The organism is Roseburia amylophila, from assembly GCF_025567465.1.
In the GTDB taxonomy this organism is placed as follows: domain Bacteria; phylum Bacillota; class Clostridia; order Lachnospirales; family Lachnospiraceae; genus Roseburia_C; species Roseburia_C amylophila.
Window position 1 is genome coordinate 74,510 of record NZ_JAOQKI010000008.1, and the last position, 57,486, is coordinate 131,995.

The 57,486-nt window shown below is 42.6% G+C and carries 56 protein-coding genes, 1 other RNA gene and 2 pseudogenes; 33 read left to right on the forward strand and 26 right to left on the reverse strand.

Annotated elements, in window-relative coordinates; genetic code table 11:
• The 6 genes from OCV43_RS06740 to metG all read left to right on the forward strand — a co-directional run.
• Positions 1-312: hypothetical protein (locus tag OCV43_RS06740; RefSeq protein WP_262623689.1), on the forward strand; the 312-nt coding region annotated here is incomplete at its 5' end.
• Positions 299-664: a zinc ribbon domain-containing protein gene (locus OCV43_RS06745; protein WP_022244247.1), complete on the forward strand. Its 366-nt coding sequence runs from the start codon at positions 299-301 to the stop codon at positions 662-664. The genes OCV43_RS06740 and OCV43_RS06745, both read left to right, overlap by 14 nt.
• 126 nt (positions 665-790) lie before the next feature.
• Complete coding sequence (locus OCV43_RS06750) at positions 791-1,993, forward strand: BMP family ABC transporter substrate-binding protein (RefSeq protein WP_262623691.1); 1,203 nt, start codon at positions 791-793, stop codon at positions 1,991-1,993.
• 10 nt (positions 1,994-2,003) lie between these two features.
• Positions 2,004-3,707, forward strand: coding sequence for a methyl-accepting chemotaxis protein (locus tag OCV43_RS06755; protein WP_262623692.1), 1,704 nt, complete (start codon positions 2,004-2,006; stop codon positions 3,705-3,707).
• Between the two features lie 105 nt (positions 3,708-3,812).
• On the forward strand, positions 3,813-3,995 hold the full coding sequence (locus OCV43_RS06760; protein ID WP_262623693.1) for a hypothetical protein: 183 nt from the start codon (positions 3,813-3,815) through the stop codon (positions 3,993-3,995).
• Between the two features lie 589 nt (positions 3,996-4,584).
• Positions 4,585-6,585, forward strand: a complete 2,001-nt coding sequence (metG, locus tag OCV43_RS06765; protein WP_262623694.1) for a methionine--tRNA ligase — start codon at positions 4,585-4,587, stop codon at positions 6,583-6,585.
• 75 nt (positions 6,586-6,660) lie between these two features.
• Here metG and OCV43_RS06770 read toward each other — a convergent pair whose 3' ends face one another.
• The 5 genes from OCV43_RS06770 to OCV43_RS06790 all read right to left on the reverse strand — a co-directional run bounded on the left by OCV43_RS06770 (position 6,661) and on the right by OCV43_RS06790 (position 12,207).
• Positions 6,661-7,836 carry an ABC transporter permease gene (locus OCV43_RS06770; RefSeq protein WP_262623695.1) on the reverse strand — a complete coding sequence of 392 codons (1,176 nt, stop codon included), beginning with the start codon at positions 7,834-7,836 and terminating at the stop codon, positions 6,661-6,663.
• On the reverse strand, positions 7,823-8,992 hold the full coding sequence (locus OCV43_RS06775; protein ID WP_262623696.1) for an ABC transporter permease: 1,170 nt from the start codon (positions 8,990-8,992) through the stop codon (positions 7,823-7,825). Before OCV43_RS06775 ends, OCV43_RS06770 begins: the two co-directional genes overlap by 14 nt.
• 12 nt (positions 8,993-9,004) lie before the next feature.
• A complete protein-coding gene (locus tag OCV43_RS06780) occupies positions 9,005-9,946 on the reverse strand; it encodes an ABC transporter ATP-binding protein (RefSeq protein ID WP_022244240.1) in 942 nt (313 codons plus the stop codon).
• Between the two features lie 455 nt (positions 9,947-10,401).
• The gene (locus tag OCV43_RS06785) at positions 10,402-11,292 is read right to left on the reverse strand and encodes an ABC transporter permease (protein ID WP_262623697.1); all 891 of its coding nucleotides are present in this window, start codon (positions 11,290-11,292) and stop codon (positions 10,402-10,404) included.
• Between the two features lie 3 nt (positions 11,293-11,295).
• On the reverse strand, positions 11,296-12,207 hold the full coding sequence (locus tag OCV43_RS06790; RefSeq protein ID WP_262623698.1) for an ABC transporter ATP-binding protein: 912 nt from the start codon (positions 12,205-12,207) through the stop codon (positions 11,296-11,298).
• Between the two features lie 170 nt (positions 12,208-12,377).
• Here OCV43_RS06790 and OCV43_RS06795 point away from each other — a divergent pair, with 170 nt between their 5' ends.
• The 4 genes from OCV43_RS06795 (at position 12,378) to OCV43_RS06810 (ending at position 16,010) form a co-directional block, all read left to right on the forward strand.
• Positions 12,378-13,499, forward strand: coding sequence for a sensor histidine kinase (locus OCV43_RS06795; RefSeq protein ID WP_262623699.1), 1,122 nt, complete (start codon positions 12,378-12,380; stop codon positions 13,497-13,499).
• Positions 13,496-14,113, forward strand: coding sequence for a response regulator (locus OCV43_RS06800; protein ID WP_117842127.1), 618 nt, complete (start codon positions 13,496-13,498; stop codon positions 14,111-14,113). Before OCV43_RS06795 ends, OCV43_RS06800 begins: the two co-directional genes overlap by 4 nt.
• Before the next feature lie 19 nt (positions 14,114-14,132).
• Positions 14,133-14,909 carry a TatD family hydrolase gene (locus tag OCV43_RS06805; protein ID WP_227709869.1) on the forward strand — a complete coding sequence of 259 codons (777 nt, stop codon included), beginning with the start codon at positions 14,133-14,135 and terminating at the stop codon, positions 14,907-14,909.
• A gap of 264 nt (positions 14,910-15,173) precedes the next feature.
• On the forward strand, positions 15,174-16,010 hold the full coding sequence (locus tag OCV43_RS06810) for an Rpn family recombination-promoting nuclease/putative transposase (RefSeq protein ID WP_262623700.1): 837 nt from the start codon (positions 15,174-15,176) through the stop codon (positions 16,008-16,010).
• A gap of 195 nt (positions 16,011-16,205) precedes the next feature.
• Here OCV43_RS06810 and OCV43_RS14130 read toward each other — a convergent pair whose 3' ends face one another.
• The 5 genes from OCV43_RS14130 to OCV43_RS06830 form a co-directional block, all read right to left on the reverse strand.
• Positions 16,206-16,448: a FadR/GntR family transcriptional regulator gene (locus tag OCV43_RS14130; protein WP_416906623.1), complete on the reverse strand. Its 243-nt coding sequence runs from the start codon at positions 16,446-16,448 to the stop codon at positions 16,206-16,208.
• Entirely contained in the window at positions 16,369-16,674 is a 306-nt protein-coding gene (locus OCV43_RS06815) for a PLP-dependent aminotransferase family protein (protein ID WP_262623701.1), read from the reverse strand. The genes OCV43_RS14130 and OCV43_RS06815 overlap by 80 nt, the downstream gene beginning before the upstream one ends.
• On the reverse strand, positions 16,667-17,065 hold the full coding sequence (locus OCV43_RS06820) for an aminotransferase class III-fold pyridoxal phosphate-dependent enzyme (RefSeq protein ID WP_331494982.1): 399 nt from the start codon (positions 17,063-17,065) through the stop codon (positions 16,667-16,669). Before OCV43_RS06820 ends, OCV43_RS06815 begins: the two co-directional genes overlap by 8 nt.
• Before the next feature lie 92 nt (positions 17,066-17,157).
• Complete coding sequence (locus OCV43_RS06825) at positions 17,158-17,949, reverse strand: TIGR03915 family putative DNA repair protein (RefSeq protein ID WP_022244231.1); 792 nt, start codon at positions 17,947-17,949, stop codon at positions 17,158-17,160.
• 47 nt (positions 17,950-17,996) lie between these two features.
• Positions 17,997-19,328, reverse strand: a complete 1,332-nt coding sequence (locus OCV43_RS06830; protein ID WP_262623703.1) for a putative DNA modification/repair radical SAM protein — start codon at positions 19,326-19,328, stop codon at positions 17,997-17,999.
• On the opposite strand from OCV43_RS06830, the gene OCV43_RS06835 reads away from it, so the two are divergent.
• The 7 genes from OCV43_RS06835 (at position 19,321) to OCV43_RS06865 (ending at position 26,417) form a co-directional block, all read left to right on the forward strand.
• Positions 19,321-19,473, forward strand: a complete 153-nt coding sequence (locus OCV43_RS06835) for a hypothetical protein (protein WP_262623704.1) — start codon at positions 19,321-19,323, stop codon at positions 19,471-19,473. The two genes, OCV43_RS06830 and OCV43_RS06835, sit on opposite strands and share 8 nt — an antisense overlap.
• A gap of 403 nt (positions 19,474-19,876) precedes the next feature.
• Positions 19,877-20,749 (forward strand): 16S rRNA (adenine(1518)-N(6)/adenine(1519)-N(6))-dimethyltransferase RsmA, encoded by an 873-nt coding sequence (gene rsmA / locus OCV43_RS06840; RefSeq protein ID WP_118057543.1) that lies wholly within the window; start codon positions 19,877-19,879, stop codon positions 20,747-20,749.
• Between the two features lie 61 nt (positions 20,750-20,810).
• On the forward strand, positions 20,811-21,698 hold the full coding sequence (locus OCV43_RS06845; RefSeq protein WP_262623705.1) for a SpoIID/LytB domain-containing protein: 888 nt from the start codon (positions 20,811-20,813) through the stop codon (positions 21,696-21,698).
• Between the two features lie 87 nt (positions 21,699-21,785).
• On the forward strand, positions 21,786-22,601 hold the full coding sequence (locus tag OCV43_RS06850) for a M23 family metallopeptidase (RefSeq protein WP_262623706.1): 816 nt from the start codon (positions 21,786-21,788) through the stop codon (positions 22,599-22,601).
• 79 nt (positions 22,602-22,680) lie between these two features.
• On the forward strand, positions 22,681-24,282 hold the full coding sequence (locus tag OCV43_RS06855; RefSeq protein ID WP_262623707.1) for a GGDEF domain-containing protein: 1,602 nt from the start codon (positions 22,681-22,683) through the stop codon (positions 24,280-24,282).
• Between the two features lie 165 nt (positions 24,283-24,447).
• Positions 24,448-24,717: a GIY-YIG nuclease family protein gene (locus OCV43_RS06860; protein WP_117697895.1), complete on the forward strand. Its 270-nt coding sequence runs from the start codon at positions 24,448-24,450 to the stop codon at positions 24,715-24,717.
• Positions 24,718-24,830: 113 nt separating this feature from the next.
• Positions 24,831-26,417 (forward strand): DEAD/DEAH box helicase, encoded by a 1,587-nt coding sequence (locus OCV43_RS06865; protein WP_117697894.1) that lies wholly within the window; start codon positions 24,831-24,833, stop codon positions 26,415-26,417.
• A gap of 41 nt (positions 26,418-26,458) precedes the next feature.
• Here OCV43_RS06865 and OCV43_RS06870 read toward each other — a convergent pair whose 3' ends face one another.
• The 4 genes from OCV43_RS06870 to OCV43_RS06885 form a co-directional block, all read right to left on the reverse strand.
• Complete coding sequence (locus tag OCV43_RS06870; protein ID WP_262623708.1) at positions 26,459-27,418, reverse strand: DUF3592 domain-containing protein; 960 nt, start codon at positions 27,416-27,418, stop codon at positions 26,459-26,461.
• 63 nt (positions 27,419-27,481) lie between these two features.
• Positions 27,482-27,862: a hypothetical protein gene (locus OCV43_RS06875; RefSeq protein ID WP_262623710.1), complete on the reverse strand. Its 381-nt coding sequence runs from the start codon at positions 27,860-27,862 to the stop codon at positions 27,482-27,484.
• 410 nt (positions 27,863-28,272) lie between these two features.
• Positions 28,273-30,384, reverse strand: a complete 2,112-nt coding sequence (locus OCV43_RS06880) for a hypothetical protein (RefSeq protein WP_262623711.1) — start codon at positions 30,382-30,384, stop codon at positions 28,273-28,275.
• A gap of 140 nt (positions 30,385-30,524) precedes the next feature.
• Complete coding sequence (locus OCV43_RS06885; RefSeq protein ID WP_262623712.1) at positions 30,525-31,412, reverse strand: hypothetical protein; 888 nt, start codon at positions 31,410-31,412, stop codon at positions 30,525-30,527.
• 686 nt (positions 31,413-32,098) lie between these two features.
• Between OCV43_RS06885 and OCV43_RS06890 the strand changes: the two genes are divergently transcribed.
• The 3 genes from OCV43_RS06890 (at position 32,099) to OCV43_RS06900 (ending at position 35,069) form a co-directional block, all read left to right on the forward strand.
• Complete coding sequence (locus OCV43_RS06890) at positions 32,099-32,932, forward strand: HAD family hydrolase (RefSeq protein WP_262623713.1); 834 nt, start codon at positions 32,099-32,101, stop codon at positions 32,930-32,932.
• Positions 32,933-32,966: 34 nt separating this feature from the next.
• A complete protein-coding gene (locus OCV43_RS06895) occupies positions 32,967-34,598 on the forward strand; it encodes a glycoside hydrolase family 13 protein (protein ID WP_262623714.1) in 1,632 nt (543 codons plus the stop codon).
• Positions 34,599-34,736: 138 nt separating this feature from the next.
• On the forward strand, positions 34,737-35,069 hold the full coding sequence (locus tag OCV43_RS06900) for a cupin domain-containing protein (RefSeq protein ID WP_117697884.1): 333 nt from the start codon (positions 34,737-34,739) through the stop codon (positions 35,067-35,069).
• Positions 35,070-35,203: 134 nt separating this feature from the next.
• On the opposite strand, the gene OCV43_RS06905 is transcribed toward OCV43_RS06900, so the two are convergent.
• The 3 genes from OCV43_RS06905 to OCV43_RS06915 all read right to left on the reverse strand — a co-directional run bounded on the left by OCV43_RS06905 (position 35,204) and on the right by OCV43_RS06915 (position 37,597).
• Positions 35,204-35,455 (reverse strand): zinc-ribbon domain-containing protein, encoded by a 252-nt coding sequence (locus tag OCV43_RS06905; protein WP_022242724.1) that lies wholly within the window; start codon positions 35,453-35,455, stop codon positions 35,204-35,206.
• The gene (locus OCV43_RS06910; protein WP_262623715.1) at positions 35,449-36,390 is read right to left on the reverse strand and encodes a DUF6709 family protein; all 942 of its coding nucleotides are present in this window, start codon (positions 36,388-36,390) and stop codon (positions 35,449-35,451) included. The genes OCV43_RS06905 and OCV43_RS06910 overlap by 7 nt, the downstream gene beginning before the upstream one ends.
• A gap of 82 nt (positions 36,391-36,472) precedes the next feature.
• The gene (locus OCV43_RS06915; RefSeq protein ID WP_262623716.1) at positions 36,473-37,597 is read right to left on the reverse strand and encodes an acyltransferase; all 1,125 of its coding nucleotides are present in this window, start codon (positions 37,595-37,597) and stop codon (positions 36,473-36,475) included.
• 193 nt (positions 37,598-37,790) lie between these two features.
• Here OCV43_RS06915 and OCV43_RS06920 point away from each other — a divergent pair, with 193 nt between their 5' ends.
• From OCV43_RS06920 to OCV43_RS06930, 3 genes are read left to right on the forward strand one after another with little or no spacing between them, the layout of a single operon-like run.
• Positions 37,791-38,207 (forward strand): SseB family protein, encoded by a 417-nt coding sequence (locus OCV43_RS06920; protein ID WP_227701237.1) that lies wholly within the window; start codon positions 37,791-37,793, stop codon positions 38,205-38,207.
• 47 nt (positions 38,208-38,254) lie between these two features.
• Positions 38,255-39,277: an alpha-hydroxy-acid oxidizing protein gene (locus tag OCV43_RS06925; RefSeq protein WP_022242720.1), complete on the forward strand. Its 1,023-nt coding sequence runs from the start codon at positions 38,255-38,257 to the stop codon at positions 39,275-39,277.
• 8 nt (positions 39,278-39,285) lie between these two features.
• A complete protein-coding gene (locus OCV43_RS06930) occupies positions 39,286-39,924 on the forward strand; it encodes a methylated-DNA--[protein]-cysteine S-methyltransferase (RefSeq protein WP_262623736.1) in 639 nt (212 codons plus the stop codon).
• Positions 39,925-39,936: 12 nt separating this feature from the next.
• Here the strand turns inward: OCV43_RS06930 and pyrB are convergent, their stop codons facing one another.
• From pyrB to OCV43_RS06950, 4 genes are read right to left on the reverse strand one after another with little or no spacing between them, the layout of a single operon-like run.
• Positions 39,937-40,878, reverse strand: a complete 942-nt coding sequence (gene pyrB / locus OCV43_RS06935) for an aspartate carbamoyltransferase (protein WP_330408263.1) — start codon at positions 40,876-40,878, stop codon at positions 39,937-39,939.
• Positions 40,875-42,176, reverse strand: coding sequence for an adenylosuccinate synthase (locus tag OCV43_RS06940; protein WP_022242717.1), 1,302 nt, complete (start codon positions 42,174-42,176; stop codon positions 40,875-40,877). The genes pyrB and OCV43_RS06940 overlap by 4 nt, the downstream gene beginning before the upstream one ends.
• Positions 42,177-42,236: 60 nt before the next feature.
• The gene (locus OCV43_RS06945; protein ID WP_262623717.1) at positions 42,237-43,592 is read right to left on the reverse strand and encodes a threonine/serine exporter family protein; all 1,356 of its coding nucleotides are present in this window, start codon (positions 43,590-43,592) and stop codon (positions 42,237-42,239) included.
• Complete coding sequence (locus OCV43_RS06950; RefSeq protein ID WP_262623718.1) at positions 43,585-44,337, reverse strand: DUF4866 domain-containing protein; 753 nt, start codon at positions 44,335-44,337, stop codon at positions 43,585-43,587. The genes OCV43_RS06945 and OCV43_RS06950 overlap by 8 nt, the downstream gene beginning before the upstream one ends.
• Positions 44,338-44,530: 193 nt before the next feature.
• Between OCV43_RS06950 and OCV43_RS06955 the strand changes: the two genes are divergently transcribed.
• From OCV43_RS06955 to OCV43_RS06975, 5 genes and pseudogenes are all read left to right on the forward strand, one after another.
• Complete coding sequence (locus OCV43_RS06955; protein WP_117697877.1) at positions 44,531-45,421, forward strand: LysR family transcriptional regulator; 891 nt, start codon at positions 44,531-44,533, stop codon at positions 45,419-45,421.
• A gap of 4 nt (positions 45,422-45,425) precedes the next feature.
• Complete coding sequence (locus OCV43_RS06960) at positions 45,426-46,340, forward strand: LysR family transcriptional regulator (protein ID WP_227701233.1); 915 nt, start codon at positions 45,426-45,428, stop codon at positions 46,338-46,340.
• Positions 46,337-46,855 (forward strand): annotated as a pseudogene (gene yfcE / locus OCV43_RS06965) (phosphodiesterase); the annotation flags it as partial. The gene OCV43_RS06960 and the pseudogene yfcE, both read left to right, overlap by 4 nt.
• 257 nt (positions 46,856-47,112) lie before the next feature.
• Positions 47,113-49,284, forward strand: a complete 2,172-nt coding sequence (metE, locus tag OCV43_RS06970; RefSeq protein WP_262623719.1) for a 5-methyltetrahydropteroyltriglutamate--homocysteine S-methyltransferase — start codon at positions 47,113-47,115, stop codon at positions 49,282-49,284.
• 27 nt (positions 49,285-49,311) lie between these two features.
• A complete protein-coding gene (locus tag OCV43_RS06975; protein ID WP_262623720.1) occupies positions 49,312-50,436 on the forward strand; it encodes a 5-methyltetrahydropteroyltriglutamate--homocysteine S-methyltransferase in 1,125 nt (374 codons plus the stop codon).
• Here OCV43_RS06975 and OCV43_RS06980 read toward each other — a convergent pair.
• Together OCV43_RS06980 and OCV43_RS06985 are read right to left on the reverse strand one after the other, a co-directional pair.
• Complete coding sequence (locus OCV43_RS06980) at positions 50,433-51,197, reverse strand: sulfite exporter TauE/SafE family protein (protein WP_262623721.1); 765 nt, start codon at positions 51,195-51,197, stop codon at positions 50,433-50,435. The genes OCV43_RS06975 and OCV43_RS06980 overlap by 4 nt on opposite strands.
• Position 51,198: 1 nt before the next feature.
• On the reverse strand, positions 51,199-51,633 hold the full coding sequence (locus tag OCV43_RS06985; protein WP_117697874.1) for a MarR family winged helix-turn-helix transcriptional regulator: 435 nt from the start codon (positions 51,631-51,633) through the stop codon (positions 51,199-51,201).
• 234 nt (positions 51,634-51,867) lie between these two features.
• Here OCV43_RS06985 and OCV43_RS06990 point away from each other — a divergent pair, with 234 nt between their 5' ends.
• Positions 51,868-52,356: a prolyl-tRNA synthetase associated domain-containing protein gene (locus tag OCV43_RS06990; protein WP_262623722.1), complete on the forward strand. Its 489-nt coding sequence runs from the start codon at positions 51,868-51,870 to the stop codon at positions 52,354-52,356.
• A gap of 157 nt (positions 52,357-52,513) precedes the next feature.
• On the opposite strand, the gene OCV43_RS06995 is transcribed toward OCV43_RS06990, so the two are convergent.
• Together OCV43_RS06995 and OCV43_RS07000 are read right to left on the reverse strand one after the other, a co-directional pair.
• A complete protein-coding gene (locus tag OCV43_RS06995; protein ID WP_022244330.1) occupies positions 52,514-53,056 on the reverse strand; it encodes an NADH peroxidase in 543 nt (180 codons plus the stop codon).
• Positions 53,057-53,248: 192 nt separating this feature from the next.
• A pseudogene (locus OCV43_RS07000) lies at positions 53,249-53,620 on the reverse strand (Fur family transcriptional regulator); the annotation flags it as partial.
• Positions 53,621-53,804: 184 nt separating this feature from the next.
• On the opposite strand from OCV43_RS07000, the gene OCV43_RS07005 reads away from it, so the two are divergent.
• A complete protein-coding gene (locus tag OCV43_RS07005; RefSeq protein ID WP_227709889.1) occupies positions 53,805-54,680 on the forward strand; it encodes a DUF6128 domain-containing protein in 876 nt (291 codons plus the stop codon).
• Here the strand turns inward: OCV43_RS07005 and OCV43_RS07010 are convergent.
• On the reverse strand, positions 54,589-55,212 hold the full coding sequence (locus OCV43_RS07010) for a GNAT family N-acetyltransferase (RefSeq protein ID WP_262623723.1): 624 nt from the start codon (positions 55,210-55,212) through the stop codon (positions 54,589-54,591). The genes OCV43_RS07005 and OCV43_RS07010 overlap by 92 nt on opposite strands.
• A gap of 97 nt (positions 55,213-55,309) precedes the next feature.
• Here OCV43_RS07010 and tadA point away from each other — a divergent pair, with 97 nt between their 5' ends.
• From tadA to OCV43_RS07025, 3 genes are all read left to right on the forward strand, one after another.
• Positions 55,310-55,795, forward strand: coding sequence for a tRNA adenosine(34) deaminase TadA (gene tadA, locus OCV43_RS07015; RefSeq protein ID WP_227701226.1), 486 nt, complete (start codon positions 55,310-55,312; stop codon positions 55,793-55,795).
• Positions 55,796-55,828: 33 nt separating this feature from the next.
• Positions 55,829-56,090, forward strand: an RNA gene (ffs, locus tag OCV43_RS07020) — signal recognition particle sRNA large type.
• Between the two features lie 100 nt (positions 56,091-56,190).
• Entirely contained in the window at positions 56,191-57,129 is a 939-nt protein-coding gene (locus tag OCV43_RS07025) for an ROK family glucokinase (protein ID WP_227709891.1), read from the forward strand.
• The last annotated feature ends 357 nt before the right edge of the window (positions 57,130-57,486 follow it).

The following is a 57,486-nucleotide window of genomic DNA, read 5'->3' on the forward strand; positions in this document are numbered from 1 at the left end:
TGTGCCGCCGTTGCCAGATGCTATCCGAAATTCCAAGTGCCCCTTGCCGCCCTTATCATGCATCCGCACTTTGCTGAACAACACGGACATTCGGTATTCTTAGTGCCCCTTGCAGCCCTTATTTCGCATTTGGACTCGATAAACAGTGTGGAAATCCAGCATTCTTTTATTCCACAAACCATCGAGAAAACTTTATTCTTTTTTAAGATTCGCCCAATTGAAAAGCAATATCAAGAGGTATATAATCAGGTAAAGTGCGGACGCGCAGGGGAATATAGTAAGAATAGGAGGATACACAATGGATTTTTTTGACCGCATGGGAGAGAAACTGGTAACTGCAGGAAAGGATGTCACACAGAAGGCAAAAGATTTATCCGGAACTGCAAAGTTAAACTTTGACATCAAGGCAAAAGAGGATTTTATTGAAAAGCAGTATGCACAGATTGGAAAGCTTTATTATGAAGACCACAAGGAAGAAGCAGATGGTGCATATGGACAGCAGATGCAGGCAATTGCAGAGGCATTTGCAGCAATTGACCATATGAAAGAGGAAGTATTAAAGATTAAAGGAGCGCGTCAGTGCCCGCAGTGTGGCGCAACTGTGCCGGAGGACACAGAGTTCTGTGGAAAATGTGGAGCAAAACTGAATATCTTTGAAGATTAGTGGACAACTTACCCATTTGTTTTGAGAAAATCATACCAATGGGTAGGTTGTTTTATGAAAAAACATAAGATATAATAAATGGTATACCAATAGGGAAGAGAAAGGTATAGGGAGGTGCAGCAATTTATGAAGAAACGAATGATAAAGCTGACCGGTGCTTTATTAGTGATAGCCAGCTTGGTTTTTTCCGGATGCGGGAAAAGCACGCAGTTAGACGATTATGCTACCAATGAAGGCAGTGACAGCACAGAAGAAGGCACAGAAGCAGTGGCGGATAACACATCGGGTGATACCGGGGGGATACCGAAGGATGAGATTAAGGTAGGTGTCATTCATCTATCCGATCCGGCAGATGGAAGTGGTTATACATATACCCATGATCTTGGTATTCAGGGAATGCAGCAGAACTTAAATCTTTCCGATGACCAGATTGTGCGTAAAATTAATATTTCGGATACTGATGCAGATGCAACCAGAGCAGCAATACAGGAATGCATTGACGAAGGCTGTAATATTATTTTCACTACAAGTTGGGGTTATATGGAAACCACCGCAGAGATGGCAGAAGAATATCCGGATATTTATTTTTCTCATGGAACCGGATATATGAGTAATGGAAAGAATTTCAATAATTATTTTGGAAGAATTTATCAGGCACGTTACTTGAGCGGAATCGTAGCGGGTATGAATACAAAGTCCAATAAAATCGGTTATGTGGCAGCGATGGATTCAACTAATTCAGAGGTAACCGGCGGAATTGATGCATTTGCAATGGGAATTTATTCGGTCAATCAGAATGCAAAGGTCTATGTAAAAGTTACAAACAGCTGGTTTGACCCGGACGGAGAGAAGGCGGCAGCAGAGATGCTTCTTAACATGGGCTGTGATGTAATTGCACAGCATTGTGATACAGAATATCCGCAGACATTGGCACAGGAAAAAGGCGTTTACAGTATCGGTTATAATTCTGATATGAGTAAAAATGCACCGGAGGCTTGTCTTTGCAGTGTTATCTGGAACTGGAGTGCCTATTATACATCAGCAGTGCAGAGTGTTATCGACGGAACCTGGGATGGCAGCAATTATTATGGAGGAATGAATGAGAACCTGGTAGGACTTACGTCGCTTGCTGATTTCTGCGCAGATGGAACTGAGGAGAAAGTAGAGGAGGCAAAGGCAGCGATTCTTTCCGGGGAAAATGGAGTGTTTGATGGTGTAATTGAGACCAATACCGGAGAAACCGTAGGAAAAGAAGGAAAAACATTAGATGATGCGACAATTACCGGAGGAATAGACTGGTATTTTAAGACGGTTGAAGTGGTAGAGTAGGGGGAAGCAAATGAATCTAAAGAAAAAAATTCTGGCAATTACAATTGGACCGGTATTGATATTAGGAATTATCACCATACTATTTACCGTAACCATGGTGAAGAATTCCATGATGGATGAGACAAAGGATGCATTAAAGGGAACTGCTGCCGCAACGTTGGCAGCATATGACCAGAATACCGGAGATTATCTTGAGACCAGCAATGGGGATATCTGGAAGGGAAGTTACAATATTTCCAAATCAGAGAATCTGGTAGACCGGATTAAAGATAATACCGGAATGGATGTAACTTTTTTCTATGGAGATAAACGAATCATGACTTCGGCAATGGATGAGAATGGAAATCGAATCTTAAAATCCAAAGCAGGAGATGTCATTGTAGAAAAAGTATTAAATGGTGGAGAAGAATGTTTTAGTGAAGCAGTATCTATAGAAGGAACTTTAAATTATGGTTATTTTATGCCGGTATATCAGAATGGCTCCGATACAGATATTGTGGGAATGATATTCGTAGGAACCAATAAGCATGATAAAGATGCTGTTATAATGCGGCTTCTAGGATCGATTGTGGCAGCGGTGGCAGCAATTATGCTGGTCTGCCTGATTGTCAGCACGAAGCTGGCAAGCACTATCAGCAGGAATATCAGAACCAGTATTAAAGCGGTGGAGAAGATTGCAGCAGGCAATTTGAATGTGCAGGTGAATAATAAGCTGCTTAAGAGTAAGGATGAAATCGGAGACCTTTCCAGAGTTACGATTACCCTGCGTGATGCGATGCAGAGGACGATTCTTGAAATTAACCAGAATGTCCAGAAGCTGTTAGAGGCATCCTCTTTACTTGGAACAGCGGCAGATAATACCAATGGAACGATGAATAAGGTACGCTCCGCTGTAAACCGGATTGTGGAGAATTCTGCCGAACAGGCAGAAAATTCAAAGAGTACTTCTGAGCATATGCGTCTGATGGGAGAAAATATTACAGAGACTTCCGCAGAGGTAGAAGCCTTAAACAGCAATGCGGAATTCATGCATCAATCCAGTGAAAAAGCAGCAGAAACACTATCAAACCTGCAGCATATCAACAGCGAAGTAGAGCGGATTATCGGCGAAGTACAGGAACAGACCAACCGTACCAATGATTCTGTGCAGCAGATTCATAAGGCAACTGCATTTATTACATCCATAGCAGAAGAAACGGATTTACTCAGTCTGAATGCATCCATTGAGGCAGCCAGATCCGGTGAAAGCGGCAGGGGATTTGCAGTTGTTGCAGAACAGATTAAGAAATTATCCGAGCAGTCCAACCAGTCCAGCAGTGAGATAGAAGAGACTGCCATGATGTTAAGCGAGGATTCCCAGAAGGCTGTAGAGATTATGCAGAAGATGCAGGAGATCATTGTGAGCCAGAGCGAGAGCATGCAGGATACCCAGAAGGTAGTGGAAGAGGTTGTGGCACAGATAGCCAATTCCATGCAGAGTATCCAGCAGATTAAAGAGACCACAGAGCATCTTGCAAATGTGAGAAATGAGGTTCTGCAGGCAGTTGAGACTCTTTCTAATATAGCGCAGGACAGTGTATCCGGAACGAAAAAGACTTACGAAGATACGGAAGAGGTTGTAGATACCTTTAAGCAGGTATACATGAGCGCAGAGCAGCTTCGTGAGATTGCTGACCAGCTGGCAGGAAGCGTACAGTATTTCCATGTGGAATAAATATACAACCATAGCAATTCTAAAATTGTGAAAAAGTGCCTTTGAAATCGCAGACTGAAAAGTTTATCATAAAAAGAGAAAATATGCGGTGTCAGAGGTGAGAAAATGTATCCAATTGGAGCATATATTGTAAAATCAACAAATGGAGTATGCAAAATAAAGGACATTGTAAATCCGGATTTTGTAGCAGATTCCAACAAATTGTATTATCAAGCTAATCTATCAGAGGAAAAAGACGCGCCAGGAGCAGGGAAAGAAAACAACTACAGTAGATGGACGTTATTTTAATCTGGCAGAAAATCTTCTGTATTCTGAACTTGAATTAGTATTGCAGAAAAATAAAGATGAGATTTACCAGATGATAAAGGCAATTTGTGAAGCTTAAGGATATCGGATGGTCCGGTTGCAAAGGTTGACTTTTCAAATAAATTGTGTTAGTTTTACACCTAGATGATAAACGCAAGGAAGAAGAGAGTACATTTATCGGAATTGTACAGAGAGTTCCAATAAACCGCAGGGTTTAGCTGAGATGGAATCAAGGGCGATAGATGGAAGATGGCTTTGGAGTGGCGGGGCTGAATCTTAAGAGACAAAGCTTCGACAGGACCGCCTGTTATAGCGGGAAGTATTGCAGGATACTTCATGAGGCACATATTGTAAGGTATGTGTAAAATAGAAGTGGTAACACGGATAACACCCGTCTTCTTTCATTAGAAGGCGGGATTTTTTTCGCGAGTAGCGATGAAAATGCCGTGCTTGCACGAGCATTTGAGGAGCACCGCGAAAACCTGTGAAACGAAGTTTCTCAGGTCGCGAGTAGCGAAGCGGCTCGCAGGAACGCTTGAGGAGCACCAAAAGTATAAAAAGGAGAATGAAGATGAGCAGCAAAGGAAAGTTTTACATGACCACCGCGATTGCCTACACATCAGGTAAACCGCACATTGGAAACACTTATGAGATTGTACTGGCAGACGCAATCGCAAGATACAAGAGACTGGAAGGCTATGATGTATATTTCCAGACCGGTACCGATGAACATGGACAGAAGATTGAATTAAAGGCGGAGGAAAAAGGAATTACACCGAAGCAGTTCGTAGACGAAGTTGCCGGAGAAGTAAAGAGAATCTGGGATTTGATGAATACTTCTTATGATAATTTCGTGCGTACTACCGATGAAGACCATGAGACACAGGTTAAGAAGATTTTTAAGAAACTTTATGATAAAGGTGATATTTATAAGGGTTCCTATGAGGGACTTTACTGTACTCCGTGTGAGTCTTTCTGGACGGAGTCCCAGTTAGTAGATGGAAAATGTCCGGACTGTGGCCGTGAAGTGCAGCCGGCAAAAGAAGAAGCATACTTCTTTAAAATGAGCAAATATGCAGACCGCTTAATCGAGCATATCAACACTCATCCGGAATTTATTCAGCCGGTATCCCGTAAGAATGAGATGATGAACAACTTTTTACTTCCGGGACTTCAGGATTTATGTGTATCCAGAACCTCATTTTCCTGGGGAATTCCGGTAGACTTTGATCCAAAGCATGTAGTATATGTATGGCTGGATGCACTGACCAACTACATTACCAAGATCGGATATGATGCAGATGGCAATTCTTCCGATTTATTCAAAAAGAACTGGCCGGCAGATTTACATCTGATTGGAAAAGACATCATCCGTTTCCATACCATTTACTGGCCGATTTTCTTAATGGCATTAGACCTGCCACTGCCAAAGCAGGTATTTGGACATCCATGGCTCTTACAGGGCGGCGAAAAAATGAGTAAATCCAAGGGAAATGTAATCTATGCTGATGATATGGTAGACCTCTTTGGTGTAGATGCAACCCGTTATTTCGTATTGCATGAGATGCCATTTGAAAATGATGGAATCATTACCTGGGAGTTGGTTGTAGAGCGTTTCAATTCCGACCTTGCCAACATCCTTGGAAACCTGGTAAGTCGTACCATTTCCATGAGTAATAAATATTTTGACGGTGTCGTAAAGAGTACCGGAGTCACAGAAGAAGTAGATGACGATTTGAAGGCAGTCGTAACCGGCGCAAGAGATAAGATTGCAGACAAGATGTCCGGACTTCGTGTGGCAGATGCGATTACAGAAGTATTTAACGTATTCCGTCGCTGCAACAAATATATTGATGAAACAGCACCTTGGGTACTGGCAAAGGATGAAGCAAAGAAAGACCGCTTAAGCGAAGTGCTTTACAATCTGACCGAGTCCATCGCTATCGGCGCAAGCCTTTTAGCAAGCTTTCTACCGGAGACCGCAGAGAAAATCGCAGCGCAGCTGAATACAGGACTGCGTGGATTTGATGAGCTGAATCAGTTTGGACTTTATCCAAATGATAATAAAGTAACGGAGAAACCGGAGATTCTCTTCGCAAGATTAGACCCGAAGGAAGTAATGCCGAAGGTAGAAGCAATCCGCGCTGCCCAGAAAGCAGAATTCGAAGCAGAGCAGAAAGCATTAGGCAAAGAAGTTGAGACAGAAGCAAAAGCAGATGCTGCTGTCATCGACATTGAGCCAAAGGAAGAAATCACTTATGATGACTTTATGAAAATGCAGTTCCAGGTTGGGGAAATCATCGAGTGTAAGGCAGTAGAGAAATCCAAGAAATTACTGTGTTCACAGGTAAGAATCGGAAGCCAGGTAAAACAGATTGTATCCGGTATCCGCAAACAGTACACACCGGAAGAAATGGTCGGCAAGAAAGTTATGGTATTAGTAAACTTAAAACCGGCAAAACTTGCAGGTGTATTATCTGAAGGAATGTTACTTTGCGCAGAGGATGAAAATGGAGAATTAGCACTTCTGACACCGGAAAAGGATATGCCGGCAGGAGCAGAAATCTGCTAATTATAAGATTTTCAGATTAGCTATATAAAGAACCCCCGGAAGAACCATTGCAAATTGGTTTTTCCGGGGGTTCTATTATGCGTTGCGGCTACGTTTCTGGTATTTGCTGGAAACCAGATAAATACAGAATATTGCGACGAAGAAGCCAAACTGGATACCGATAAAGCGCCAGTATTTTGCGGTGGTAAGTATTTCATCTGATATGCCGCCCAGCATGGAATTGAGGCGGATATACCAGTAGGTTGGAAGAAAATGCGCCACAGCAAGAACACCTTTTCCCAAAAGGTATTGCGGAACGAAGATTCCGGAGAGGAAACTCAATCCCAGGGAGGCAACATTTGCAATCATACTGAGGGACTGCTGTTTGAGTGCAAAAGTACTTACAAGGAGCGTAAGTGCTATGGAAAACAGCAGAACCATGGCACTGTTTAAAAGAGAGTGGAGTCCGTTTATCGAGAACAGAGTGTCTGGTCCGTAGATAAAAAGTGCAGTCAGGATAAAGAGCAGCCATACAAAGAGACTGAATACGATACATCCTAAAGTAATCTGCGCATTTCTGGACTTTAAGGAAAGAGAGGAGCAGGAAATCCTTGCACCTAAATCTTTCTGGTTAAAGGTCATCAGAATCGGAGTCATACCAAGTAACAGCATATTAATGAGTACATAAGGAAGATACTGGAAGAAATAGGTAAGTCCAATCTGTGCACCATCCGTTTCCTTTTCTTCAAGCTTAAGAACCGTAGTATCGTTTCCTTTGGAAAGTGATTCACTGGATTTTGTTACTGCTTCGGAAAGAGAGAAGCCACCAGCCATAAATAAGCGGACACTGGAAAGATACTCAGTTACCTGCTGGTCTACAAAATAGCCATTGGAGTTGTCCTTTCGCATGGAAACCGGAAGGAAATCTCTGGCATCAGAATCAGTAAGCTGTTCTTCAAAACCTTCCGGGATGGTTAAAATATAGTCAACATTTTGATAATAAAGGGCATCCTGTAAGGTCATAGTATCCGTATCCTTTAAAGTGACCGGATTGTGCATGGAGGAAAGATAATCACTTAAAGCGTGGCTTGCAGTGCTGTCATCCTCGTCAATAATATAAATGTCTGCCTTTGTGGCAGTAAAAGAAGTTTCATGGTCGGATGCTCCGATTTTACTCATGGCAATTACAATAACGGTAAAAATAATATAGTATAAAAGCACAGAAGGAAATTTCTTCTTTGCAATTTTCAGAAAAGTTTTAAATACTTGCATATCTTTTCCTCCTTGTCAGTAAGAATCCACCCAAACAGAAGAGAGCGGAAATGCCAACCAGTGTCAGAATACATTGGAAATACTGGTTTAGGTTATCCTGAATGCCCAGTGTATAGAAGGCACGGGAAATCAGGGCAGCCGGTGAAATCCGGTTGATAACCGGGCAGGTATTCTCGACAATAATCCACATATTTCCAACCATAAGCCCGCTTAAGAAGCAAAGCAGCAGACTGCCGGAGACAAGAATTCCCTGTTTCGTTCCCTCGGAAAAGGCTCCGATGGCACCTACGAAAAAGCCCATGGCAGTTCCGGTCAGACAGCCGACAAATACAGTAAGGATTGCCAGTGGGAGATGGTAGGTTAAATCAATCTTAAGCACCAGTACAATAAATGCAAAGGAAACCAGATTACAGATAAACTGGAATATCACATTGGAAAAAAGCTCTGCTATAATGACCTTCATTTTATGAACCGGAGAGACATTGCGTCTTGCACCAATGGCGGAGAGATTTCCCTGGTTATTGAGGGAAACATACAGTCCGGAAAGGCTGGTAAAGAGGCATGCCATAGCCATCAGATTGTAAAAGTACTGTGTATAAGTATCGGTATTATGTTTGTTTAAAGAAACTTCTTTGGTATAAGTAACCTGCTCAGAGAGACTTTGAAGCAGTGCTTCTAAGTTCTCCGGGTGATTTTTTGCAGTATCCGCAATGGCAGAAACCGAGGAATTGTACTGCTTTACAAATGCCTGCAAAATACTCTGATTCATGCGGACGGTATCAGAGCTGGAAGAAGAAACCGTAAGGGAAAGTGTGACTGTATCAGATGCAGAATCATCTGTATACAAAATACCATCCACTGTCTGATCCTTTAACAGGGAAACGGCTTTTTCTTCTGTGCAGTAGGTTGGAACAAAGAGGGCAACTCCATCTTTTAATTCCGTTTTTTCTAAAAAGGTCTTGATATTTTTTAATGCATCCGAATTATTTTCTTCTACAACAGCAATGGAAACCGGCTTTTGTATTTCGGAACTGCTGATATTGGAAAATGCTACCTTGAACATAATGCCAAGCAGAATCGGAAAAAGCAGTATCCAGAACATCTGCTCCCTATTTCTAAGGAGAATCCGGAAATGATATTTCATGATTTGAAGCATATCTTTCTCCTCCTAGTCTCTTAATTCTTTGCCGGTAATCTCTAAGAATACGTCATTTAAGGTCGGAAGCTCGGAATACACTTTTCCGAAGGTAATCTCATGCTGCTGCAGATAATCCAGCACATGAATGAGATTGTGGCTTCCACCGCTGCATAAAACGGTCAGCATGTGATTTTCGTAAGTTACTTCATAAACATGTTTTAAAGCATGGATTTCATCGATTGCTGCATCCGGCAGGTCTAAGATATCAATGGAAATGCTTTCACTCTTCTTAATCATCTGCTTTAATTCATCCTTCGTGCCGATGGCAAGATTTTTTCCTTTGTCCATAATGGCAATCCGGGAACAAATCTGCTCCACCTCTTCCATGTAATGGGACGTGTAAATGATGGTGGCACCGTTCCGGTTCAGCTCCACGATTCCCTCAAGAATCTTATTCCGGCTCTGCGGGTCAACGGCAACGGTCGGCTCATCCATGATAATCAGCTTTGGTTTATGGGCAATGCCGCAGGCAATATTTAACCGCCTTAAAAGTCCGCCGGATAATTTCTTCGGAAAGAATTTACGGAAATCATCTAAGCCTACAAAAGCAATGGCTTCCTCTACATACTGTTTCCGGAGTGCTTTATCTTTTACATAAAGCCCACAGAAATAATCAATGTTTTCATATACCGTCAGTTCATCCACTACGGCAACGTTCTGCATAACAACGCCGATTTGCCGCTTCAGGTCATAACTATCCGGGTTCATCTTTTTTCCAAATACTTCAATGTTTCCTTTGTCATAGGAAAGCAGGGAAAGAAGGCAGTTGATGGTTGTAGTCTTGCCGGAACCGTTTGGACCGAGCAGACCGAAAATCTCACCTTCTTCAATCTCTAAGTTAAAGTGGTCTAATGCTACAAGCTCTTTATAGCGTTTCACCAGGTTTTCTATTTTTACAACTGGGGTACTCATAGGTTTCCTCCTTTTTTAGGTTGATTGGTTGTGCAGGCGATTGCGAGAGGAGAAAAGAAATTTATAAAAACTGTTTTGCTGTGTTACATCAAAAGCACTGGAGTGTTCGTCGAAACTGAATACTGCATGATGCTTGAAAAGGGGCACTAAGAATTTCGAAACATGAGTAGTTTTTTCGGCAACCGGCGCAAATTCGCATCCATGTTCATATGCGCCTCGCCGGTACATCCCTGTACCGGCGTTGCCGGATATTGGGCGAAATTCCAAGTGCCCCTAACAAGCCTCATAAGGTATCCGTATTCCGATGAACGCTCCAGCGCTTTTGCCAGACATTGGCAAGCCAGCTTCTTTATGAAATTTTCTCTTCTCGCAATCGCCTATAACTTAAGTATAGGGAAAAGAGCTGCAGAAGATAAGTGCATTCTGTCAGGAAATAAAATGACATTTGTCATATCTTAACGTTCCTGTTGTCTTTTCCTTGAAAGAATAGCCGTTGCAAGACCAAGGAAGATAAGACCTGAGATAAACATATATAGTATTTTCATATGAGGGGAAAGAGTGGCATTTCCAAAAGAAATGGTAAGTCCCATATAATCCGCATATCCGGTCTTTATTTCGGAGGGGCAATGAAACCATTGCAATTCCTGATTCATCCAGATTTCACGAATGGCGGAAGCCCCCTGAAAGGCTGGAAGAAAGCGGATGATATATTTAAGAGTCTGGGGCATATTGCCGTATGGAACATAAATTGCAGCAAAAAATCCAATCAGAGTACCCAAAAGCGTGGTCAGACCATTGAATGCACTATTGGTATGAATAAAAGAAGCGCATAAAAAGACAAAGGAAGCAGAGGAAAAAATAATTGCAAGAAGTGCAAAGAGAATTTCTAAAGTATCACGGGCAGCTATAAAGGAGCCATTAGCAATACCAAGATAGATGACTCCGATTATCAATGTGAGCAGGCACATGATAAAGGAGACAATAATTGCAGCAATGACATAACCTGCAACATAGTATCCGCGTTTTACGGGTGCAACAAAAAATGCAGATATCTTACCGGATTCCTCATCTCTTACCATGGTTCCCACCAGAGTCATGGAAATGCTTACGGCATTGACAACCAGGATGCCGGCAATGGTCCAGATAATGATGAGCGAAGATGCATGAACAGCTTCGTATTTCAGACCGGTTCCAAGAACCTGAATTGTGGAATCAATATTTCCCTGTCCGAGAAATGCAATCATAAGGGTTAACACAATAAGAGTAGAAAGAAGAGAAAAGAATACACTGATTCGGTCTCGGAAATAAAGTAAGATATTACGTTTTATAAATGAAATTAGTATCATAGGTTAATCCTCCAGTTTTTTTCCTGTTATTTGAATAAAAGCATCATCCATACTGCCTTGAATAATTTCAATGCCATCATAGGGAGTGGTTATCCGGGGCATGATATGCAAAGCATCTTTGGTAGTAGATAGGGGAATTGCAATTCCGTTAGGGAGACGATAAGAAGCCAGTGAAAGAGCAGCCAATTCCCGGTTCAATGGTGTAATTTTGTCAGTATAGATTTTTAAAGTATCGGAAGCATATTTATTTTTTAACTGGGATGGAGAGCCGGAAGCAATGATTTTTCCGGCATCCATAATGCAAAGTTGTTGTGCCATAGAGGCTTCTTCCATATAGTGTGTGGTGAGAAAAATTGTCATATGGCGCTTTAACCGGAGACTTTCCAGACAGTCCCACATAAGTTTTCTGGTCTGCGGGTCAAGCCCGGTAGAAGGCTCATCTAGAAATAATATTTCAGGAGTATTCATGAGTGCCCGGGCAATTTCGCAGCGTCGTTTCTGACCACCGGATAATTTACGAAAAGGTCGTGATAATAAATTTTGAATGTTAAGAATTTCGGCAATCTCATAGAGATTTTTTTGAACCGTCTTTAAATCTTTTTCATATAGAAAGCCTCTCATCAAAAGATTTTCTTTTACTGTCAGATAATCATCTAAAGTATTATTCTGAAAAACAACTCCAATTTTATTGCGGATGGCATCGGCTTCTTTTAAAGCATCGTAATCACATATTTTGACAGTTCCTGCAGTTGCTTTCAGTAAGGTACAAAGAATATGAATTGTAGTGGATTTTCCGGCACCATTTACACCGAGCAGTCCAAATAAATCTCCTTTTTTAACAGAAAAAGAAATATCATCTACTGCTTTTATATCGGAATAATATTTTTTCAAGTGTGAAATCTGTATTGCATCCATGTTATGCCTCCTGTAGATAGAGATAAATAATAGCGGTTTTATAAATGTAGTATAGTAGAGTGACCGGAGGACTGGTAAGTGCATTCTGTCAGGAAATAAAATGACATTTGTCATATCTTAGGAAAAATGATACAGTAAATGCAGTAGAACCCTAAGGAAGGGGAAGAAAAATGTTAAGAATACTGGATAAGTTACTTCTTTTTGCCATGTGCAGCTGCCTTATTTTCCAGTTAGAGGGAGACTACCGCAGAGTTGTAATCTTCATCATTGGTCTGATTGTGGCAGCGTTGACTCTTTATATTGAAAACCGGAAAGTCATTGGCGCATTGCTGATAGCAATGGCAGTATTGTGCCTAATCGAGCCGGGATTTACCTTTTTGTTGCCGCTGGTGTTTTTTGACAGCTTCTGGTTTGGCCTGTGGTGGGGTATGGGATTTGCAGTTTTATTCTTTTATGCACTGCCGGTGTACCAGCCATGGATGACAGCCATCTGGCTCTTTTTGTCATTGGCAGCGGTGCTATTGGCTTATTGCACCAGACAGGCAACGGAGCTAAAGCGGAATCTGATTCGGCTCCGGGATACCAGCACGGAGTTAAGCTTTGTGATGCGGGAGAAGAACCGCAAGCTTTTAGAGGAACAGGATACAGAAATCTATATGGCAACGCTAAAAGAGCGGAACCGGATTGCAAGAGAAATCCATGATAACGTGGGACATATGCTGTCCCGGGCAATTCTTCAGATGGGAGCACTGAGCACCGTATATGAAGAAGAGCCGCTGCATGGTCAGCTTTTAAAGGTAAATGATACCTTAAATCTTGCCATGAATAATATCCGGGAAAGTGTGCATGATCTGCATGATGATTCCGTGGATTTAAAGCAGGCATTATTAGAGGCAACCCGGGAAATGAAGCAGCATTATCATCTGGATTTAGAATACGATATGTCACAGAATGTTCCACGAAAAGTCAAATATTGTTTTATCGCAGCCGTAAAAGAAGCAATGTCAAATATTGTCAAATACAGCAACGGTGACCGGATTGAGATTGTTCTCAGGGAACATCCAGCACTGTATCAGATGACCATCGAGGACAATGGTACGGATGAGGAAAAGCAGAAAAAAGCAACGGAGCAGATGCGGGAAGAAAAGGATGACCTTAAGAGTGCAGCCGGAGGCATGGGACTTTCGAATATGCGGGAACGTGTGGAGTCGCTGGGCGGAAGCATTCATGTAAACTACGAAAAAGGTTTTAAAATATTTATATCAATTCGAAAGAAAGAGGAGGCAGTATGAGAGTCCTGATAATAGATGATGACGAAGATGTGGTATTTTCCCTGCAGACCATTCTCTGCGCCAAGGGAGTGGAGGTAGTTGGAACAGGCACCGATGGAAGCGAAGCGGTAAAATTGTATGAAGAGCTTCAGCCGGACATTTTATTAATGGATATCCAGATGAAGCCTATGAATGGGCTGGATGCGGCAGAGCAGATTCTTGCAGAAGACAAGACGGCAAGGGTGCTGTTTCTGACCACATTTTCTGATGATGAATATATTGTGGAGGCGTTACGAATCGGTGCGAAAGGCTATTGCCTGAAGCAGGATTTTGCAGCAATTGTTCCGTCGTTAAATGCAGTCATGAGCGGACAGAGCGTTTTTGGTGGAGAAATTGTGAATAAGCTTCCGGTTCTGATGCAGAATAAGGAAAGCTTTGACTATGCCAGCTATGATATCAGTGAAAAAGAGCAGGAAATCATTCACCAGGTGGCACTTGGACGCTGCAATAAAGAAATTGCAGAAGCATTATTTTTAAGTGAGGGAACCGTCCGCAACTATATCAGCAGCATATTGGAAAAGCTGTCCCTAAGAGACCGGACGCAGCTGGCGGTATTTTATTACCAGCATTTATAAAAAAAGAAAGAGGATTTTTATGATTTTTGAGACACATGCACATTATGATGATGAGAAATTCAAAGAGGACAGAGAACAGCTTGTTTCTTCTCTTCCGGAGCAGAACATAAGGCGGGTAATTAACGTAGGTGCAGACTTTGCCGGCTGCGTGGATAGCGTAGCATTGGCAGAGAAATACGATTATATTTATGCAGCAATCGGAATTCATCCAAGCAATATCGAAGATGCAACGGAAGAAAATTTAGCATGGATAAAGGGAAAGGCTTCCTGGGAGAAAACCGTTGCCATCGGAGAAATCGGGCTTGATTATTATTGGGATAAGGAGCCAACAGTGCAGCAGGCACAGCGGGAAATGTTCTGCCGTCAGCTTGCATTGGCAAAAGAGATGAGTCTTCCGGTTATCATTCATTCCAGAGATGCCGCAGAGGATACCATGAATATTATGCAGCAGGCGCATAAGGATGGCATTCCGGGTGTCATACATTGTTATTCTTATTCAAAGGAAATGGCGAAAGAATATGTGAAAATGGGATATTACATTGGTGTCGGCGGTGTAGTTACCTTTAAAAATGCAAAGAAGTTAAAGGAGACCGTAGCAGAAATCGGACTGCCTCACATTGTATTGGAAACTGACTGTCCATATATGGCACCGGAACCGCATCGTGGCACCCGGAACGATTCAAGGAATCTTATTTATGTAGTAAAAACCATCGCCGAACTGACCGGAACAACACCGGAAGAAGTGGAAGCAGTTACCTGGGAGAATGCAAAAAAATTATTTCAAAAAGTGAGGTGACCTTCCTGTCAGAAGGGAATCAGATTTTATAAATATTTTACTTGTATTATAAATATGTATTTGTTACAATCAACACAAAGCATATGTTCTGATTTTCGAGTGGCAAAAGCCAATCTAAATTTCTGGTATCAATTCAATGAATTCTATGCTTTTAAATTCTAATTACAATTTACGAACGCATAGTGCATTGAATAAGCGGAATTTCAGAATCGGAACAGGATATGTAATCCTGCTTTTCCTTGTACTATGGGAAAAGGAGGAAACATGAAAACGTTAGAAGAATTGAATTTGGTGGATGACTTTCTGGTAAACAGCCTGACCAGTCACAAAATTTATGGGGAACAGTCGGCGAGGTATATTTTGGAGTGTATTCTGCACCGGCAGATAGGAAAGCTTACGGTAGTGCCACAGCGTTTCTTCTGCGGAGAGAATATAGAAACCCACGGCATTCGGCTGGATGTATATCTGGATGAAGAGAACGGAGAAATCTTTGATATAGAAGCAGACCAGAATGATGGGAAAGAAGAAATTGTATCATTGCCACGGAGAGTCCGGTTTTACCATGCGAAGATTGATGCAGGCAATCTGACTGCAGGTGATACCTATGGGAGTCTTCGGAATGTCATCGTAATTTTTATTACAACTTATGACCCCTTTGGACTGAATCGTATGGTATATACTATCAAGAATTGTTGTATCGAAGTGCCGGAATTAGAGTATGAGGATGGTGCGCAGACGATATTTTTGTATACACGAGGAAGGGAAGGAAACCCGCCGGAGGAATTAAAACAGCTACTGCATTACATGGAGCATTCATCCATAGAGAATGCTTCCACCGAGAATCTGAAAAAGTTACACCGGATGGTAACAGCAGTCAAGCGGGATGGAGAGGTAGGTCTTGCATATATGAAGAGTTTTGAGAGAGAAGAGAGGATTCGAAGACAGGGCGAAGAAGAAGGTAAGAAAGAAGGTCTGGAAGAAGGCATTATAAAACTCAGCCGTAAACTTGGAAAAGAAGATACGGAAATTCTGTCATTCTTGCAGGAAGAACTGCAGATAGGTGAAGGACAGGCAAAACGGATACTGGAAAAATATCAGTAGTATGGAACAAAAAAAGGGCAGCACTCCTACTGGAGTAGCTGCCTGATTAATTCTAAGTGTAAGTGGATAGCCTTTTTATAAGCATCCATATCCCGGTTCTTAAGGGATAATAAAATTTGTTCATGCTCCTGCTGTGCAGTAATTCTTCCATAAGAGGTATTTCCTTCGCCATAATAAATCGATTTACTGATCAGGTTATTCAGTGTCATATAGAAGACAGGAAGCGGAAGTGTTCAGGGCAGATTCAACCATATCTACAAGATCCGTTTCATTTGGAAGCGTAACATAATTGCCTTTGCCGATTACATTCGTAACCAGTTTTTTCTCGGTAAGAATCTTGATGGCTTCCCGGATGACATTATGGCTGACTCCATATTGTGTTGCAAGAACACGCTCGGAAGGCAGAAAGTCCCTCATCGATTTCTTCTTTTTTGACATTTAATGGAGTGGCAAACCGCATACCATTTCCATTTACGTCACAGCTTAAGGTAAGCATATGGCGTTCTAAGCAGCCCTTCTTTACTTTTGCCCAGATGTCTGGTGCCGGGGAGCCATCCTTATGGGAAAATTCAATGGCAACCATAAGACCGATACCACGGACATCGGAGATGCAAGGATTTCCGCCAAAAGTGGTTCCATGGGTACCAACCGGCCATTTATCCATAATTTCCGGGGGGGGAAATCACGGCACTCATTGGAAGACCGTCGGCAATGGCTTTACCAACTGTCATAATATCAGGTACAACGTCGAAGTTCTGGCTTGCCCACATTTTGCCGGTACGTCCGTAGCCACACTGGATTTCGTCGAAAATCAGGAGAATACCATGTTTATCACAAATTTCACGGACACTCTGTACGAATTTCCTGGAAGGAACGACATAGCCGCCTTCGCCCATAACCGGCACCATATAAATGCAGGCAACATCTTCCGGATAGACAACATATTTCAATAATTTATTCAGCTCAAACAGTGCATAATCGGTACGTTCTTCTTCTGTCATACCGGCAGGACACAAATCTTTTCCAGGATATGGCGCAAAGTAGACATTATCCAGTTTATGGTTTCATCTGCATGTACTCTGCTGCCGGGTAATGTCTGCCGGGTAGAGACTGCCAGGTAAAGTCTGCCAGAAAACAATAGAAACATTTATTTACCGGATGCCAGTTCCACCGTGTCTTTCCAGAATCGTTTTGGAATATTCTGACTTTGCAGCTTCGGATTCTTTCTTGCTTCAATGGCAATGCTGTCAAAGAAACCGCACCAGAGCTTCTGGTATTCCTTCTCGGCAGGGGAAAGCCGTGTGATAACGTCCGGATTTAAATTGGATGCATCCGTAAGGAAGTATCCACTGCCGGCTTTGTGAATGGCGGCAATCTGGTGTGTTGCGTCATAAATCATAAAATGTTCCTGTGGAAGGCGGTCAGTAAAATGTTCTGCCAGAACGGAAATCACCTGATTCTTAGGGTGGATGGTAGAAAACAGGACTCCGTTTTCCAGTTCTTGAAAACGTAAAAAACCAAGCAGATGGTGGGCTTCATTTCCGGTGGAACGACTTAGTTCAAAGACTCTTGCAATATAAGGATTGCCAAGAGCCTGTAAAATCCGATGACCATCCGCTAAAGAAAATCCATATAAGAGTGTACGGTAAATGCAGTCGGCTTTGTCCGGATGCTCATTCTTTTTCTTATCATCATGGGCAAGAACCGCCTGAAGAATATCCTGATAGACCTCCATGCCAAGACGGGCAATAATGGTGCGTCCAACCTTTTCGCTCTTTTCGGAATCCGGTGTGACAGTAATATATTCAGAAAAGAGTTCGTAAGTTATTGTATCATTGATACAAAGCTTTATATTTTTGTGCCCGTATCTGCTGGCCCAGGCATCATAGATGCCGGTAAAGATGCCATCGATGGAATCTTCACAGAGAAATATATGCATAAGAAAAAGTCCTTTCCTGTTTACTGAAAAATCATGGTTATAGCAGTTTATCCGACGCATAAATCGTTGGTGGTCAGTTTAAAATCACTTAAAGCATCTTCATCGAAGAAGGAAATCTGCTTATAACTGGAATCCCGTATTTCCTTCGGAATCTGAGTTTTATCCTGCATCAGACAGCTGCAGATATAATCTTCATTTTGTGGAATGGAATACATCATACGACCGGAGCAGGTAATAAAGTAGGCAGCCCGTTTTAAGACAACTCCGATTTTCTTTAAATCGGAAAAGTCAAGGCGGCTGTGACGGCGGGCTTTTACAATACGGTTGGCAGATTTCACACCAATGCCCGGAACACGTAGTAAGGTGTTGTAATCTGCCCGGTTAATCTCTACCGGAAAGGCTTCTAAGTGGCGGAGTGCCCAATCGCATTTCGGGTCTAAGAAGATATTAAAATCCGGACGGTCTTCGCTTAATAGCTCTCCGGCAGAAAAACCATAGAAGCGAAGCAGCCAGTCTGCCTGATACAGGCGGTGTTCCCGCAGAAGGGGTGGACCACCGGGAAGGGTTGGCAGATTGGAATTGTGATTTACATTGACAAAGGCTGAGTAGAAGACTCGTTTCAACTGGAAATTCTGGTATAAGCCTTCTGCTACCTTCATAATCTGATAATCGTTTTCCGGGGTGGCACCGATAATCATCTGGGTGCTTTGGCCTGCCGGTACAAATTTCGGGGTCTTATGGTAAACCATCAGCTCATTCTGATTTTCCATAATGCCATTTTGAATCAGACGCATGGGCTTTAAGATGGTTTTGCGGGACTTATTTGGTGCAAGAGTCTTCAGTCCGTCTGCGGTCGGAAGTTCCAGATTAATGCTCATACGGTCAGCAAGAAAGCCTACTTTTTCAATGAGAACCGGGTCGGCACCGGGAATAGCTTTTACATGAATATATCCGTTAAAATGATGGCGGACACGGAGCTGGTAAAGTGTCTGATAAATCAGTTCCATAGTATAATTCGGGCTGATGAGAATACCGGAGCTTAAGAAAAGACCTTCAATATAATTTCTGCGGTAAAATTCCATGGTAAGGGTACAGACTTCGTCCGGTGTAAAGGAAGCCCTTGGCACATCATTGTTGCAGTTATTCTGGCAGTAGGCACAGCGGAAAATGCATTCATTGGTAAAAAGAATCTTAAGCAGGGAAATACAGCGTCCATCGGCAGAGAAGGTATGGCAGATTCCGGGAGCAATGGAATTACCCATGCCATGGCCGTTTCCCTTGCGGTCTACACCGCTGGAGGTACAGGCAACATCATATTTGGCGGCATCCGAAAGGATGGTCAGTTTTTCCATTAAAGACATGTTTTCTGTTATGTTCAAAGCAATCACCTTTTCTATCAAATATATGGAAGCACTTGCAAAGGAAGTAGTGGTGGAAGCCTGTCCTGTTTTAATGATTTATCAGATAAGAGCAGCATTGTTCATCAAACGCCAGATGCCGCATAATGCCTGCAAAGGGCACTAAGAATTTCTTTGTAGTATGTAGTTTTATCCGGCAACCGGCACAAATTCACATCCCTGTTCATATGTGCCTCGCTGGTACATCCTTGTACCAGCGTTGCCTGCTTTCAGATGAAATTCCAAGTGCCCCTAGCAGCCCTTATCAGGCATCTGTCCTTCGATGAACAGTGCCGCTTTTCCATAAGAAAAAGACAAGACAGGCTTCCAGCCATCCATCTTCCATTGTAAGTTTTATGAAAATCCCCAATAATAGTTGCGTAGAACTATTTTCCTCTGTTATCATAAAAAGGACTGGACAAATCAGAACGTTTGTTCTAAAATGATTGTAACACAGAAAAATGCAGTTGGCAACAAAAAAACGAACATTTATTCGAAAAAAGAAAGAGCGGTTAAATAAAGGAGCAGGCATGGCGGAATTAGGAAATCCACAGAATACAATAGAGGTACTGCAGAAGTACCGGTTTAATTTTCAGAAGAAATTCGGGCAGAATTTTTTGATAGATACTCATGTGCTGGATAAGATTATCGATGCATCCGGAGTGACGGAGGATGATTTTGTATTGGAGATTGGTCCGGGAATCGGAACCATGACACAGTATCTTTGCGAGCGGGCAAGAGAAGTGGTTGCGGTGGAGATAGATAAGAATCTGATTCCGATTTTGTCGGACACACTGAAGAATTATTCCAATGTAACAGTAATCAATGAAGATATTTTAAAGCTTGATATCTGTAAGCTGGCAGAAGAGAAGAACCAGGGAAAACCAATCAAGGTTGTAGCGAATCTGCCTTATTATATTACCACACCGATTATCATGGGACTGTTTGAAAGCCATGTGCCAATTGACAGCATTACGATTATGGTGCAGAAGGAAGTGGCAGAGCGTATGCAGGAGAAACCGGGAAGCAAGGAATATGGAGCACTTTCCCTTGCAGTACAGTATTATGCGAAGCCGGAAATCGTGGCAAATGTACCACCGAACTGTTTTATGCCAAGACCGAATGTAGGCAGTGCGGTCATCCGTCTGACCCGGCATGAGAAGCCGCCGGTAGAAGTGGAAGATGAGAAACTGATGTTCCGTATTATCCGGGCATCCTTTAACCAGCGCAGAAAGACACTGGCAAACGGACTGAATAATTCCCCAGAGATACATTTGCCGAAAGAGGTAATACAGGAAAGTATCGTAAGCCTTGGGGTTCCGGAGAACATTCGTGGAGAGGCACTGTCCTTAGAGCAGTTTGCGGAACTTTCCAATGAGATAGGACAGCGTATGAAACAGTAATATTTTACTGGTATACATCCATTTCTGTTACATATATATGTAGAACAGGAGTGGACAGGATATGAAAGAAAAAATAAAAATGATACTGTGTCTGTGTCTGATTATTGCAGGATTACCGATACTTATGACCCTGGTGTTCCAGGGGGATGAGATATTATTGGATACAGACAGCAATGAAATACAACATAAGAGCAGTCATCCCGATAAAGAAGAGAAGATGGCTGCTCTTGTGTCTATTCTGGCACGGGATATCCCGGTTACCTATGAAGAAGAAGCGATTCGTGCGCAGGCAGTTATTGTGCGGACCAATTATGAATATGCCCTGTCGCAGGGAAAAGCACCGGAGACGGGACTGAGTGTTGCAGAGCAGACCAAATTGTTTGGAAATGAAAATTATAATCGATATTATCAGAAATTAGAAAATTGCCTGATAGATACCGAGGGGGAAGTCTTAACATATCAGGGACAGGAAATTGAGGCTCCCTATTTTGCAGTCAGTGCAGAGAAAACGAGAGGGACAGAGCTTCCTTATCTCAAAAGTGCCGAATCCATATGGGACATTACATCAGAGGATTTTCTTAAGGTGGAATTCTATGATGCAGGAGAACTGGTGGATACCTGCAATCAGGCATTTCCGGAAGCAGGACTTACAGCGGAGGATTGGGTGAATACGCTGGTGGTGACAGAGCGGGAAGAAAGCGGATATGTAAAAACCATACAGGTTGGGAACAGTAGTGTCAGCGGGGAGGAATTCCGCAAGGCATTTTCCCTGAATTCCGCCTGTTTTTATATCAGGGAAATCGATGGCAGGGTACGTATTGTGACCAAAGGTTTAGGACACGGTTATGGACTTAGCATATATGGAGCAAATGAGATGGCAAAAGAGGGAAAAACTTATCAGGAGATTTTAAGCTATTATTATTCCGGAATTGAAATTACAAAAAAGTGAAATATAAAGAAGAATAAAATATAAAAAAGAATAATATATGAAAAAACTGTTCATACTTATAAAAAATAAGATATGGATGGTGAGAAAATGAAAGGAAGAAGATCATGGATGATTGCCCTGGCTGTCATGGTACTGGTAGCAGGAGCAATGACAGCAGTATATAGTTATTCCCAGAAGGAAGAAAAAAAGCAGCAGGAAAATGTTGCAGATAAGGATGCAGGAAAAGACAAAGGCAATAAAAAAGAAGATGGAGCTTCGGATGATTTTGTGGCAACGCTTCCAAAGACAGAGGAAGAAACATCGGAAAAACTGGCAGAGACAGACAGTATCATAAAACCTTCTGATAACGTAGTTGCTTCAAAGGATTCGGATGGACAGGCACAGTCCGACAGCGGGCAGACGGAAGAAGAAAATGTAACAAATGCAGCGGCTGAGGTAGAAAATGAACCTGAGACAAAGGCGGCAGCAGCCACCACAAAAACACTGCATTTTGCGGAAGAGGATGGATTAAACTGGCCATTGCAGGGTAATGTAGTCTTAAATTACAGCATGGATCAGACCGTGTATTTTGCAACGCTGGATCAGTATAAATATAATCCGGCAGTGATTATTGCCGGAGAAGTAAATGACAGGGTATCCGCAGCCGCAGAAGGAAAGATAACTGATATTTCCAACAGTGCGGTCACAGGATGTACCGTGACTATGGATTTAGGAGATGGTTATAGTGCTATTTACGGGCAGCTTAAGGAAGTGCCGTATGAAGTGGGCGACATTGTCGGCAAAGGAAAACTGGTAGGTTATATTGCGGAACCGACGAAATATTATTCCGTGGAAGGAAGTAATCTTTATTTTGCCTTGCAAAAAGATGGCGAACCGGTAGACCCGGTAAGCTTCTTTGAGTAAAAGAGCCATACTTGAAAAAAGAGCCGCATACCTATATAATAAAAGACATTAAAAAATACGAAAAAGGGTGCGCAAAAAGATGGATTTTAATGCTTACAGCAGCGAAGTATTGGAATGGTTAGAGGGTGTCCGGAAGAATCGGGGAACAGATGCCGAAAAAACATTGATGCTATGTAAAAATATAAGAGATTATGCCAGAGAGCAGGATGATGAGAAACTGTTAGGCTATGCCTATTATTACAGTGGCGAGACATATTATCTTCTGAATGATGTGGATAAACTGTTTTGCAATCTTTCCTGTTCCCTGCCATACCTGGAGCATTCCAGACAGCATGGTTTATTGGCAAGAGCCTATAATATTCTTGCCATTACGTCCATGAATCGTGGAAATGCTCCTTTTGCCATGGATTATTATCTGAATGCCAGAATGTATTGTGAAAAATATAAATTATATGATATTGGCATTATTATCAATATTAATATCGGTATGCTTTATAATAATTTTGGGGAATACCGGCAGGCAGAAAAATATTTAGAGCAGGCATATGATTTATTGCAGAAGAATAAGGAAATACCGGAATATTACAGTTATCTTCTGAATATCTATATAGGACTGGGAAACAGCTGCTTTTATCAGGAAGAGTATATGCAGGCACAGGAATATGCACTGCGGGCAAAAGAGGTGTGCAGTGGACATCTGGAAGAGTTAGAGCAGATTGCCTTTGCCTGCTTTGAAGCAAGACTCTGTAATGCCATGGGAAAGAAAGAAGAATGTGACCGGAATATAGCAATTGTGCAGAAGGTATCAGATACCAGAATGCCGATTCTTGATATTTTTGATGATCTTTATGCTTATTGTGAGATGCTGTTAGATACCAGAAAGGAAGAGGAATTCTGGAAATTAGTAGAACTTTTAGAGAAGATGGCAAGGGAAGCTAAGATTATTTATATGCAGAAGCGGATTCTGACTTTAAAAATCCGTTATTATAAGCGGCAGGAAAAGAATCGTGAATATCTGCAGGCATGCGGTTTGTTTTTTGAATTGTCCGAGATACTGGAAAAAGAAAATAAATATATCATGACCTGCATCTTAGATATGCGTTATACATTGGAAGAGACGAACCACAGCAGAAAGAAGATGGAAAAAGAAAACAGGATTCTCTTAGAGCAGTCCCAGACCGATGCACTGACCGGAATCCCGAACCGCTATCGGTTAGAACAGCATGCGCAGAAGGTATTCGAACATGCCATAGCAGAGAAAATTCCAGTGGCAGTGGAAATACTGGATATCGATTATTTTAAACAATATAATGATAACTATGGGCATCAGAAGGGTGATTTATGTATCTGCCGTGTAGCAAAGGAAATTCAGAAGTTAGCGGAAAAGGATGATATTTTCTGTGCACGGTATGGAGGGGATGAATTCATTTTAATTTATGAGGGATATTCCAGAGAAGCCGTAGTCATTCTTACAGAAAAATTAAAGCGAAGCATCCGTGACCTTAATATGGAGCACGCTTTTTCAGAGGCACAGCGCTATGTATCCATTTCCCAGGGAATCTGTTATGATATACCGGATGCGGACAGAACGATGAAGAACTTTTTGCAGAAAGCCGATGATTTACTCTATCAGGTCAAAGAAGAAAACCGGGGAGGAATCTGTATTGGAAGCTGTCGGTAAATGGAACATACATAAGAAAACTGCATAAGATAAAATGTAACGGCCAAAAATCCGCAATCGATACTTTTTTACCAGTTTATGGAATATGAGTAAGATACTTTTTTGGTCGATTGCTTTATATAGAGATAAGACTGGGCGGTGCCCGGTCTACATAGGAAGGATTACATGAAAGAGAAACATAATTACACTTATATGGTGCTCTGCCGGGATGGGAGCCTCTATACCGGCTGGACGACTGATATTGACAAGCGGATTGAAGCACATAACAGTGGAAAAGGAGCAAAGTATACCAGAAACCGGGGACCGGTGGAGCTGCGGTATTTAGAGGAATCCGGGACGAAGGAGGAGGCCATGCAGAAGGAAGCAGCCTATAAAAAGCTGACCAGAAAGCAGAAGGATGCGCTGATTTTGTCGAAGAAAAATCTGTTGCAGTAAATTGACAAGCAAAAAACAGTCTGTTATGATTAGCCGCGGTGGCTTTTTATAAAGTGACTGGAGAACAGGTTACTGACAGATGGGAAAAAGTTCCCGCAACAGGAAGGAAAAGAATGAATACAATCAGATTTGATGAATTAGATTTAAATCCGCAGATTTTAAGAGGAATTGCGGACATGGGATTTGAAGAGGCAACACCGATTCAGAGTCAGGCAATCCCGGTGGTTTTATCAGGTGTGGACGTTATCGGACAGGCTCAGACCGGAACCGGCAAGACAGCAGCTTTTGGAATTCCGATTTTACAGAAAGTAGACCCGTCTTTACGGAAAACGCAGGTTTTGATTTTATCTCCCACCAGAGAGCTCGCCATTCAGGTGGCAGACGAAATCCGTAAGCTGGCAAAATATATGCACGGTGTAAAAGTGCTGCCAGTGTATGGTGGACAGGACATTTCCCGCCAGATTAAAGCCCTAAAGGGTGGCGTACAGATTATTATCGGAACACCGGGACGATTGCTGGACCATCTTCGCAGAAAAACCATTCGCCCGGATTTTGTCCATACCATCGTCTTGGATGAAGCGGATGAAATGTTAAATATGGGATTCCGTGAGGACATAGAAACTGTATTAGAATATATTCCGGGAGAGCATCAGACCGTACTGTTTTCTGCAACCATGCCAAAGCCGATTCTTGACATTACAAGAAAATACCAGCATGATGCAGTCAATATCAAGGTTGTAAAAAAGGAACTCACCGTAGCCAACATTGACCAGTACTACTATGATGTAAAGCGCAAGGATAAAGTGGATGTCCTTACGAGACTTTTGGATTATTATAATCCGAAGCTTTCATTGGTATTCTGTAATACCAAGAAAATGGTAGATGAGCTGGCAACGGAATTATCCGGCAGAGGCTATAGTGCAGAGGGACTTCATGGAGATATGAAGCAGTCCCAGAGAGACCGGGTCATGAATAATTTCCGGAAAGGAAAGACGGATATTCTTATTGCAACGGATGTGGCAGCAAGAGGAATTGACGTAGATGATGTAGAAGCGGTATTTAATTATGACCTGCCGCAGGATGATGAATATTATGTACATCGAATCGGAAGAACCGGACGTGCAGGCCGTTGTGGTAAGGCATTTTCTTTTGTAAAAGGCAAGGAAGTCTATAAATTAAAAGATATCCAGCGTTACTGCAAGACAAAGATTTTAGCACAGCCGATTCCATCCACTGATGATGTGGCACAGATAAAAGCTGAAAATATTATGGAACAGATTGGAACTATCATTGAGGAAGAGAATCTTTCTGATATGATAGAGCTGATTGAGAAGCAGGTAAATGAAGCTGATTATACTGCCATGGATATTGCAGCAGCTTTCCTCTATCAGGCAATGGGTGCAGGGGAGAGTTCTTCTGAAAAAGAAGAATACGACTTTGCCAATACCGGTGCAGAAGAGGGAATGGTAAGACTGTTTATCAACATTGGAAAGAAAGACAAGATTAAGCCGGGAGATATTCTTGGCGCCATCGCCGGAGAGTCCGGTATGCCGGGCAGACTGGTGGGAGCCATTGATATGTTTGATAAATATACCTTTGTGGAAGTACCAAGAGAATATGGAAAAGAAGTCTTAAATGCCATGAAGCATGCGAAGATAAAGGGAAAAGCCGTTAATATGGAACCGGCAAACCAGAAATAAACAAAAAAAGAGGGACACGATTTACGTGTCCCTCGCAGTTTTTATACCCGTGAAAACATTTTCTTAAGAAGGGGGTTCAAAGGCTGTATATGGGAAGGGTTCAGACCGTTGATGTCAATGGTATAAGAGCCGTTAATCTGTCGTCCCAGACCAAATCCTAAGAGAACCGTCTTGTCAATCTGATACATATCCCCGTAGTTATACTGATTATAAATATCGTCAAGGGAAAACAGTTCATAGGTCGCACCGTTATTTTCCGGCATGGAAAATACCACGGTTTTCACACCGGTCTGTGGATTTACATAAATATCAACAACCTTGAACAACCGCAGGGATGCAGATACCACATCGGCTTTCTGGCGTTTCTCCTTTGGAATAAAGAGGTAGCGGAACAGGATAATGCCGCCGAAGATACCAAAGATAGCCAGGAAGAACATTTGAAATTTATGCATAATAGTACCCATTACGATACCATCAAGACCAAAGAGCAGAAGTCCGCTTCCAATCATGACGCCCTGCACCTGGTCATTTTCCAGATTCATCGGAATCAGAAGCAGAACAAATCCCAGCAGAAGAAATGCTGTAAAAAGCCAGACATCGCCTTTGTCACTGAGAGGAATATAGGACTTCGTCAACCAGTCATATTTGACAAGCACATAATCACCGGGGTCACTGTTATTGTAGAAAATCGGAATCTTTTCGCCTTCCATCGGAACATCCTCTTCCGTAAAGACCTCATCGGTAACCGGAGTATAAACCGTTCCGTTCACGTTATAGGTTAAAAAAGCCGAGTAGTGGTAATAAACATTATCATCGCTGTCCTCATGTTTGTATTCCTTCAGAGAGAGAACCTGTGCAGACCAGGTGGTGTAGTTCTTATACTTTGCCCCATAAGTAAAACGATGAACCACTCCAAGATACAGGGCTCCTGCAGTTAAGACCGCCATAATGGCAGCAATAATGTAGATGGTACTCTTTTTCACATATCTTTTTACAATCATAAACCTTCTCCTTCGTATATCATTGATTTACAAAATTTTTTATTTTATCCCGTTTATCGATACCTAACTTTTCCAGAATTCCTGATTGGTCCAGTTCCGGCATGCCAGCATTGCAATGGAAAACTCCAATGGAGACAGGAGATCCGTCACTGTTTTTTGCATCTTAGGATTGTGGATTTTCATCCAGCTACGACTAAATGAGATTATCTCGCCTGCCAACTGCTTATAAATCTCTGGTTCTTTTTTTCGGACACAGACCTCCAATAATCCCTGTAACAGCCCATGATACTCAATAAATGGCTCCCAAAATCTATCCGGTCTGGCCATTTCCCATGCAGAATTTACTGAGTGTATGGCTTCTTTTTGTTCTTTCAGATTAATCTGACACATTGCCTGCACACAGTTCAGATATATTATGGGTATGGGATATGTCGTATCCGCCATCAAAAAAGCTCCCTGGACAAGCCCCTTTGCCCGGGCATATTCCTGCCTTAAATAAGTTTCATGTGCCAGAAGGCTGATTGCAAACAATCTCTGTCCGATAATATCATCGTATCCCCGTTCCTTTCAATGAAAAATTTTCCTATCCAAATTTTTGATTGCTTTAATGATTCCGGATATATTTAAGTATATCACAAGTGGGGCATATAGCACATCTTTTCTTCCTGACACCACAATCATGCACACTACAATCCCAGTACTCCTTTTTTGATAACATGACCATCATTTTCTGGTAATACAATGGTTCCATATTGGAGCATTTTTGACGGAATGAAAGATGCTCTCTATATAACGTTTCCTGTAAAATGATACAGTTTGTTACATAGAGAGCATTTTTATGGGGTAATATTTATTTACAAATGTTTCTTTTTACGATAATAAACGGTACCAGCAATAATAATTTCTGAAACAATCAGCCATGCCGCCCATACCAAAGGATTATTATAATCCCCTGTTTTCGGAGACTTATCCGTAGTCTGCTTTTTATTAGTTTGAGTTGCAGGCTGGGTATTTGAGGCTGTAGCCGTTTCCTGATTTTTATTGTCTGGATTCTGGTTTACGCTTGCCTGGATGGTAAACGTAGTACTTGCAGAACCATCTGTCCACAACATTTCCAGGTTATGTGTTCCGGCAGTCAGTGTATTCAGGTAAGAGGATTTCAAAGTAACAATGGTTGAACCGGACTTCACATCATAATTATCTTTTCCAATCTGAACACCATCTACTTTGATTCCGGCAAATTTAGAGAACTCTGCATCCACCCGGATGGTAAGGCTGTTGCCACTCTGCAGTACATAGCTGCTTTCAGTTCCTTCTATAATTTTATAAGAAGTTTTGGTTTCTTCAGTTCCGGTTTTTACCGGCGGGATTTCGACTGCAGTTTTAGCATAATTACAAACTGTACACTGCTCATGCTTAGAACCTTTTTCCGTAGACGTAGCTTCCTTGTCGATTACCCAGGTAAAGCTATGTCCGGATTGATTTATTTTTTCACCACATTCACAGGTATTCCAATGATTATCCGCATCGGAATGCCATCCGGTACGGTCTGCTGTATGCTCTGCTGTTTTTGCGATTACAACATCCAAAGCAGTAATCATATTTGCTCCATTTGCATCACTGAAATAACCACCGCAGTTTGCACAGACCCAATATTGTATATTTCCCTCTGTCAGATGGGTTGCTTCTTTTCTGTCAACCTTAGACAGTGTATGTCCGCCAAGATAACTGCCGCAGATATTTGAGAGCAGGGAGTTTGTATCTGCTGCCTTAATCTGGTTGGAACCAGGTGTTCCACTATCCGCACCTACATCATTGAGTGAAGGGTTCTTCTTTTTATCAAAAGCGCAGCCAGCAGTGGTGCCATTATTATCATATCCAATGAATCCACCCGGTGCAATTGTTGGATGAGAACCTGTTACAGTACCTGCAGCATTACAGTTCTGAATATTTCCTTCGGTATTTGTACCGGAAAAGCCACCGGTTTTCGGCTCCCAGCCTGCCACCGTACTCTTTACATTACCATAGGAAACACTGTTACGAATCTTTCCTTTTTCCAGGTATCCGACAAAACCACCGGTATTCCAGTTATTTGCCTCAACATTGCCATAAGATGCACAATGCTCTATTTCCACACTGGCGTCGGACTCAAATACACATCCGGCAAACCCGCCGGTTGACCATCCTCCGGATACGCTGCCTTTGGCGGTACAGTTTTTGTAGGAGCCCTGGAAAACATTTCCGATGAATCCACCACTGATACACCTTCCTGTCACAGTAACATCCGCGGAACAATCCGAAACATGGGCACGGCTTGCATCACCAATCAGCCCTCCGGCATACATCTTGGAGTCTACCTGTCCGGTTCCCTGACAGTTTTCTACTCCAACAAAGGTAGCTCTGGAACCACCCATCGTTGTAAGCGAACCTACCAGCACTCCGGCACCGTAAATATCCGGACTGGCATTTGCATCCGTGGAATTTCCGGCATAGATGGTAGCATTTTTAATACAGAAATTTTTCAGTACTGTTTCATCAGATACAGCTACTACGACACCAAACAAGCCGGCACAGACGTTATTTCCCCGTTCATCCACATATAAGCCTGTAATGACCTGATTATTTCCATCGAAATATCCTGAAAAAGCTTTGGAACTTGCATTTCCATAACCGATAGGAATCCATCTCTTTCCGCTCAAATCAATTGGAGCGGTCAACTTAAAATATTCCCCCAAATGTGTTTGCTCAGGTACTCCAGAATTTACTTCTGATGCCAGCTTTGCAAGCTGTCCTGCCGTAGCAATCTGATATGGATCATCCTTTGTACCGCTGCCGCCAGCAAAGTCAGTTGCTGTAAAATCTGTCCATTTCTCTGTTGTAACATCTGCCCGGGAAGTTATCGGTGTCAGTGTAAACAACATACAGACTACCAAAACCAAACCTAGTAACTTTTTTCTTTTTCCCATAATTCGTCCTTTCCCTTTAATGATTTTTAGTAAGATTCAAACCGACAAAATCAAGGTTTACGATTTTATTTTACCAATTTCATTTTCCTTTGGACATGCCCGTTTTGACAGAAAAAAGTGCCTGTTTTATTGTATTTAATCTATAATTCCGGAATCGGAAATAATTCTTCCGGGGTACCAAAGTGGGCACCCAGAGGGTTCATATATTTTGTCCACTGAAGTTTCGTCTCGTCAATGTACATATTTTCCTCATCACCAATGCCATAGTTTGGAATGCCGTTATTGGTGCCCACTAAGAAATCTTTAAAAGCATCTACATCAAGGTCACCCTTCAGATAATCCATCCAGAAATTGTCATGGGCTGCAAATAAAAGATTGTCCATTCGTGGAGAAGCCCAGCCTAAGAAATCACGGGCAGCCTCATACTGGGAATCGTCTTCAAATTCAATTTCCCATTCGTAAGTATCAGACCCGTTTTTGATGCAGCGGATACCTTTTTCATCCATGGCAACCATATATAATACATCTTCCGCATCTTCGTCAGATTCATTTGTGGCATCTGTCGGAAACGTAACCTTAAGGGTATCGGATAAAAGCATATCGATAAGAGGCTGGGCTGGTGTATCATTTACAATGCTTTTCTTTGCTGTCTCTGCCATTTCCTTATCCTTAACTTCTTCTTCCTCTTCAATAGCTTCCTGTAAAGCTTCTTCCGCTTTATCAAAGGAGTCTAACAGCTTGTCCCATTCCTTCATGCTGAAAGACTGACCACCGATTTGAAAGCTCTCTTCGGTTTCACCATTTTTCATTTTGTTATAAATATTTTCTTTCCATTTTGCAATTTCTTCAGCCGGATTTACCGTAGCTGCAGAATCCTTATCCTCATTCATTTCAGAAAGCTTTTTCTGCACAAGCTGTTGAAAATGAGTCAGCCATTCGTTATCCTCAGTATTGTTATCCGGGTCAGTGGACAGAAAACCGAGGTAGTCCATTGGGGAGTTGTTGTTCCATATTGAGTTAATTGCCATAAGAGCTCCTTTCAGAAGTTGTTGTCTGGTGATTGCAAAAATATATTTGTAAAAGTAATCAGGATATTCGAAGTGTATATTGCTTTCACTATAAAATACCGTAGTTCTAAGATACATGTTTTTCTTTTGTTTATTAAGTCGGTCTTTCCAATGTTTGACAAATCACAGGACTGTTCGCCGAAGTGCGGATGCATTTTAAGAACTGTTAGGGGCACTTGGAATTTCGTCTGACAACAGGCAACGCCGGCACAGGGACGTGCCGGCGAGGCGCATATGAACACGGATGTGAATTTGCGCCGGTTGCCAGATGAAAGATTATCCTGCCGAAATTCTTAGTGCCCCTTGCAGGATTTATCCGCATCCGTACCCGACGAACAGTCCTGCGATTGTGTCAAAGCAACGGAAAGACAGCCTGACAGCAAGAAAAACATGCATCTAAGAACTGCTGGCATTTTACATCAGATAAAGCAATATGCACTTCGAAATCCTGACAAATTTACAATCCATACATTTTTACAATCATCAGAAAAAAATAAAGACACTTTATCTCAATCAATCCCTTGAAATAAAATGCCATCCATGTAATAACTTTATCGACCAATCGATTTAAATACATTAGAAGAAAATGTTGATTTCTTCAAAAAATGCAGGTAGGATAGAAGAAAAGGAGTAGGAGGATGGGCAGTATGGGAAAAATCATTTTTCTGGATGTTGACGGAACCTTGGTGGATTATGAAAATCATTTGCCGGAATCAGCGGTTCTTGCGGTGGGGAAGGCAAGAGAAAACGGACACAGAGTGTATATCTGCACAGGAAGAAGTAAAGCAGAAGTCTATGAGAATATCTGGGAAATCGGACTGGATGGAATGATAGGCGGAAACGGAAGTTATGTGGAAGATCATGGACATGTGGTTATGCACCAGATGATTACGCCGGAGCAGTGCCGCCATATTGTGGACTGGTTAAAGGAGCGCGGACTGGAATTTTATCTGGAAAGTAATGCAGGACTGTTTGCAAGTGCCGGATTTGAAGAGGCTGGAGATCCTGTGATTCAGGAATATTCCAGGCGGAAAGGCAAAGAGGGCGCAGATAAAATAAAGGTACGGGATGCATTTCCGGAAATGATTTTTGAGGGAGAGCTGTACCGGGATGATGTAAATAAAGTAAGCTTTATCTTAAATCAGTATCAGGATTATAAAGATGCTGTGGTGGAATTCCCGGATTTGCAGGCTGGAACCTGGGGCGGAGCCGGCGAAATTGCATTATTTGGAGATTTGGGTGTAAAAAATATCACCAAGGGCAATGCCATTGCGCATCTGTTAGAATATCTTCATGCAGATGTGGCAGATACCATAGCTTTTGGGGATGCCAAAGTGGATATTCCTATGTTAGAATACTGTGGCTATGGTGTTGCCATGGGAAGCGGCGGAGACGAGATAAAGGCTATGGCAGATTATGTCACCGGGGATGTGGATAAGAATGGATTGTATGATGCATTTGAAAAATTGGGGCTGCTATGAAGAAAAATAAGTAAAGAAAGTTTAGGAGGACAAAATGAGTAATAACGTAACAGAAAAGAAATGGTGGCAAAGTGCAGTAGTATATCAGATTTACCCAAAGAGTTTTCAGGACAGTAATGGAGATGGAGTCGGTGATTTAAGAGGAATTATGGAGCGGCTGGAGTACCTTGGAAAGCTTGGTATTGATGCAATCTGGTTATCACCGGTCTGCAAATCCCCGCAGGCGGACAATGGCTATGACATTTCTGATTATCAGGATATTGACCCGATGTTCGGCAGTGTGGAAGATATGGAGGCTTTAATTAAAGAAGCAAAGAAATACAACATCCGCATCATTATGGATCTGGTTTTAAATCATACCTCCAATAAACACAGATGGTTTGAGGAAGCAAAGAAGAGTAAGGACAACCCATATCATGATTACTATGTGTGGAGAGACGGGGAAGAAGGCGTAGAGCCAAACGATATGAAAGCCGTTTTCGGTGGAAGTGCATGGGAATGGGTACCGGAAATAAAGCAGTATTATTTCCATCAGTTTTTGCCGGAACAGCCGGATTTGAACTGGGAAAATCCGCAGGTGCGAAAAGAAATATATGACATGATTTTATGGTGGATGGAAAAAGGAGTTGGCGGTTTCCGTCTGGATGTAATTGACCAGATTGCAAAAGAGCCGGATAAGAAAATTACCATCAACGGCCCAAGACTTCATGAATATTTCCGTGAAATGAGCAAAGAAACTTTCCAGAAGGGAGATTTGATTACCGTAGGAGAAGCCTGGGGCGCAGACCCGGAGCGGGCAAAGCTTTACAGCAATCCGGATGGAAGCGAATTTTCCATGGTATTCCAGTTTGAACACATCGGGCTGGATCAGCAGGAAGGCAAGGATAAATGGGATCTGGCACCGCTGCCATTCTTGAAATTAAAACAGATTATGAACCGCTGGCAGACAGAGCTTTATAACTGTGGCTGGAACAGCCTTTTCTGGAACAACCACGATTTGCCGCGTATCGTATCCCGTTGGGGCAATGATAAGGAGTACCGGGTAGAGTCTGCAAAAATGCTGGCAATTTTATTACATGGAATGCAGGGAACTCCATACATTTTTGAGGGCGAAGAGCTGGGTATGACAAATGTCCGCTATAATATCGAGGATTACCGGGATGTTGAAATTCAGAATGTATACAAGGAGCGTATCGCAGCAGGCTATGATAAGGAAGATGTTATGAATTCCATTTATGCCAAGGGACGTGATAATGCCAGAACACCAATGCAGTGGGATGATACGGAAAATGCCGGATTTACAACAGGCACACCTTGGATAAAAGTAAATGACAACTATAAAACCATCAATGCCAAGAGCCAGGTAGATGACCCGGATTCCATTTTCAACTGCTACCGGAAGCTGGTAAGCTTTAGAAAAGAGTATCCTGTTTTGGTGGACGGCAGCTTCAAATTACTGTTAGCCGAGGATGAAAATATTTTTGCATATGAGCGTAAAAATGCGGATGAGACACTGCTTGTTGTCTGCAATTTCTACGGCAATACTGTGAAAATGCCTTTGACGGAAGAGACAGAGGATATGGAGCTTCTCATTTCCAACTATAAAGAGATAGAGGATTCTTCCGTGCTTCGTCCGTATGAAGCAAGAATGTACTATAAAAAATAAGAGATTTCCTATTGAAATAAATTCTTTGCATAGATGTTGGAAATCCAACAGTCAGTCACTCCGTTATCTGCTATAATATGGATAAACCCACCGAAAAGGTTTATACAAATCAGATAAAGAAAAGATAAGGAGCACAAAATGGCAGATTTATTAAAAAATATTTCCAAGAAAGAAGTTTTAAATTTAAAAGAAGAAGTAGCATATCAGGATGGACAGATTGTAAGTAAGACACTGGCACAGAATGATGCAGTAAGCGTAACCTTATTTTCCTTTGCAAAGGGCGAGGAAATCAGCACACACGCTTCCGGCGGAGATGCCTTTGTAACCTGTCTGGATGGAGTTGGAGAAGTAACCATTGATGGTGAGAAATTCCAACTGACGGAAGGACAGTCCATCGTAATGCCGGCAGGACATCCACATGCCGTATATGGAAAAGAGCAGTTTAAAATGCTTTTAGTCGTAGTATTCTAAGAAGAAGTAAGTATTAAAATACCGCCACATACATAAGACAAAGCCATCATCAGATGTGCGTATTGCCTGTGTATGTGGCGGTTTTGTGTTGCCAGATGTCCGCAAGAGCTGACGTTATATCAATAAGACATTGTTTAATAATACATCTTTGCAGCCTGTTTCCGTTCCCGGTATTCCTGTGCACTGACCGGTGTAATCATACCGCAGCTTTCGCACATAATGCCACGCTGTTTCTGGTGGCTGAAAATCGGAATATAGAAAAGGGTTGCCTGATTTAACTGTCTGCAAAGGGTATGCATGACATTATGCCGGCAGTTTGGGCAGACAGAAGTGCCAACCGGGCCTTCCCGTTTAAAAACTGTTCTTGTACCGTAGATAATTACCATGTCATAACACCTCCCTGATGAATATTTGCTTTTAACTGATTAAGAACCTGATCAAAATCTTTGCTTTTTCCACTGTGAGCGGCAACCAGAGTACGTTTACCATCTGCAGTTTCCAGTGCAATATAGCTGGTTGTTGTCGGGTCACCATTTAACATGTTACATTTGAAAACGTTCGTAATATCGTCTAAAGGAGTGACATAGAAGCCTTCCTTTGTATTGTTGTAATCCAATATGAAATGATTGGAAACAGCAACGCCAAGCTTTGGTGAAAAAATGCGTGGGCTGTTGGCAAAATCAGAGTAAATCCGCTGCAGACCGCCATTCTGTTCCAAGAGAGCAATCTTTTTCTTAACGGCCTTTTTCTTGTTGCCGCCTGCTGAAAAAATAATAATACCAAGAACTGTAAATACGGCAGCAATCACATAGAGTACAATGCTGTTTTCAACGGCTGTGTGTGTGGTATCCAGATAATGGTCACCAAAGTACTCGTCATAGTTGTAAGTAGTAATGTCCAGTCCGGTATCAGAAAGATAATCCACCAGATAATGAGCTGCCTGAGGAGGCATGCTGGTGCTTTTTCCCCGGATCGTGTGAGCAGGTAAGCTGTCGAGAACAGTGTCATCTATGTCTACACCATAGACCGGAAGGGAAGTTTCTCCCTTGGTAGCAATGATACTCCAGTAACCTTCAGAATCCTCTGCAATATAGAATTCTGTGTGATCTTTTCCATCAGAAGTAAGCTCCGCAAATGGCCCCATTACATAAGTAACTTCCATTGTTGCGTAACCATCGGTCTGTGCGTCAAACGGATCATAAGCAGTAATCCACATCAGAAGACCGAAGGCAAGGAAAACGCCACCTAATACAAAGAAAATAATCAGTGCAGCGGTGTTTTTCCCACAGACTTTCAATAAATCCTTTTTAAATTCTTCCATTTTCTTTTTTCTCCCGTGTATTTTTTTAAACCAATTCTATCATGGCATAAGAGGAAGAATTATGCAACAGATATAAGGAAGATTATTCTTTCATCACCAGCCATCTGCATTTACTGAGGGCTTTTCCGAGGCAAAGGTAAATAATATAGAAAAGGATGCCGATGAGGAAAGTGGCAGCTGCCCAGCGCAGATGCTTAAACAGGTAAATATATGGATGCTCATAGAGCAGGGTAATCCAGTCCTGTGTATTCCAGAGACTGTAAGCGAAAGCATTATCATGTAAAAGATAAACCATAAAAGTGGAAGCTCCCACAAAATTAATCATGCGGCTGCATGGAATATGGATGCGCCGGAAGATTTCAAACAGAGAAAGTCCCACAAGAATCGGAATAATGCTATAGTCTGAAAAGGAAGGAATCTTCTGGATAAAAATGTCTTTGCTTTCATTTAAAAAGTAAGTCTGAATATTGGTCTGTGTTACATTATAAGCAGAGATATAAATAAACAGGAAGGAAATTGCAATAATCAGATAGAGGCAATAAGTTCTGATTTTTCCAAATGGATTGTAAAGGTGGATAAAACCGCCCAAGGCATATAAGAAAATACCGGTCAGCAGTGTCCGGAGTCCGTTAGCCAGGGAATTTGCCATACTTCCGGTCCAGCGGAACTGGATAAATGCAAATAAGACAATCAGAAAGGTAAAATATTTCTGCTTGTCCAGTTTTGCCAGAAACTTGTTTAAAAAGAGGTAAGCGATTACCATAATGAAGAAATAGTAGCCCACAAACCAGGACATACTGTTAAATTTATTGATGTTGACCAGTTTTAAAAAGACACCGTCAGTCATGCGGTACCAGAAGGAAGATACCAGTGTCAGGGAAACTGCGGCAAAACCAAGCTGTAACAGCAATTTTTTGGAAATTTTGGCAAGATTAATTCCGTTTCCCTTTGAAACCATAAAGTATCCGGAAATCGTAATGAAAATAACATTTCCGATTTTTCCCATTGGAGCAAAGGTGGAAAGAAGCAGGAGCTTCTTATAAAAAACAGGTTCACAGAACAGTCCGTTATTCATACGCAGCATGGAAGCAGTGTCTGTTAACTGTACCTTCACGCAGTGGTCAGAAATATGAAAAATAATAATCATAAACATAGCCAGAATACGCAATAATTCAATGTTGGAACTTCTGGTTTTAGCTGGTGTCATGTTGTCTAATCTCCTAATCCTAAAATGAAATACCATGCTATTATAATACAGATAGCTTTAAGATGCCACTATTTCCGGCAAAAGCGTGTTATAATGAGCAGTGCCAGTCAGGGAAAATCTTTGATTTTCGAGAGGGCACTGCTGGAAATGTGCTAAGCAGTAAAAAATAGCCCCGGCAGAAAGGAATACACATATGGCAAAGGAAAAGATAGATGAGGGACTGATAGGAAATGAAAAAATCGAACAGGCGATTGCCGGCTTGCAGCAGGAGGCAACACCGGAGCAGTTAGCCCATACACTGACGGTAATCCGCCGGCGGATGCAGGAAGGCGGTCAGGTGATTGTGGCAGTGGAACCACCGAAGGGTGGAAGCCAGATGCTGCTACAGGCGATTGAGACAGAGGGCAGGACCTGGTGGGCAGCCTTCAGCAGCTTTGAAGAAGAATTAAAAGGCGGCGGAAGTGTGAAATCCACATTTTTAGCTGATATAGAAAAGCTTTTTCAAGGAGCATTGCAGGCAGAGGGAATCGAAGGGGTCATTTTAAATCCGTGGAACCGTACCATAATGCTGGATAAGAATCTGATACAGATTGTGCTTGGCAGCAGATAGATATGTGGATAAGTAAACGTCAGAGAAGAAAAAGAGTGGAAAGAAAAATGAATTATGTAGAATGTATTGAACAGGCAAGAGGAAGGATTGGAAATTATTGTAAGGCATGTGTAGAATGCAACGGACGCGCCTGCCGGAATCAGATGCCGGGACCCGGTGCAAAGGGAATCGGCGATACTGCCATGCGTAATTATGATAAATGGAAAGAGATTCGTGTGCAGATGGATACCATTGTGGAAAATGCTCCGGTGGATACTTCGCTGAAATTATTTGGAAAAGAGTTTAAATATCCGTTCTTTGCAGGCCCGGTAGGAGCGGTGAATCTGCATTACGGTGACTGTCTCAATGACATTTCCTATAATGATATTCTGGTATCGTCCTGTGCGGAATGCGGCATTGCAGCTTTTACAGGGGATGGTACAGACAGTAATGTCATGGTGGCAGCTACAAAGGCAATTGCCAAAGAACAGGGACTTGGAATCCCAACGGTAAAGCCGTGGAACCTTGAAATCATCAAAGAAAAAATGGCACTGGTGCACGAAGCGAAAGCCTTTGCGGTAGCCATGGATGTAGATGCAGCAGGCTTGCCGTTTCTTAAGAATTTAGAGCCGCCGGCAGGCAGTAAGACTGTGGAAGAACTGCGGGAAGTGGCAGAGCTTGCTGGGGTTCCGTTTATTGTAAAAGGAATTATGACGGTAAAAGGAGCTTTAAAAGCAAAAGAAGCCGGGGCTGCCGGAATTGTGGTATCGAACCACGGTGGCAGGGTATTAGACCAGTGCCCGGCAACAGCAGAAGTCTTAGGCGGGATTGCGGATGCAGTGAAAGGCTCCATGAAAATTCTCGTAGACGGCGGAATCCGCTGTGGAACGGATGTATTTAAGGCAATTGCCTTAGGTGCAGATGCGGTAATTATCGCAAGACCGTTTGTGACAGCGGTTTACGGTGGCGGCAGGGAAGGCGTAGCATCTTATGTTGCCAGGATAGGAACCGAATTAGAAGATACCATGAAAATGTGTGGCGTACACAGCCTGGCAGAGATTACAAGGGATTGCATATGGACAAAAGCATAGAGTGGAGCATGAAAACAAGAGAAGAAATATTAGCATACGGACTGTCTTTACCGGACACCTATCAGGAGGCACCGTTCCATGATCAGAACTGGCAGCTTGTGCGCGTAAGGGAAAGCAAAAAGGCATTTCTCTGGACTTATATGCGGAATGGATTCCTCAATCTGAACGTAAAAGCAGACCCACAGTGGAGAGATTTCTGGCGGAGTGCCTATCCGGCAGTCATTCCGGGGTATCATCAGAATAAGGAGCACTGGAATACCATAATCGTGGATGGCACAATCCCGGATAAAGATATCTGCCGCATGATAGCAGAAAGCTATGAACTGGTAACGGACAGCCCGACCAGGCGGATTTATGAAGCAGTAAAGAAAATTCCAAAAGGGCAGGTGGCAACCTATGGGCAGGTAGCGGAGCTTGCCGGAAACAAGCGGATGTCAAGAGCTGTAGGAAATGCCCTGCATAAGAATAAAGACTCGGAAAACATACCATGTTACCGGGTGGTAAATGCAAAAGGCGGGCTTTCCGGAGCCTTTGCCTTTGGCGGCGAGAATGAACAGGCACGCCGCCTGATGGCAGACGGTATAGAAGTAGTGGACGGAAAAGTAGATTTAAAACGTTTCGGAATGAAAATAGAGAAAACGGATTAAATTACTGGAACATTAGAGAACCTTTTCTCCGGTTAGCGGGTCCGTGATTTCTAACAGGGCTAAAATCAGTGCCATACGGACATATTTTCCGTTCTGTACCTGTTGGAAATATGCGGCGCGCGGGTCGGAATCCACATCAACAGAGATTTCATCGACTCGTGGAAGCGGATGTAAAACCGGCATATCGGAAGGAGCCAGTTCTAATTTTTCTTTATTTAAAATGTAGGTGTCTTTTAACCGGATATAGTCTTCCTCGTTGAAGAAACGCTCTTTTTGGACACGGGTCATATAGAGAACATCCAGCTTTGGAAGTGTTTCCTCTAAGTCAGAGACTTCCCGATAGGTGCTGTGGGAAGGCTTTAAGGTTCTTTCAATCATATAGTCCGGAATGCGGAGTTCTTCCGGAGAAATGAAATAGAATTCGTTACCCGGATAGCGTACCAGACTGTTTACCAGGGAATGAACGGTTCTTCCGAATTTTAAATCACCACAGAAGCCTACCGTCAGGTGGTCAAGCCGTCCCTTGCGCTGGCGTATGGTTAATAAGTCAATCAGGGTCTGGGTTGGGTGATAGTGTCCGCCGTCACCGGCATTAATGACCGGAATGGTTGCATACATAGAGGCGCAGAGCGGTGCTCCTTCTTTTGGATGACGCATGGCAATAATATCTGCGTAGCAGCTTACTACCCGGACGGTATCGGCAACGGTTTCTCCTTTGGTAGCACTGGACTGTTCTGCACCGGCAAATCCCAGTGTCTGACCACCAAGACTTAACATGGCGGATTCAAAGGACAGTCGGGTTCTGGTGCTTGGCTCATAAAAGAGTGTAGCAAGCTGTTTCCCTTCTGCAAGGTGGGCATAAGCCTCTTTGTGGGTACCAATCCGGTCTGCAAGATCCAGAATACGGGTTGTTTCTTCTTCCGTAAGGTCCAGTGGACTGATTAGGTGTCTCAAAGCCATTCCCCCTTTATCATGTATTCATTTCGTTCTGCACCAGTGGAAATAAACTGGATATCGCAGTCTAAAAGGCGTTCTAATGTTTCGATGTATAATCTGGCATTTTCCGGTAAATCTTCATATTTGCGGCAGGCAGAAATATCCTGTTTCCAGCCCGGAAGCATTGTTACAACCGGAGAGAAGCTATCGATATTTTCGGTAGGGTCGAAGACGGTTGTGGTCTTATGATTTCTTTCATAAGCAGTAATGACAGGGATTTCTGTCAGGGAGCTTAAAACATCAAGCTTCGTTAAGGCAATTTTATCTGCATGCTGGCATTTCAATCCATAACGGCTGGCAACGGCATCAAAAGGTCCGACTCTACGTGGACGGCCGGTGGCAGCACCGTATTCATTTCCAAATTTACGAAGGATGTTGCACCAGTCTTCGGACATGGCTCTTTCTGCTACGAAAGGTCCGGCTCCCACACAGGTGGAATATGCTTTTAGGACACCCACAACATGGTCTAGGGATTCACCCGGGATACCGGCTCCAATTGGACCATAGGCGGAAATGGTGGAGGAACTTGAGGTGTAAGGGAAAATACCATAATCGATATCACGCATGGCTCCAAGCTGGGCTTCCAAAACCACCTTTTTATGGCTGGCAAGAGCATTTTCCAAGAAGCTTCCGGTATCGCAGATATAAGGTGCAAAAAGGGAAGCCTGTTTTTCACACCAGGACAGCAATGCCGGATAAGACATCGGCTCCTGATGATAACTGCCTGCCAGTTCCAGATTTTTGGATTCCAACATGGTTTTTATCCGAACCTGGACATTTTCTTCTTTTAAATGAAGCAAATCACCAAGACGCAGTGTTTTCTTCCGGTATTTATCGCTGTATGCGTAAGCAATGCCGCGGCGGGTGGAGCCGAAGGCAGCACCGGATTTCTCAAGACGTGTTTCTTCCAGTTCATCCTGAATCCTGTGCCATGGCATGGAGATGGTGGCACGTTTGGAAAGTTTTAAATGTTCCGGGGTAATAGAAATACCGCGGCTTTCGATATCTTCAATTTCATGGGTGAGGTGCTCTAAATCAATGACCATTCCATCCCCCAGTACGCATACCACATTGGGATGCAGAATGCCGGACGGCAGAAGATTTAAGACAAATTTTTCCTGTTTGGTTACAACGGTATGACCGGCATTGTTGCCACCCTGATAACGGACAACGACATCTGCATGTTCTGCAAGCAGATCAATGACACGTCCTTTTCCTTCGTCTCCCCAGTTAATTCCTGTTACGGCTGTAAGCATATCGATTCTTCCTTTCTGTAATCATGTATAAAATAAATAATTTTAAGCGTATAAAATTTATCAGGTGCAGTACCGGAAAGTCCGGTCGGTAAGTATTCTTGCAAAAATAAGGCCCAGCGGCAGGGCGATAATAATCATTATGGCAATGGAGAACCAGGAAACCGCTTCCGTTAAGGACATAATGCCAAAGTTATAGAAGGCGCGGTAAAGATATAGTCCCGGAACCATAATTACAATGGAAGGTACGGTTAAAGAGATTCGCGGATATCCATTGTTTTTCTTAATAAAGGATGCCAGCAGACCGGCGGTCAGTGCACCGATAAAGGCAGCAGCAACGGCTGGAATTCCGGTAAAGTCAACCAGTTCCAGACGTAAGGTATTGGCAACGGAGCCAATCAGTGCAGCAGTAGCTGCCATGGGAATGGAACTGTTAAACATAATAGAGAATCCAAATACGCCGCAGAAGCTTGCAATTAACCGCAGAGCCAGCCGTGAAACATCACTGAGATTTACAGAGGTAAAGTCCTGAGGTTGAAGTCTAAGAAGCATTGCCATAATCCAGGCAAACATGGTAGCCACAAGAACAATGATGATGGAATAGGTCAGCCGCTCCAGTCCGGAACGAAGATCCAGTTTCGCAAGGTCAATGCCGCTTGTGATAAATGGAAAGCCCGGGATAATAAACAACATGGAGCAGATGTATCCGGCTTCATGGACTGCCGGAACATGGAAAAAAATTTCGGCAGCCTTTAAGCAGATGGCATACATAAGGCAGGCGGCGGAAATAGAGACCGCAATATTTAAAAACAGCGTAAAATGATGTTTGATTAATTTGGTTCGGATGACATTTCCGATACCGGCTGCAATAAATGCCAGAATCATTTCCACAGGGCCTCCGCCCAAAAGAAAAGTAAATGCGCAGCAGGCTAAGGCTGCCGCAAGTCCCAGTTTGGCGGGAGAATAAAGGGCGTGGATTTTTTCGATTTCATCCAGCCGCTTATGGATTTCCTCGCCGGTTAAATGGGCTTCTTCCTTTGGAAAGCTTTCTACGAATTGTTCCATGCGGTAAAGTTTGGAGGTGTTGACGCCGGTATTGGCGATGCTTAAGGACTGGGAGACACAGTCCTTTCCATCAAAGCAGTTAAATTCGATGGACATAAGACCTACATCTACCGTACAGGTAACTCCCAGTTCCTTTGACAGCTTATTCATGGAAGTACGGACACGCCAGGCTCCGGTTCCACAGGATAACATGATTAATCCCACACGTCCGATGACCGAGGCTTTTTCAATCAGTCCCGCCTGGGCAATCAGTACGTTGCTGTCATCACTGGCATAATCATGCCAGGGTATTTCCATATGATTTTTTTCCATAATATCAATATATGAAGTAGTGGAAGATGCACTCTTATTCATAAATAATCGCCTCAGCTTTGGCAATATGCCGTTCCAGATTCTTTAAAAAAATGGAATTTGGAAGGAAAATGCCGATTTCATCATATTTTTCATCATGTTCCACAAGAGAATCCTGTCCGTAGAAGACAAATGCCATTGGAAGCTCTTTCTCTAATTTCAGTACAAGGTCGAAGATTGCAGAGTAGGCTTCCGCTTCGGTCTCCTTCTGTTTTATGGTATCCGGAAGCTCCCGGATGAGAAGCACCCCATGGCTGCGTTCTAAGACAAGCTGTCCAATGGTATCTTCACCGGTATAAGCGTGGCTGTACCGGTATGCCTGGGCAAAATACATATTCTTTGGTTCCCCTAAATCGCGGTAGCTCTCAAGAAAATGCTGATAATCCTTATTGTGAATATCGCCACAATACTTTGGCAGAAGTCTGCCGGTATCATCGGTCATAATTATCGGATTTTCTTTTCCATCTGCGTTGAAACGGTAGGGAATCAGATAGGAATTTCTCAGTAAATCGAATAGGGTATTCTGGCAGATAGCCATAAGAAATGCCGATAAATCTTTATTTTGATAAGCATCAAAAAGAGCTTCTGAAAAATCCTGTGAAGAGAGAGAAGAATCAAAATCATCATTACAGAATAAATAATTGCAAAAAGTTTCCTGAAGCTTTTCGCAGGCCCAAGGGTCATGCAAAATCTTTTCAAATAAAACGTCTGCTCTTTCTTCACGAGGGAAAAATGTTGAATTTTTCATAGAAAATATGCGCTTCCTTTCTGCTTTATAGCATTCGTAAAGAGCTGCCGGTGGCAGCTCCTCGTAGGGTTTGGGTGGAGAAATGTAAAGGGGTTGTTTCCCTTAATTTCGGCTTGATTATACTATTGCATTTGGAATAAGTAAAAGCTATAATTGATATAGCAGAAATAATAAATTGATATGGTGAAAACGTATGGATATAAATTTTGAATATTATAAGATTTTTTATTATGTGGCAAAATACAGTAATTTTACCAGGGCTGCCAATGCCCTTGGCAACAGTCAGCCTAATATCACAAGGGCAATGAACGGACTGGAGCAGCAGCTTCACTGTACGCTTTTTGTCAGGACAAACCGCGGAGTACAGCTGACACCGGAAGGGGAGAAGCTGTATACCCATGTGTCGGCAGCCATGTCACATCTCTGGGCGGCAGAAGAGGAACTGGCAGACAGCAGTGGACTTGCCCATGGAAGCATTTCTATTGGAGCCAGCGAGACTGCCCTTAACATATTTCTTTTGGATAAGCTGAAAGATTTCCATATGAAATATCCGGGAATCCGGTTGAAAATTTATAATCATTCAACACCTCAGGCAATTGAGGCAGTAAAGAGCGGACAGATAGATTTTGCAGTAGTGTCTGCACCGGCAGAAGTAGAGCAGCCACTAAAAAAAGTTAATCTGCGGACATTCCGGGAGGTACTGGTGGGTGGAACAACATTTACCGCACTGGGCAGTCAGGAGCTTTCCCTAAAGGATTTAAAGGATTATCCGTTAATCTGTCTGGGAAAAGAAACCATGACATTTCAGTTTTATAATAAGCTGTTTTTGTCTTATGGGCTGGCACTGGAGCCGGATACAGAGACAGCAACCACAGATCAGATACTGCCACTGGTAAAGAGTGAGCTTGGTCTGGCTTTCATCCCGGAACCGATGGCAAGAGAGGCCATCGAAAAACATGAAATCGTACAGATTTCTCTTTCGGAGACGATTCCAAAAAGAAATATCTGTATGGTATACGACAGTCAGCATCCTTTAAATGAGGCGGCGCGTCAGTTAAGAAAAGTCATTTTAGAAAGCAGGTGAGCATATGACACTTCAGCAGTTACGCTATATTACAACCGTGGCAGATACCGGAACCATCACGGAGGCGGCGAAGAAATTATACATTTCCCAGCCCAGCCTTACCAACGCCATCCATGAGCTGGAAAAGGAGATGGGCCTTACCATTTTTAACCGGACGAATAAGGGAATCTTTATTTCCAGGGAAGGGGAAGAATTCTTAGGATATGCAAGGCAGGTATTGGAGCAGACCACCATCTTAGAGGATAAATATAAGAAAAACGGTGGCGGAAAAAAGCAGTTTTGCGTATCAACACAGCATTACTCTTTTGCGGTAAATGCCTTTGTGGATCTGGTGAAAAAATACGGGCAGGAGGAATATGATTTCAGCCTGCGGGAGACCCAGACCTATAAGTTAATTGAAGATGTAGCGCAAATGAGAAGTGAAATCGGAATCCTTTTCTTAAATGATTTCAATGAAAAAGTAATCAGGAAAATATTGAAATCGTCTGATTTGGAATTTCATTTGTTATTTGTTGCAGAACCTCATGTTTTTATCAGCAGGCAGCATCCGCTGGCAAAAAAGAAAATCATAACCAATGAGGAACTGGCAGATTATCCGTATCTTTCCTATGAGCAGGGGGAACACAATTCCTTTTATTTCTCGGAAGAGATTTTCTCCTCTTTTGAGCGGAAGAAAAATATCCGCGTCAGTGACCGGGCGACCTTGTTTAATCTTCTGATTGGTTTAAATGGTTACACAGTGTGCAGCGGAATCATTGACCAGAAATTAAATGGCGAAGATATTATTGCAGTGCCGCTGGCAGATGAAGGTGACATGAGAATCGGATATGTGACCCACCGGAAGGGAATGATAAGCCGGCTGGGGGAAACATACCTTGAGGCATTAAAGAAATATATTACAGGAGAACAAAGCGTATGAAATGGATGATAGCATCGGATATTCACGGCTCGGCATATTATTGTAACGAGTTACTTATGGCATATAAGAGGGAAAAGGCAGACCGGCTGCTGTTGCTGGGAGATATTTTATATCATGGACCAAGAAATGACCTGCCAAAAGAATATGCGCCGAAGAAAATAATTGCATTATTAAATGAGCATAAGCAGGATATTCTCTGTGTGCGTGGAAACTGCGATACGGAGGTAGACCAGATGGTATTGGAATTTCCAATACTTTCTGATTATTGCGTGGTAGCGGATGAAGAAAGGCTGATTTATGCAACCCACGGTCACCATTATAATGAAGAGAATCTGCCGCCTCTTCATAAGGGAGATATCCTGTTATGCGGACATACCCATGTCCCAAAATGCACGGAACATGAAGACTTTATCTATATGAATCCCGGTTCTGTTTCCATTCCAAAGGAAGAGAGCTGGCACGGCTATATGATTTATGACCGGGGCAGATTTGTCTGGAAAAACCTGCAGGGAGAAGAGAAAATGCAGTATCCAAAGAGAACCCTGGGATCAAGAGGCCGCTACAATGAATGCGGCAGTGACGGACAGGATATTTATGGGATAAAAGAGAAAGTAAGAAAGCATGTGCGGGGAATAGAAAAGTAATTTTGCAATCAAAAATAAGGGCTGACCATAGCTTGAAACTATGGACTACCCTTATTTTTATGTATTTTTCAGAATGAGGCACTTCAATTATAATGAGGGAAATCAGAAAAATATATTTGGAGGGTATGATGCAGACATCAGTAATTGGTTTTCCAAGAATCGGTACATTAAGAGAATTAAAATTTGCTTCTGAAAAATATTTCAGAAAAGAAATAGAAGCAGAGGAACTGCAGCAGATCGCAGAGACTTTAAGAAAAACACATTGGAGCATACAAAAAGAGGCAGGAATTGATTATATTTCCAGCAATGATTTCTCTTTTTACGATATGACTCTGGATACAGCAGTCTTATTGAATATCATTCCAAAGCGCTATAAAGAATTGGAATTGTCCGGACTGGATACCTATTTTGCAATGGCACGGGGCTATCAGGGAGCTTCCGGAGATGTAAAAGCGCTTGCCATGAAAAAATGGTTTAATACCAATTACCATTATATCGTTCCGGAAGTGGAAGATGATACCGTAATTCAGTTATCCGGAAATAAACTGGTGGATGAATATGCAGAGGCAAAGGCACTTGGAATCGAAACAAAGCCGGTTGTCATTGGAGCCTATACCATGTTGAGGCTGTGCAGATTTACCGGCAAAAAGCCGGCATTGGATTATGTAGAAGATATTATAAGTGCGTATCAGAATCTGGTAAAGAAGTGTGAGGAGAATCAGATTGCATGGGTACAGTTTGATGAGCCGGCACTTGTATGGGATATGGAAGAGAGTGACATCGCATTATTTCATAAGATTTATGACGGAATCTTATCCTGTAAAAAACACAGTCATATTTTGTTACAGACATACTTTGGTGATGTAAGGGATATTTATCAGGATTTGATTCAGATGCCTTTTGACGGAATCGGACTTGATTTTATCGAGGGAAAAGAAACCTTAAATCTTGTAAATACATACGGATTTCCACAGGATAAACAGTTATTTGCCGGACTGGTAAATGGAAAAAATATCTGGAAAAATTGTTTTGATAAAACCTTAAAGGTGCTTCAGACACTGAATGATAAGAAAATAAAGGCAGTATTATCAACATCATGTTCCCTGCTTCATGTACCTTATACCTTAAAACATGAGCACAAGATTTCACAGGAATATCTGGCATATTTTGCTTTTGCGGAAGAAAGAGACTGTAAAAATGCGGATGTAAAGAAGAGACTTTCTGAAGTAACGGAAAATGACTATGTCAGACTGCCGGAGCGAAGCACACGACAGAAATTACAGAAGAAAGTATTGGGACTGCCGGAATTTCCAACGACTACCATTGGTTCCTTCCCACAGACAAAGGATGTAAAGGCAAACCGCCAGGCATATCGCAAAGGGGAAATTTCTGAACAGGAATATATAGATTTTAACAGAAAGAAAATTGCAGAATGTGTGGCATTGCAGGAAGAAATCGGACTGGATGTGCTGGTACACGGAGAGTATGAAAGAAATGACATGGTAGAGTATTTTGGAGAAGCACTGGGAGGATTTCTGTTTACCGAAAAAGCATGGGTACAGTCCTATGGAACACGTTGTGTAAAACCACCGGTTATCTGGAGAGATGTATATCGCAAAAATCCGATTACCGTAGCATGGTCTGTATATGCCCAGTCCTTAACGAAAAAGCCAATGAAGGGAATGCTTACCGGACCGGTTACCATACTCAACTGGTCTTTCCCAAGAGAAGATATTTCCGTTCGGGAATCAATTGCACAGATTGCTCTGGCAATCCGGGATGAGGTACTGGATCTGGAGGCAAATGGCATTCAGGTCATCCAGATTGATGAAGCTGCATTAAGAGAGAAGCTTCCCCTTCGTAAATCAGACTGGTATACCGAATATCTGGATTTCGCAATTTCGGCATTCCGCCTGACCCACAGTGGCGTGAAACCGGAAACACAGATTCACACCCATATGTGTTATAGCGAGTTTACCGATATTATTGCAGCAATCGACGATATGGATGCAGATGTAATTACTTTCGAAGCATCCCGTTCCGATTTGCAGATATTGGATTCCTTAAGAGAAAACCATTTTGAAACAGAGGTTGGACCTGGTGTTTATGATATTCATTCCCCAAGAGTTCCGTCTGTGGAAGAGATTGTGAATGCACTTCATATCATGCTTACCAAAATTGAAAAAGACAAATTATGGGTCAACCCGGACTGCGGTCTGAAAACAAGAGGCACAAAGGAAACCGAAGCAAGTCTTCGAAATATGGTAGAAGCAGCAAAAGAAATAAGAAAACAGGCATAAATGAATAAGAAAGAAGGAGAAATTAAAATGGCAAATTTAACAACACCGTTCCGATACGATTATGTAGGAAGTTTTTTACGTCCGGAAAAATTAAAGAAAGCCCGTGCGGACTTTGAAGCAGGGAAAATTACCAGAGAGCAGTTAAAAGAGGTAGAGGATGCCTGTATTTTAGAACTGGTCGCAAAGATAAAGGAGCTTGGATATCATGTGATTACTGATGGGGAATTCCGCAGAGCTACCTGGCATCTGGACTTTATGTGGGGATTCGATGGAATCGAGCATAAGAAGACAGTAGATGGAAATACAACCTTTGACGGCGAAGCAGCTATGATAGATGACACTTTCATGGTGGGAAAGATTTCCGTAAAGAATCATCCATTCGTTGATCATTTCAAATTTGTAAAGGCACTGGAAGATGAGAATATCATAGCAAAGCAGACCGTTCCATCTCCAGCCCAGTTCTATGCCTATTTCACCGGCGCAGAGCTTTTAGATACAACCCTTGAAATTTATGGAACAGAAGAAGCTTTTGCAGAGGATGTCATCAAGGCATATGGAGAATTTATCGAGGAAATCTATGCAGCAGGCTGCAGAAATCTTCAGTTCGATGACTGTGTATGGGGTGGACTGGTAAATCCGAAGCTTGCCGTTGCACTGACCGGAAGAAGAGGCGAAGCATTGGAAGAATATAAGAAGGTTATTCTTGCATTAAATAATAAGGTAGTAGAAGAGGCACCGGCTGATCTGACCATCAACACCCATGTATGCCGTGGAAATTATCATTCTACTTTCTTCAGCTCCGGCGCATATGACGGAGTAGCAGATTTGTTATTCGGAGAGGAGAATGTCAATGCTTATTATCTGGAATATGATGATGAGCGTTCCGGTGGTTTCACACCGCTGGCAAAAATAACCGGCAATAAGAAGGTGGTATTAGGACTTGTTACCACCAAGACACCGAAGCTTGAAGACAAGCAGTCAGTCATTGCAAGAATAAAAGAAGCGTCCAAATATGTTCCATTAGAAAATCTCTATTTAAGTCCACAGTGTGGATTTGCCTCCTGTGAAATCGGTAACAAGCTTACGGAAGAAGAACAGTGGGCGAAACTGAAGCTTGTTAAGGAAATCGCAGAAGAGGTCTGGGGAGCTTAAAAAATCATTACCACAATTCCAAGAATTACCAGAATGACACCGGTAACCCGGTTCAGTGTCTTTGGAGTGGCCTTATTGGCAAAGACAGCGGCAATTCTTGCCCAGATTAAGGTAAATACAATGCACAGAACCCAGACGGTGACATCCGGCAGTCCGCCGATGGCAAAATGGGAAAAGGCACCGGTAAGTGCGGTAAAGGTCATAATAAATACACTGGTTCCAACAGCAGTTTTCAGTTCATATCCAAGTACAGAGGTCAGGATTAAAAGCATCATCATGCCGCCTCCGGCACCAACAAAGCCGCAGATAAAACCAATCAGCACACCGCAGATTACGGACTGGATGGCACGTTTCTTTGCAGAAACGGCGGACATGGATTCTTTCGTGGTCATAACCGGTTTTACGATAAATTTGATTCCTAACAGGAAGGTCATGAAAACGGAAAAGTTACCCATTGTGGCAGAAGGAACAAGGCTTGAAACATAGCTTCCTACTACGGTGAAAAGCAATACGCTGACCATCATAATCAGACCGTTTTTAATATCGAGGTTCTTATGCTTTCCATATGTATAGGCAGAAATGGCACTTGCCAAAACATCGGAAGAAAGCGCAATGCCGACTGCCATATATGGGTCAATGCCTAGAAAATGAATAAGCAGCGGACTGATGACAGCAGCGGCACTCATGCCGGCAAAACCGGTTCCAAGTCCGGCACCCATGCCCGCAAAAAATGTAACAAAAATCGTAGTTAATAAATCCATTTTAGGATACCTCCTCTAAAATCATATCCAGCGTTGTCTCCATCTGTGCCATTCCTTTAAAAAAGGCATCTTTCGTGGCATCATCCAGATCGGCAATCAGCCGGTCGGCAAAATCCTGCTGCAGAGCTTGTCCCTTTTTTATAACAGGGGCAGCTTTTTTCGTACATAGAAGCTGTGTCTTCCGGCGGTCGCCGGCAACCTCTTTGCGGCTGAGATAACCGTCTTTCACCAGCCGGTCTACATTGACGGAGACCAGATTTGCCTTAATCTGGCGCACTTCAACAATATCTCTGGCAGTTGAATATTCCGGATTATTTCCTAAAAACATCAAAATATCAAAAGCCGTCTGCGGCAGATGCAGTGACTGGCACAAAGGCTTACATACCGCAGTGTAGGCAGCAGACATTTTTCTTGCAAATGCAATACCTGTATTCATGTAAGAGTCCTCCTGATGAAAATACTTCAAAATGAAATAGTTCAAAAATGAAATAATTATTTTGATGGTATACTAGCACCGGAAGGAAAAAATGTAAAGTGAACTGGAAAAAATTTTATAAAAAGTTTATGATATAGTGAGCCTGCTCACTTTTGGCGAACGGCGAATATTGATCATGGGCTGGTTTTGCACATGATATAATGAACGCAAGCGGGAAGAATGCGAGGAAATACAATGAATAAGCAGGAAATTTATGAATACCTGAGTCAACAGCATATCTGGTACGAAGTGATAGAGCATAAAGCTGTTTACAATATGGAAGATTTATCAGATGTGGAAATTCCTTATCCACAGGCAGATGCCAAGAATCTTTTTGTACGTGATAATAAGAAGCAGAATTATTATCTGATTACAGTGCGAGGGAACCAGAGGGTAGATTTAAAGGCATTTCGAAAGGCAAATGGAACGCGTCCGTTAAGTTTTGCCTCGGAAGAAGATTTAATTGAGAAAATGGGACTGCAGGCGGGGTCGGTAACGCCGCTTGGAGTACTCAACGATGAAACATGCAGCGTGAAAGTATTTGTGGATGCTTATTTTCTGGAAAATGATGCATTGATTGGAGTACATCCCAACGAGAATACTGCTACTATATGGATGAAGACAGAGGATTTACTCCGTATCATCCGGGCGCATGGAAATGAAGTCCATTGTGTGTCGATGTAGAAAAAAATATTCGGAGAAATAGAGAGTTTTTAGATAATAATAGGGGAACGGAGAGAAGCAAGCCAAGTATTTTTATTTACGTGTTATGGAATGCAAAAAGGATAGACAGTTCATTAACCATCTATCCTTAAAATGCTTATTCTATGCGGTTTTAAGATTAACCAAAGTATCTCTTTAACAGACCTTCGAATGCCTTTCCATGTCTAGCCTCGTCTCTAGCCATCTCATGAACGGTATCATGGATTGCATCAAGGTTAGCAGCTTTAGCACGTTTTGCAAGGTCAAATTTACCAGCAGTAGCACCGTTTTCTGCATCTACACGCATTTCAAGGTTCTTCTTTGTACTGTCGGTTACAACTTCACCAAGCAGTTCTGCAAATTTTGCTGCATGTTCAGCCTCTTCAAAAGCTGCTTTCTCCCAGTAAAGTCCGATTTCCGGATATCCTTCTCTATGTGCAACTCTTGCCATTGCAAGGTACATTCCGACTTCAGAGCATTCTCCTTCGAAGTTTGCTCTTAAATCAGCAATAATATCCTCTGGAGCACCCTGTGCTACACCAACTACATGCTCAGCAGCCCATGTCTTATCACCTGTCTGTTCTTTGAATTTCTCAGCCGGAGCTTTACATACCGGACAGAACTCCGGAGCACTTTCACCTTCATAAACATAACCACATACTGTACAAACAAATTTTTTCATTTTAAGATCTCCTTTTCTTTTTATAAATTGTATTTATATATCAATAATAGTAATTGTTACTGATATTAAATTAGCATAATTATTTTTAAATGTCAACTACTTTTTTAAGATTTTTTGATTTTGTTTTTCTTTTTTATTTTCTGCAAAATTGGTTGATTTATCCGGCAGAGAACCGGATTTATCCAATAACTTTTTACATTCCGGACAAAGTCCGTAGAATCTGGTAATATGTCCCTCAATCAAACCGGCAAATTCTTCTGCTGCAATAACGTTAATCAGATCAATGTTTTTCATTTTTAAATCGAGGACGGAATTACAGTTTGTACAGAAGAAGTGGTAATGAGGTTTCGGATTACCATCAAAGCGGTCAGGCCCGTTTTCTGTTGAAATTTTTTGAATCTCGCCTAAATCAGCCAGGAGAGAGAGATTACGGTATACCGTTCCCAGACTGATATTGGGATATTCCTGCCGGATGTCGGAATAAACTGTTTCGGCAGTCGGATGGTCGGTACGTCCCATCAGGTTATTCTTAATACTTTCCCGTTGTCGGCTAAATTTAATCATATATTCTCCTTAATAAATAATAATAATCGTTATTGATTTTAATATAATTCTTAAAAGAAACTTTGTCAAGGAGAAGTGTAGAGTAAAAATCTGCATGTATGATAAGTATAGACTAAAAATCTGCATGGAATCTTAGAAGACGGAATATGATATAAGGAACAAAAAGATATAGGAAGGAAAGGTTATGCCGCAGTTTAAACGGTTCGTTGCATATCTTTATTATTATGAAAATGATACAAAGGAATATCTTGCCGGATTTGCCAGGGTAGAAATGCGCGGAGGAATCTGCAGATTAGAGATACATTTAAAAGGAACAGAATATGCGGGGCAGGAAGGAAAGGTAAGCCTTTTTATCCGCAGGGAAGGAAAAATTCTGGCTTTTCCGGTGGGTAATATGCGGCTGATGTCCCAAAGCTCAGATTATAGTGGAAGGATTTCTGATGGTGAGCTGGGCGATGAAACCTGTCATATACAGGATGTATGTGGAATACTGATTCAGCCGGCAGATGGTAATTTTTATGGCAGCCAGTGGGACAATGGGGAGATACATAAGGAAGAAATAGAAATGCAAGCTGCGGAAGAGCCGTCTCTTCAGACTGAGGAAGTGCCGATGCACCATATTTTCCCGGAACAGATGAGCATGGAAAAGGAAATCCAGGAAAGAAGCACGCAGGAAAAAGACACTGGGGAAAAAGAGGCCTCCATCTGGGAGCACTGGGAGAATCTGAAACAGAAAATGACGCTTCTGCATCCTTTTGAAGGAGAGAATATCACCTGCGTCCATATGGAATTGCAGGATTTACGGGAACTGCCACAGAAATACTGGTGCCTTGGAAATAACAGCTTTCTTCTGCATGGCTTCTTTAATTACCGGTATCTTTTCTTCGGAGAACAGGTGACGCCGGAAGGACGGGAGCTGTTCTTAGCAGTGCCGGGGGTTTATCAGAAGCCGGAAAAAGTAATGGCTGCTATTTTTGGTTTTCCACAGTTCCGGACGGAAAAGCCGTGCCGGCAGTTAGAGGGGACGTTTGGCTACTGGTATCGACGGATGGACGGATAAGGGCGAACCGGATATGGTCTTCCCATTTTCCCTGTATCAGGGCATATTCCCTGGCGACACCCTCTTGTTGGAAATCAAGGAATTCTAGCAGACGGATGGAAGCGGTATTTTTCGGCATGACGGCAGCTTCTATCCGGTGCAGATGAAATTCTTCAAACATAAGCTGAATACCAAAAGCAAGGGCTTCGCGGGCGTATCCTCTGTGCCAGTATGCAGGGGAAAAGCGATAGCCGGTCTCACAGGAATAGTAAGTAGAACGGTTGATATTGCGGAAGCAGACGGTGCCTATGATTTCGTCCGGATTTTCCCTGCGGAATATATAGAAGCGAATGAGGCTGTGCTTTAAGGTGAGACTCAGCTCACAGTTCATCAGGGTCCGCTGGTAGGCCAACGTATAGAACTGCTCCGGGTGTATGGTTTCATATGGCTCAAAGACATTCCGGTTCTGCTTATAAAACTGAAGAACTGCAGGGGCATCATCTTCCCCTAACAATTTCAGGATTAAGCGGTCTGTTTCATAGATAAATTTCATGTTATTAACTCCTGCAGCTGGTATAAGAATACCTTTTTGTTACGCTCAAAATATGCTATTATTATAACAGAGAAAAGAGTAAAAGTCAGGAGTAAACATGGAACCGGAGATAAAATATATGAAAGCCGCCCTGCGGGAGGCAAGGAAAGCAGAAAAATTAGAGGAAGTTCCGATTGGCTGCGTCATTGTGCAGAATGATAAAATCATTGCCCGGGGCTATAACCGGCGCAATACTGATAAAAATACACTTTCCCATGCGGAACTGACTGCCATTAAAAAGGCATCAAAGAAGACCGGGGACTGGAGGCTTGAGGACTGCGTGATGTATGTGACCTTAGAGCCCTGCCAGATGTGCGCGGGAGCCATTGTGCAGTCCCGTATGAAAAAGGTGGTAATCGGAACTATGAATCCCAAAGCAGGATGCGCCGGGTCGGTCATGAACCTTTTGCAGGTGGCAGCATTTAACCATCAGGTAGAGATAGAACGGGGTGTATTAGAGGAAGAATGTTCGGACATGCTGTCGGAATTTTTCAGGCGGTTGCGTGAGAAGAAGAAACAGCAGAAAATGATGGCAAAACCTTGACAATCCGGCACAAAATAGGCTATAATTTAGATTCCGAGCAGCCGGGGTGGCAGCGGTGCCCTGTACCAGCAATCCGCTATAGCTGGGGTGATATCCTGTCTCGGGTTTGAAATTGTAAAGCAGCCCTGAATAAGTGGCGTTGATGTCTGGGTCTTACGCAACAGGAATCTGTGAACCGGGTCAGGTCAGGAATGAAGCAGCCCTAAGCGGAAACTCCTGTGTGCCGTAAGGTCGCCTGGACTGAGTTGGCTGTTCAGGTAACGTTTGCAACGAGAATTCAAAACAGGATGCTCGGTTTTTAATGCATAAAATTAAAAATTATAATATAATAAAGATAATGGTTCTTCATAAGAAAGTCGGAGAGAAGAAAATTTAGCATGATAAAGGAGATAAAGATGAAGAAGTACGGTTTTGGCGTAGACATTGGTGGAACCACCTGTAAGATCGGATTATTTGAGACCAGCGGAAAAATGCTGGATAAGTGGGAAATCCCAACCAACAAGGCAGATAATGGCGGACATATTTTAGATGATGTGGCAGCATCCATTGACGAGAAAATGAAATCAGCATCCATTGCAAAAGAAGATGTGGAAGGAATCGGCGTAGGTGTTCCTGGCCCTGTATTAGAAGATGGCTCTGTTTCCGTATGTGTAAATCTCGGATGGGGACAGGTTCAGGTTGCCGATGAATTAAGCAGTAAGACAGGTCTTCCGGTTAAAGTAGGAAATGATGCGAATGTAGCAGCCCTTGGCGAGATGTGGCAGGGCGGTGGAAAAGGTTACACCGGAGTCGTTATGGTTACGCTTGGAACCGGTGTTGGCGGCGGAATCATTCACAATGGCAAAATTATTCCGGGCGCAAACGGAGCGGGCGGCGAAATTGGACATATTACCGTCAATACAGAGGAAAAAGATACCTGCGGATGTGGCAGACATGGCTGCTTAGAGCAGTACGCATCAGCTACCGGAATCGTCCGCATGGCGAAGAAACTTCTGGCTGAGAAAGATGCTGAGTCTTCCTTACGCGGATTTGAACCGCTGACAGCAAAGGATATCTTTGATGAGGCAAAAAAAGGAGATGCTCTGGCATTAGAGGCGGTAGAAATCTTAGGCGAGACACTTGGTATGGCGTTATCTAATATTGCCTGTGTCGTTAATCCACAGGTATTCGTAATCGGTGGCGGCGTATCCAAGGCAGGAGATATTTTAATTGATACCGTAGCAAAACATTTCAAAGAGCATGCATTTGCATCCTGCAAGGACACCAAGTTTGCATTGGCATCACTTGGAAATGATGCCGGAATGTACGGCTGCGTGCAGATGATATTAGACTAAGAATCAGATGAATCGAGAAACATGCTTTGCGAGATTCTTTCGTAAGTAAGTGAAAAGCCTCCGTCCTGGGACGGAGGCTTTTCTTACGCGAGTAGCGAGAAAAATCTGGGAGAAAAGAAGGAGCCAAGCTTGCTTGAGCGAACTTCTTTTCTACTCAGATTTGACGAGCACCGCGATAACTCGAGAAACTCGCAAAGCGTGTTTCTCGTAGTTGATTTATTGCGAGAACCAAAGGGCTCTCTTGAATCGCGAAAAAGGCACAAAGTCCAGTAAAAAGAAAGGGAGGCCTAAATAATTAAAAGATGATTAAATAATTATAATACGCGTTCTAATTCGTATTTCTTATTCAACAGCAGT

Excerpts from the sequence above, each read along its gene's own strand:
- OCV43_RS06745 (WP_022244247.1), top strand. The coding sequence starts at position 299 with ATGGATTTTTTTGACCGCATGGGAGAGAAACTGGTAACTGCAGGAAAG.
- OCV43_RS06750 (WP_262623691.1), top strand. The coding sequence starts at position 791 with ATGAAGAAACGAATGATAAAGCTGACCGGTGCTTTATTAGTGATAGCC.
- OCV43_RS06755 (WP_262623692.1), top strand. The coding sequence starts at position 2,004 with ATGAATCTAAAGAAAAAAATTCTGGCAATTACAATTGGACCGGTATTG.
- OCV43_RS06760 (WP_262623693.1), top strand. The coding sequence starts at position 3,813 with ATGTATCCAATTGGAGCATATATTGTAAAATCAACAAATGGAGTATGC.
- metG (WP_262623694.1), top strand. The coding sequence starts at position 4,585 with ATGAGCAGCAAAGGAAAGTTTTACATGACCACCGCGATTGCCTACACA.
- OCV43_RS06770 (WP_262623695.1), bottom strand. The coding sequence starts at position 7,836 with ATGCAAGTATTTAAAACTTTTCTGAAAATTGCAAAGAAGAAATTTCCT.
- OCV43_RS06775 (WP_262623696.1), bottom strand. The coding sequence starts at position 8,992 with ATGCTTCAAATCATGAAATATCATTTCCGGATTCTCCTTAGAAATAGG.
- OCV43_RS06780 (WP_022244240.1), bottom strand. The coding sequence starts at position 9,946 with ATGAGTACCCCAGTTGTAAAAATAGAAAACCTGGTGAAACGCTATAAA.
- OCV43_RS06785 (WP_262623697.1), bottom strand. The coding sequence starts at position 11,292 with ATGATACTAATTTCATTTATAAAACGTAATATCTTACTTTATTTCCGA.
- OCV43_RS06790 (WP_262623698.1), bottom strand. The coding sequence starts at position 12,207 with ATGGATGCAATACAGATTTCACACTTGAAAAAATATTATTCCGATATA.
- OCV43_RS06795 (WP_262623699.1), top strand. The coding sequence starts at position 12,378 with ATGTTAAGAATACTGGATAAGTTACTTCTTTTTGCCATGTGCAGCTGC.
- OCV43_RS06800 (WP_117842127.1), top strand. The coding sequence starts at position 13,496 with ATGAGAGTCCTGATAATAGATGATGACGAAGATGTGGTATTTTCCCTG.
- OCV43_RS06805 (WP_227709869.1), top strand. The coding sequence starts at position 14,133 with ATGATTTTTGAGACACATGCACATTATGATGATGAGAAATTCAAAGAG.
- OCV43_RS06810 (WP_262623700.1), top strand. The coding sequence starts at position 15,174 with ATGAAAACGTTAGAAGAATTGAATTTGGTGGATGACTTTCTGGTAAAC.
- OCV43_RS14130 (WP_416906623.1), bottom strand. The coding sequence starts at position 16,448 with ATGTCAAAAAAGAAGAAATCGATGAGGGACTTTCTGCCTTCCGAGCGT.
- OCV43_RS06815 (WP_262623701.1), bottom strand. The coding sequence starts at position 16,674 with ATGGATAAATGGCCGGTTGGTACCCATGGAACCACTTTTGGCGGAAAT.
- OCV43_RS06825 (WP_022244231.1), bottom strand. The coding sequence starts at position 17,949 with ATGCATATATTTCTCTGTGAAGATTCCATCGATGGCATCTTTACCGGC.
- OCV43_RS06835 (WP_262623704.1), top strand. The coding sequence starts at position 19,321 with ATGTTCAAAGCAATCACCTTTTCTATCAAATATATGGAAGCACTTGCA.
- rsmA (WP_118057543.1), top strand. The coding sequence starts at position 19,877 with ATGGCGGAATTAGGAAATCCACAGAATACAATAGAGGTACTGCAGAAG.
- OCV43_RS06845 (WP_262623705.1), top strand. The coding sequence starts at position 20,811 with ATGAAAGAAAAAATAAAAATGATACTGTGTCTGTGTCTGATTATTGCA.
- OCV43_RS06850 (WP_262623706.1), top strand. The coding sequence starts at position 21,786 with ATGAAAGGAAGAAGATCATGGATGATTGCCCTGGCTGTCATGGTACTG.
- OCV43_RS06855 (WP_262623707.1), top strand. The coding sequence starts at position 22,681 with ATGGATTTTAATGCTTACAGCAGCGAAGTATTGGAATGGTTAGAGGGT.
- OCV43_RS06860 (WP_117697895.1), top strand. The coding sequence starts at position 24,448 with ATGAAAGAGAAACATAATTACACTTATATGGTGCTCTGCCGGGATGGG.
- OCV43_RS06865 (WP_117697894.1), top strand. The coding sequence starts at position 24,831 with ATGAATACAATCAGATTTGATGAATTAGATTTAAATCCGCAGATTTTA.
- OCV43_RS06870 (WP_262623708.1), bottom strand. The coding sequence starts at position 27,418 with ATGATTGTAAAAAGATATGTGAAAAAGAGTACCATCTACATTATTGCT.
- OCV43_RS06875 (WP_262623710.1), bottom strand. The coding sequence starts at position 27,862 with ATGGCGGATACGACATATCCCATACCCATAATATATCTGAACTGTGTG.
- OCV43_RS06880 (WP_262623711.1), bottom strand. The coding sequence starts at position 30,384 with ATGGGAAAAAGAAAAAAGTTACTAGGTTTGGTTTTGGTAGTCTGTATG.
- OCV43_RS06885 (WP_262623712.1), bottom strand. The coding sequence starts at position 31,412 with ATGGCAATTAACTCAATATGGAACAACAACTCCCCAATGGACTACCTC.
- OCV43_RS06890 (WP_262623713.1), top strand. The coding sequence starts at position 32,099 with ATGGGAAAAATCATTTTTCTGGATGTTGACGGAACCTTGGTGGATTAT.
- OCV43_RS06895 (WP_262623714.1), top strand. The coding sequence starts at position 32,967 with ATGAGTAATAACGTAACAGAAAAGAAATGGTGGCAAAGTGCAGTAGTA.
- OCV43_RS06900 (WP_117697884.1), top strand. The coding sequence starts at position 34,737 with ATGGCAGATTTATTAAAAAATATTTCCAAGAAAGAAGTTTTAAATTTA.
- OCV43_RS06905 (WP_022242724.1), bottom strand. The coding sequence starts at position 35,455 with ATGGTAATTATCTACGGTACAAGAACAGTTTTTAAACGGGAAGGCCCG.
- OCV43_RS06910 (WP_262623715.1), bottom strand. The coding sequence starts at position 36,390 with ATGGAAGAATTTAAAAAGGATTTATTGAAAGTCTGTGGGAAAAACACC.
- OCV43_RS06915 (WP_262623716.1), bottom strand. The coding sequence starts at position 37,597 with ATGACACCAGCTAAAACCAGAAGTTCCAACATTGAATTATTGCGTATT.
- OCV43_RS06920 (WP_227701237.1), top strand. The coding sequence starts at position 37,791 with ATGGCAAAGGAAAAGATAGATGAGGGACTGATAGGAAATGAAAAAATC.
- OCV43_RS06925 (WP_022242720.1), top strand. The coding sequence starts at position 38,255 with ATGAATTATGTAGAATGTATTGAACAGGCAAGAGGAAGGATTGGAAAT.
- OCV43_RS06930 (WP_262623736.1), top strand. The coding sequence starts at position 39,286 with ATGAAAACAAGAGAAGAAATATTAGCATACGGACTGTCTTTACCGGAC.
- OCV43_RS06940 (WP_022242717.1), bottom strand. The coding sequence starts at position 42,176 with ATGCTTACAGCCGTAACAGGAATTAACTGGGGAGACGAAGGAAAAGGA.
- OCV43_RS06945 (WP_262623717.1), bottom strand. The coding sequence starts at position 43,592 with ATGAATAAGAGTGCATCTTCCACTACTTCATATATTGATATTATGGAA.
- OCV43_RS06950 (WP_262623718.1), bottom strand. The coding sequence starts at position 44,337 with ATGAAAAATTCAACATTTTTCCCTCGTGAAGAAAGAGCAGACGTTTTA.
- OCV43_RS06955 (WP_117697877.1), top strand. The coding sequence starts at position 44,531 with ATGGATATAAATTTTGAATATTATAAGATTTTTTATTATGTGGCAAAA.
- OCV43_RS06960 (WP_227701233.1), top strand. The coding sequence starts at position 45,426 with ATGACACTTCAGCAGTTACGCTATATTACAACCGTGGCAGATACCGGA.
- metE (WP_262623719.1), top strand. The coding sequence starts at position 47,113 with ATGCAGACATCAGTAATTGGTTTTCCAAGAATCGGTACATTAAGAGAA.
- OCV43_RS06975 (WP_262623720.1), top strand. The coding sequence starts at position 49,312 with ATGGCAAATTTAACAACACCGTTCCGATACGATTATGTAGGAAGTTTT.
- OCV43_RS06980 (WP_262623721.1), bottom strand. The coding sequence starts at position 51,197 with ATGGATTTATTAACTACGATTTTTGTTACATTTTTTGCGGGCATGGGT.
- OCV43_RS06985 (WP_117697874.1), bottom strand. The coding sequence starts at position 51,633 with ATGAATACAGGTATTGCATTTGCAAGAAAAATGTCTGCTGCCTACACT.
- OCV43_RS06990 (WP_262623722.1), top strand. The coding sequence starts at position 51,868 with ATGAATAAGCAGGAAATTTATGAATACCTGAGTCAACAGCATATCTGG.
- OCV43_RS06995 (WP_022244330.1), bottom strand. The coding sequence starts at position 53,056 with ATGAAAAAATTTGTTTGTACAGTATGTGGTTATGTTTATGAAGGTGAA.
- OCV43_RS07005 (WP_227709889.1), top strand. The coding sequence starts at position 53,805 with ATGCCGCAGTTTAAACGGTTCGTTGCATATCTTTATTATTATGAAAAT.
- OCV43_RS07010 (WP_262623723.1), bottom strand. The coding sequence starts at position 55,212 with ATGAAATTTATCTATGAAACAGACCGCTTAATCCTGAAATTGTTAGGG.
- tadA (WP_227701226.1), top strand. The coding sequence starts at position 55,310 with ATGGAACCGGAGATAAAATATATGAAAGCCGCCCTGCGGGAGGCAAGG.
- OCV43_RS07025 (WP_227709891.1), top strand. The coding sequence starts at position 56,191 with ATGAAGAAGTACGGTTTTGGCGTAGACATTGGTGGAACCACCTGTAAG.